Here is a 56,428-nt window from a genome sequence, read left to right as displayed (position 1 = left end):
ACCGAGAGGTCGCCCGAGCGATCCTGACGGCGATTCGGCGGCGGCGCATCCGGCCCCTGCTCGCGCAGGAGTGCGATGGATGCGAGGAAGCGGTCGCGCTCGCGCAGGAAGACGTCGAGGTCGGTGCCGATCTCGAACATCCCCGACATGAAGTTCTCGCCCGAGCCGTTCTCCTCGAGCCTGCGCACGAGGTAGGCGACGGCGGCGTCGAACTCCCTCGGGCGCACGACGGGCGTGTAGAGCAGCACCTCGGGCACGTCCTCGCGGATGGCGTCGATGTGCTCGGCGGCCATGCCGAGGAGCATCTCGACGTCGATGGCGCGGATGGTGCCCGTGCGGTTCGCGAGCTCGACGGCGTAGGCGAGGTCGAAGAGGTTGTGGCCCGCGACGCCGATGCGCACCGCCCGGGTGCGCTCGGGGGTGAGCGCCGCCTCGAGCACGCGCTTGTAGTTCGCGTCGGTGTCGGCCTTCGACGGCAGCACGGTGAGGGGCCAGTCGTGCACGGCCGCGTCGACGCGCTCCATCGCAAGGTTCGCGCCCTTCACGACCCGCACCTTGATGGGTGCGCCCGCCGCGGCGACCCGCGCCTGCGCCCACGCCGTGAGGCGGTCGAGCGCTCCGAGGGCGTCCGGCAGGTACGCCTGCAGCACGATGCCCGCGTGCAGGCCGCGCAGCTCGGGGTGGTCGAGGATGCGCTGGAAGACCGCGACCGTGAGGTCGAGGTCGCGGTACTCCTCCATGTCGAGGTTGATGAACGTCGGCGCCGCGCCACCCGGGCCCTGCTTCGTCGCTGCGGTGCGGTACAGCGGCAGCAGTCGCTCGACGACGGCTGCGACGGTCTCGTCGAACGACCACAGCTGCAGCTGCGGCGCCATGCTCGAGACCTTGATCGACACGTAGTCGACGTCGTCGCGCTGCAGCAGCTCCATGGTGCCGCGGAGGCGGTGCTCGGCCTCCTGCTCGCCGAGCACGGCCTCGCCGAGCAGGTTCACGTTGAGGCGGGTGCCGTCGGCCCGGAGGCGCGCGAACGACTTCGCGAGGCGCTCGGGGGTCGCGTCGAGCACGAGGTGCGAGACGAGCGAGCGCATCGCGCGCTTCGCGATGGGGATGACGGCGCCGGGCGCGAGCACGCCGAAGCCGCCGCCCATCGTGACGCCGAGCTTGAGGTACCAGTCGAGGAAGTCGGGCAGCTCTCGGCTGAGCCGGTCGAACGCGCGAGCGCTCACGGCCGGATCCTCGGGGCGCACCACGCGGTCGACGAAGCCGATCGCGAAGTCGAGGCCGCGCTCGTCGGCGAGGAGGCCGGCGAGGCGCTCGGCGGAGCGGTCGCGTCGCCTTGGCTGCTGCGACTCGCGGGCGAGCCAGCCGCGCACGCGGTGGATGGCGGCCTGCGCGAGCGCGTCGTCGGTGTCGGGCTCCGCGGGATGCAGGATCGCGGCACGGGCTGCGGCGGCGGGGTCGAGCGGCGCCTCGGGCTGCGGTCGGGGCGCAGGCTGCAGCGGGCCGGTCGCGCCCTGCGGCGCTGCATCGGCATGCTGCGGCGGCACGGATCCGGTGGCTCGCGGCGCGGGAGGCACGGCGGGCGTCGCGCTGGGCAGCGGCGGCACGACGCCCGTGCCGCTCATGGGCGGCAGCTGGCCGGCTGCGGCGAGCGGCGGCACGGGGGCCGTGCCCGCGTGCGGCGCGGTGCCCGCGACGTCGGCGGGCAGCACCGCGCCGACCTCGGCGCCGAGCGACGGCTGCTGCAGCGCGGCCTCGCGCGCGCCATCCCACTGCGCGGCTCGGTGGGCGTCGTCGTCGAGGGGCCCGACGGGCGGCGCGGGATCGGGGCTCGACTCGGCGTCGGGCTCGACGCCCGAGCCCGACGGCGCATCCGCGTGCTCGTCGTGCGGGGGCGCGTCGACCTCGAGCGGCTGCACCTGCGCGGTGCGGGCGATGGCATCCCAGCCCGGCGCCGAGCCGTGCGCGTGGTCGGATGCCGACAGCATCCATCCGCGCGGCTCCTGCCGCGGCGCGTCCTCGGGCGCGAGATCGTCGCCCTGCTCCTCCGAGAGCATCCAGCCCACGCGCTCGGGCTCCTGGGCGGCCTCCTGGGCGGGGGCGGTCGACGACTCCCGCGCGGCCTCGGGACTCGGATCGGAGGCGGTCCCGTCGCCGACGACCTGCCAGTCGCGCTCGCGCTCGCGCTCGGCGGAGGGTGCATCGCCGCCGGGCCTGCGCGCGGCCTCGGCCGCGACCGTCCACGGGTCGCTCGTCGGCGTCTCGGGCAGCTCGGGCGTCCGTGCGGCTGGCTCGGGCGCGAGCGGCTGCTGCACGGGCAGCACCTTCGTCGCGGGCTCGGGCTCGGTCGAGACCCAGAACGGCTCCTCGGCGCCGGCGTGCGGCACCGAGGGGGTCGTGGCGGGCGGCGAGGACGGTGCCGCGGACGGCTGCTGGGGCGCAGCGACGGACGGAGTGGCGGGCGGAGCCGCGGGCGAAGTGGCGGGCGGAGCCGCGGGCGAAGGCGAAGGCGCGGGCGAGGGCGCGGGCGAGGGCGAAGGCGCGGGCGCAGGGGCCGCCTGGGCGGGCGCGGGCGGCGACGGCGCGACGGGAGCGTCGACGTCGACGACGTCGAGCTCGCCCGTGCGCGGCGCATGCTGCTCGTCGAGCACCTCGAGCCCGTCGCCGAACAGCGCGTCGAGGTCGTCGAGCCCCTGCTGATCGCCCGGATCGGCCTGCGCGCCGCCGGCCTCTGCCCGGGCCGCGGGCACCTCGTGCGAGCGCGCTGCGACGCCACCGTCCTGGGCGAGCGCGTCGGCATCGGCCGCGCCGGCCCGGAGGATGTCGTCGAAGTCCGGCTCGTCGCCGCGCGGGGCATCCGTCATGCGCTCCATCGTACGCAGCGGGCCGCCGCCCGCCGTCGCCGCACGGACGGCGTGCCGAGCCTCCGATCCGCGGCACCCGTCGCCGGGCCCGGCACGGTGCGGTCGCACGAGCGCCCATCGCAGCAGGTGCCCCACCCTCGTGCCGCAGCCGCCTCGCGCGCTACCGTCGCGACATGCTCGCGCCCGCATCCCGCCCCGCCCGCGTCGCCATCGTCGGCGGCGGGCACAACGCGCTGACGGCCGCCGCCTACCTCGCGCGCGCGGGCGTCGACGTCACGGTGCTCGAGCGGCTCGACCACGTCGGCGGCGCCGCGGTGTCCGCGCGGGCGTTCGACGGGGTCGACGCGCGCCTGTCGCGCTACTCGTACCTCGTGAGCCTCCTGCCGCAGCGCATCCTCGACGACCTCGAGCTGCACGTGCCGCTCGCACGGCGCCGCCACTCCTCCTACACGCCCGTCGCCGGCACCGACGCGGGGCTGCTCGTCGACGCGCACGACGCCGACGCGACCCGGGCGTCGTTCGCGGCGATCGGCGCGGCCGGCGACGCCGACCGCTTCGCGGCGCTGTACCGACGCACGGCGCTCGTCGCGCAGGCGGTGTTCCCCACGATGACGGAGCGCCTGCCGCTGCGTGCCGACGTGCGGGCGCGCGCCGGAGCCGCATCCGCATGGGCCGAGCTCGTGGATGCGCCGATCGCGCAGGCGATCGAGGCGGCCGTCGACCACGACGTCGTGCGCGGCGTCGTCGCGACCGACGCGCTCATCGGCACGTTCGACGACCTGCGCACGGGCCTCGCGGGCAACCGCTGCATGCTGTACCACGTCATCGGCGGCGGCACGGGCGACTGGGACGTGCCGATCGGCGGCATGGGGCGCGTCTCCGGCGGCCTCGCCGACGCCGCTCGCGCGGCGGGCGCGCGCATCCGCACGGGCGCCACGGTCACCGCGGTCACGCCGGACGGCGACGTCGCGTGGGTCGAGGCCGACGCCGAGCACCGTGACGGCTTCGACCTCGTGCTCTCGGGCGTCGCCCCCGCGGTGCTCGCACGCCTGCTCGGCGGGGATGCACCGCAGCCCGAGGGGGCGCAGGTGAAGGTCAACATGGTGCTCTCGCGCCTCCCGCGCCTTCGCGGCGGCATCGCGCCCGAGGCGGCGTTCGGCGGCACGCTCCACGTGCAGGAGTCGTGGTCGCAGCTCGCCGCGGCGCACCGTGCCGCGGCGAGCGGCGCCCTGCCCGACCCGCTGCCGTGCGAGATCTACTGCCACACGCTCTCGGACCCGAGCATCCTCGGGCGCGGGCTCGCAGCATCCGGCGCCCACACCCTCACGGTCTTCGGCCTGCACGCGCCCGACCGGCTGCTCGGCGACGCGCAGCCAGGCACGGCCGAGCACGACGCGATGCGCGACCGCATGCAGGATGCGGTGCTGCGCTCGGTCGACGCCGTGCTGGCCGAGCCGCTCGAGCCGCTGCTGCTGCTCGACGCCCACGGCAGACCGTGCATCGAGACGAAGACGACCCGCGACATCGAGCGGGCGCTCGCGATGCCGGGCGGCGCGATCTTCCACGGTGCGCTCGCGTGGCCGTGGCTCGAGGAGGCGCCGGGCTCGGCGGCCGAGGCGTGGGGCGTCGAGACCGCCCACGAGCGCATCCTCATGGCGGGCTCCGGCGCGCGCCGCGGTGGCGCCGTCTCGGGGATCGGCGGCCACAACGCCGCGCATGCGGCGCTCGAGCTGCTGCGCGCCTGACGCCCTCGCAGCGAGGTGGGGAGTTCTCCCCATCGCGCGTCCAGCGATGCCGGACTAGCGTCGTCGACAGCGCCGCGCCCCTTCCGTGCTCGAGCCGCGACCCCCGCCTCGTGCACCGACACCAAGGAGCGCCTGCATGGCCATGACGATCCCCGGCGAGCTCGCCTGGGTGCTCGACCTGCTCGGCTTCGAATGGCCGCAGCTCGACGAGGACGCCATCAACCAGGCCGCGCACATCATGCGGCAGTTCGAGGACGACCTCAACGCCGCGATCGACGCCGCCGACGCCAACGTGCAGGACGCCTACGCCTCCGTCACCGGCTCGTTCGCGAAGGCCCATGCCGACGCGTGGGACGAGGAGCGCTCCGGCAGCATGCGGCAGCTCTCCGAGCTCATCGGGCCGGCTGCGACGGGCGTCGACCTCTTCGCCGACGCCATCGTCGCCCTCAAGCTGAAGGTCATCGCCGAGCTCGTCATCACGGCGGCGCAGATCGCCGCGGCGATCGCCTCCGCCGTCGTGACGCTCGGTGCCGGCGCGGCCGTGCAGGCCGTCATCCTCGTCGCGCGCAAGAAGGCGCTCGACATCGTCACCGACATCATGGTCGACGCCGCCGTCGGCCAGGTGCTGTCGATGGTCATGGAGCCGCTGCTGCAGGTCGCCGAGCCCCTCATCGACGCGACGATGGATCTCCCGGTCGTCGCCGGCGCCGTCGGCGAGGCCGAGGCGCTCATCCTCGACCTGCAGGCGCTCGACCGCGCATCCACGGGCATGCAGGCGACGAGCGACGACGTCGACAGCCTCGGCGCCGACTTCGTCAGCCAGATCATGGCCCTCCAGTTCTCGACGGCGTGATGGGATCGGTGACGCTCTGATGGGCAAGGACAGGCTCGACGGCGCAGCCGAGGAGGTGCGCGAGACGCTCATGGCGCAGTTCCGTCGCATCACGGACCTGCACAGGAAGCGTGCACGCGACCGCGCCGACAAGATGCAGGGCGACGCGGACGCGATCCGCGACCTCGACCGCTTCGACCACATGCCGGACGACCTCGCGGCGGTGCACGCGATGGACAACGGCAGCCGCCCGCATCCGTCGACGTACTTCTCGGAGGAGGACCTCGACGACCACGTCTCGCGGTTCCAGAACGGCGGCACGCGCTTCATGCCGCGTGCGAACGTCGAGAAGTACGGGCCGGCGCAGGCCGACGGCACGAGCTTCCTCATGTCGACCGACGAGGTCGACAGGATGCTCATCGAGACCGGTGGCGACCAGGAGCTCATGGAGCGAGCCCTCGGCCTGAATCCCGGCGACCTCGACGGCGACCTCGTGCGCGTCGACGTGCCGAACCCGTTCGACCACGGCATCCGCATGCCCTCGGGCAACGAGCGCGGGGCGAACGAGCACTGGCTCCCCGGCGGCACGCTGCCAGGCGGCATCTCCGAGGGCGTGATCGACGGCGGAGGGCTCGTCCGCGACGTCGACTATTCTGTCCAGGACTTCGTACCCGGGGGCCAGAGGCGATGACGACGCGAACCGTGCGCTTCTCGCGCGAGCACCACTACTCCCTCGACGTCGAGGAGGAGACGGGCCGCCGCGTGCTGTCGATCCCCGTGACGTTCGGCGCCGTCGACTCCGAGGAGCGCTACGCGCTCTCGGACGACGTGTTCGCGAGGCTCGTCGAGGACGAGGCGGCTGCGAGCGCCTTCGCCGCCGAGTGTCGCAGGCACGAGCACGACGACCTGCTCGTCACCGAGCTCGGCTGGCGCCGCGGCTCCCCCATCGAGCCCCCGCCCGCCGGCGCGGTGCTGCCGCCCGCGCCCGGTCCCGCCTCCGCCGCCGCGCCCGCGGAGGGCGCGAACGCCATCCGCGGCGACGAGCCGCCCGCGTCCGTGTGGTTCGGGCCCGACCCGACCGCTGGGCCGGAGCGCGTCGCGTCGCCGCACCGCATGGAGGCCGCGCCGCTCGACGAGCGCGTCGCCGCCGTCGCAGCCGCCGCACGCGAGGGCGACCTCGGCCGCCGCACCGAGCTCGTCGACATGCTGCACGACGCGTCCGCCGACGGTCCGTCGATGCGCGCGCGCCTGCAGGCGCAGCGCCTCCTCGCGTCGCTCGCGCGCGACGAGGACGTCGCCGACCCCACGACCTTCCGCTACCTCGACGATGCGCCCGCCGCGCTCGTCGAGGCGTTCGCCGGATCGGGCCGCCTGCTGCAGGCCCGCTCGGCCGCCGACCTCCTCATCCGCGTCGGCCGCGCGCACTGGCGCGAGCCCGACGTGCGCCGCGGGCTCATCTCGAGCCTGCTCGTGCTCGTGCACCGCCAGGAGGATCGTCGCGTCGAGCCGACGCTCGTGAACCTCGCGAAGGCCGCCGTGGCGACGCTCGCCGAGGAGCCCGCCGCCTACCTGCTGAAGAGCAGCCCGTGGAGCCCCACCGAGCAGATCGGCCGCATGCGCGCGAGCGCGCTGCGCTGCCACGAGCAGGGCAGCCTCTACGGCAGCTGGTTCCTCGCGGCCGACCTCGCCCTCTGGAGCGGCATCCCCGGCCCGTACCTCAAGGACGTCGTGCTCTCGGACGCCGACCTGGCCGCCGTGCTCGCATGGGCGGATGCGCTCGACGCGCTGCCGTGGGTGCCGGGCCGCAAGTACTTCCACGGCCACGACGTCGACGGCGGGCCGTCGCTGCGCTGACGCCGCGAGCGAGCGCCCGGGCGGGGCTCAGGCCCACACGCTCGGGTGCTCGGCCCTCGCGCCGGGCAACGACGACCAGTCGGCCCACGTGCGGATGTCGTCGGGCACGGGATGGTTCGCCTCGAAGTCGTAGCCGCACGCCTCGCTCACGACCGACATGCGCACGGCGCCGACGCCGCGCTGGATGAAGCGGCCCCGCACGACGGCGCGCGCCATGACCTCGCCCTTCGCGACGAAGCGCTGCTCGACGTACACGCTGCGCTCGTCGGCGCCGACGAGGCGCGACTCGAGCGTGAAGCGCTGCAGGAAGCCGATCGAGCGACGATAGGCGATCGACTGCTGACCGACGACGGCGTGGATGTGCGCCTTCGACAGGTGCGCCGCCATGCCGGCGCGCTTCGTGAGGTCGATGCGGCCGAGATCCATGAACGACAGATAGCGGCCGTTGTTCATGTGACCGAGCAGGTCGATGTCGACGAGCTGCACGCGGTGGTCGATGCGGCTGACGTCGCCGATCTGCAGGCGCGGCGCGCGAGCACCGCGGACGAGCATGGCGTACAGGAACCGCAGGAGCATGTGCATGCCCCCCATCCTCGCGGCACCCCGCGCCGCACGCGACTCGCCCCCGCGGGCCTACGCCTCGCCGCGCGTCTCGTCCATCGAGCGCCACCGGTCGGGCGTGACGCGCAGCACGACGAGCGACGGATCGCCCTCGAGCCACGACCGCGCGAACTCGGCACCGCGCTCGCCGCCGAGGCTGCGGTGCGACATCGATCGCACGAGCTCGGGCAGGTCGACGGTCTCGTCGAGCACCACGGCGCCCTCGCCCGCCACGAACCGGTGGGGCGCTTCGGTCGTGTGCGCCGTCACCCAGGCACGGCCGGCGCCGAGCATGACGCGCGCCTTCTCGGACTCGCGGGGCGTGACCATGAGCACGCTCTCGCCGCGCACCTCGATCCAGATCGGCACGGCGACGCTCTCGCCTCCGTGGTGGGCGGCCACGACGGCCACGGTCGACTCGGCGAGGAACCGCCAGCGATCGGCGAGCGGCATGGTGAGTGCGGACACGGTCTCCCTCTCGGTCGAAGGCCGCCGCCGGCACGGATGCGCGGCGACGCATCGGGAGGAGCCAACGCGCACGTCGCGCGCGGGCTTCCCGCCGCGCGCAGCCGACGCCCGTATCCTTGCCTCATGGTCGGGGTCGGGGTCGAGGTGCGCGAGGCGACGAGCGACGACCTCGCCTCGCTCGAGGCGCTGCTGCAGCGGTGGGGCGCCGACGACGCACCCGACGAGAAGGTCGTGCGCTACCGCGAGCGGCTCGCGTCGAACGTCGAGAACCCGACGCACCACGTGCTCGTCGCGAGCGTCGATGGCGAGCTCGTAGGCTACGCGGCGGCGCAGGACTACGGTCCGGCGCTGCGGCAGGAGCGCTCGATCGCCCGCATGCACGACCTCTGGGTCGCGCCGACTGCGCGGGGCCGCGGCGCGGGCACCGCGCTCTTCGAGGCCGTGCGCGAGTGGGCGCAGCGCGAGGCGCGCATCGGGATGCTGCAGTGGCAGGCGAGCGACGTCGCCGTCGACTTCTACCGCACGCTGGGGCTCGAGGCCCTCGACGCCCAGGCACCGGCCGAGCCGGCGAAGGACTTCGCCCTCGCCGTGCACCTGCCGGGACGCGACGACTGACGCGACGCGGCCGCGACGAGCGGCGACCGCACCGCGCCCGCCGCTCGCGTCACGCGAGGCGTCAGCGGCGGCGCAGCACCAGCACGGTCACCAGGCCCGCGATCGCCAGCACGACGCCGCCTGCGGCGGCGAGGAAGGGCGTCGGGTTCTCGTCGAGGCGCTGGCGCGTGCGCTCGGCCACCTTCGCCGGGCTCACGCGGTCCTCGATCTCCTCGAGGGCGCGGCGCAGCTCCTCGCGCTGCCGGTCGACGTCACGCTGCTCGGTCATCGCTGATCTCCGTCCTGGCGGGTGTGCGTCGGGATGTCGTCGAGGGGCGACGTGCCGTCGGCCGCGTGGCCGAGCCCGCGCACCATGTTGACGTCGTCCTTGATCGAGTCGAGCGAGTCCATGTCCTTGAAGGCCGCGCCGCGCTTCAGCATCGGCAGGCCGACGAGCACGAGGATGCCGATGACGACGAGGAGGCACGCTGCCGTGAGCAGCGCCGCCGCCCACTCGGGGACGAGCAGCATCCACAGCGCGTTCACCGCGGCGAGCAGCCATCCGAGCATGAAGATCGCCATGACGGCGGCGACGGCGAGCAGCGCTCCGCCGACGCCCAGCTTCGCGACCTTGCCCTTGACCTCGGTCTGCAGGTTCTCGAGCTCGGCGCGGAACAGGTTCACGACGAGCGTCGGCACCTCCGCGAGGAGCTCGGGGAGCGACCGGCGCTCTGCCATCACGACTCCTTCGTGCGACGCGTCGCCTTGCGGATGGCCTTGGTCGCCGCGTCGGTCGCTGCGTCGACGACCTTGGGCGTCTGCGTCTCGACGAACTGCTGCACCTCGGCGCGAGGCTTCGACACCGCGCTCGAGTTCCACAGCTTGTCGGCTGCCGAGGCGATCTGCTCGTACCGCTGCCTGCCGGCCTTCGCGCCCAGCACGTAGCCGACGCCGATGCCCACCACGAAGAGGATCCTGCCGCGCATGTCGTCTCCCGTCGTCCATGAGCCGGGGCCGCGATCGCGTCCCCGACCTCACCACCCTAGCGACCGGCGGCCCAGTGCCGTCTGGGTGGTTGAGCGCCGCGGAGGGCCGTGCTAGCGACGTGCGCGCGAGGCCCGTGCGGGGTGCCACGCGACGACGGCGTCCGCCCCGCTCGGGGTGGACGCCGCCGTCGATGGATCGCTCGCGATCACCAGATCGTGACGCGCGCCTCCGGCGACAGCCACAGGGCATCGCCCTCGCGCACGTCGAACGCGTCGTAGAACGCATCCATGTTGCGCACGATCTGGTTCGTGCGGTGCTCGTTGGGCGAGTGCGGGTCGATCGACACGAGGCGGACGGCCTCCTCGGGACGGATCTTCATCTGCCACGCCTGCGCCCACGACAGGAAGAACCGCTGCGCGCCGGTGAGGCCGTCGATGACGGGCGCCTCGGCGCCGTCGAGCGAGCGCTGGTACGCCTTCCAGGCGATGCCGAGCCCACCGAGGTCGCCGATGTTCTCACCGATCGTGAGCGCGCCGTTCACGGGATGCTCGGGCGCCGCGGCGGGCGTGAGGGCGTCGTACTGGGCGATGAGCACGCTCGTGCGCTCCTCGAAGCGAGCCCGGTCGTCCTCCGTCCACCAGTCGCGCAGGCGACCGTCGCCGTCGTAGCGCGAGCCCTGGTCGTCGAAGCCGTGGCCGATCTCGTGGCCGATGACGGCGCCGATCGCGCCGTACGCCGCCGCGCGGTCCGCCTCGTGGTCGAAGAACGGCGGCTGCAGGATCGCCGCGGGGAAGACGATCTCGTTGAAGCCGGGGTTGTAGTACGCGTTGACGGTCTGCGGACCCATGAACCACTCGTCGCGGTCGAGGGGCCTGCCGATCTTGCCGAGCTCGCGGTCGTGCTCGAAGGCGGATGCGGCCTGCACGTTGGCGACGAGGTCGTCGCCCACCTCGAGCGACTCGTACGAGCGCCACCGCAGGGGGAAGCCGATCTTCGGCGTGAACCGCTCGAGCTTCTCGAGCGCCGCCTCGCGCGTGGCGGGGCTCATCCACTCGAGCGTCTCGATCGAGGCGCGGTAGGCGGCGACGAGGTGCTCGATGAGCTCGTCCATCGCGGCGCGCGCGTGCGGCGGGAAGTGGCGCTCGACGTACACCTTGCCGACGGCGTCGCCCAGGGCGCCCTCGACGAGCGCGACGCCGCGCTTCCACCGCGCCCGCTGCTCGGTCGCTCCCGTGAGCGCCGTGCCGTAGAAGGCGAAGGCGTCGCGCGAGATCGTCGTCGTGAGGTACGGCGCCCACGTGCGCACGATCGCGGCGCGCAGCCAGGAGCGCCACGCGTCGAGGCGCTCGGCGGTCAGCAGCGTCGCGACGCCCTCGAGGTACGACGGCTGGTGCACGACGACCTCGCGGTAGATGCCCTCCGGCGCCTCGACGGCGTCGAACCACGGCGCGAGCCACGCGTGGGTCTCGACGAACGGCTGCAGGTTGTAGGTGGCGACGCTGTCGCGCGAGGCGACGCGGTCCCAGTGGTGCGTGGCGACGTCGGTCTCGAGCGCGAGGATCGCCGCAGCCTCGGCGGAGGCGTCCGGGCGCTCGGCGTGCGTCAGCATCGTCTCCAGGTGCGCGAGGTACCTGGCGCGCGTCTCGGCGAACGACTCCTCGCGGTAGTACGACTCGTCGGGGAGGCCGAGGCCTCCCTGCACCACGTTGACGACGTAGCGCTCGGGGTCGCCCGGGTCGTTGTCGACGTACTGGCCGAAGAGGCCGGGGCCGCCGATGCGCTCCATGCTCGCGAGCGTGCGCAGCAGGTCGTCGACCGAGGCGATCGCGTCGACCTTCGCGAGCAGGGGCCGGATGGGGTCGATGCCGCGAGCGTCGATGGTCGCCTCGTCCATGAACGACGCGAAGAGGTCGCCGACCTTGCGCTGCTCGCTGCCGGGCTCGGCGTCCGCCGACTCCTCGATGATGGTGCGGACGGCCTGCTCGGCCTCCTCCGCGAGGATCGTGAACGACCCCCACCTCGCCTTGTCGGCGGGGATGTCGGTGCGCGCGAGCCACTTCGCGTGCACGTGCTGGAACAGATCGTCCTGCGGGCGGATCTCTGGGCTGAGCTCGGCGATGTCGATGCCGGAACGGGCTTCGGTCATGCGCTCGAGTCTAGGAGCGCGCGACCGGCAGCCCGTCCGGGCTCGCCTCGGATGGCGATGAGCCCGGACGGGCGTCGCGCTACGACCGGACGGCGGCCTGCTCGCCGTCGACGAGCGCATCCAGCTCGGCCTCGACGTCGCCCGATGCCGCGAGCTCGACGTCGTCGGCCCCGCCGTCCTTCGCGAAGATCGCCGCGATCGTCGTCAGCACGGCGTAGAGGCCGATGAAGACGCACAGGATCCACGGGCTGCCGCCCGCGAGCTCCACGAGCACGACGGCGAGCAGCGGCGTGAGGCCGTTCGAGAAGATCGAGCCCACCTGGTAGCCGAGCGAGACGCCCGAGTAGCGCAGGTCGGTCGGGAACTGCTCGGCGAACCACGCCGCCTGCGGGCCGTAGATCGCGTCGTGCAGCAGGTTCATGCCCACGAGGAAGACGAGCCAGAGGATCGCGAGCGGGCCGTGGTCGAGGAAGGCGAAGAACGGCCACACCGCGACGCCGATGCCGATCGCGGCGCCGATCGCGATGCGGCGGCGACCCACGCGATCCGACAGCCACCCCCACAGCGGCGTCGACACGAGGCTGACGGCGCCCACGATGAGCAGCGACTGGATGCCAGCAGCCGAGTCGCCGCGCGCATCCGCCAGGTAGGTGAGCGAGTAGACCGTGAGGATCGAGAACCAGGCGGGCTGCACGAGTCGCAGGCCGATCGTGACGAGGACGCCGCGCGGGTGCCGCCTCAGCACCTCCACCACGGGCAGTCGGCGCACGGCGCCCGCCTCCTTGATCTTGCGGAACTCGGGGGCGTCCTCGACGCCGAGGCGGATGACGAGGCCGATGACCACGAGCACCGCCGAGGCGAGGAACGGGATGCGCCACGCCCACTCCTGGAACGCCTCGGTACCGAGGATGCCCTGCACGCCCCAGATCGACGCCGTCGCGAGCAGCAGGCCGCCCGCCGAGCCCATCTGCGTGAACGAGCCGAAGAAGCCGCGCCTGCCGTCGGGCGCGTGCTCGACCGACAGCAGCGCCGAGCCGCCCCACTCGGCACCGGCCGACAGGCCCTGCGCGAGCCGCAGCACGACGAGCGCCACGACGGCCCAGATGCCGATCTGCGCGTACGTCGGCAGCACGCCGATGAGCAGCGTCGCGACGCCCATGAGCAGCAGCGAGCCGACGAGCAGCTGCTTGCGCCCGATGCGGTCGCCGAGATGGCCGGCGACGATGCCGCCGAGCGGACGGGCGAGGAAGCCGACGCCGTAGGTGGCGAACGACGAGATGAGCGCGACGGCCGGGGTCGTCTCGGGGAAGAACGTCGTGCCGAAGACGAGCGCCGCCGCCTGCGCGTAGAGGTAGAAGTCGTACCACTCGATCGTGGTGCCCACGAGCGCTGCGGCGAGGACGCGGCGGCGCTGCTGCTCGGGTGTGCGCGAGGGCTTCGCGCTGGCGGTCTGCGACATGACGGTGCTCCTGGGATCGGGATGCAGGCAACCGAAGCGCGGTGCGGCGAGGGCTGCAACGCTGCCGCGACGCACGACGTCACACGCCGTCACGCGGCGTGACGTGACGTGACGCGCCGGCAGCCTGCCGACAGCATGGGCGGGTCGCGTCGCCAGGGCGCGCAGGAGGAGGAGCCGTGCCCGACCGCCCGCCGCTGCGCTACGCAGCGTTCGTCATGGACACCGTCTCGCACATCCAGCACGGGCTCTGGCGGCATCCCGACGCGCAGCAGCACCGGTTCGACGAGCTGGACCTCTGGGTCGACCTCGCCAGGACGCTCGAGCGCGGCGGCTTCGACGCCATGTTCTTCGCCGACGTCGTCGGGCTCTACGGCCCGGCCGGTGGCGACTACGCGGTGAACGCGCGCGAGGGGCTGCAGATCCCCAACGGCGACCCCTCGGTGCTGCTCTCGGCGCTCGCCGCCGCCACCGACCACCTCGGCTTCGCCTTCACGTCGTCGGTGCTGCAGGCGCATCCGTTCGAGTTCGCCCGGCGAGCGTCGACCCTCGACCACCTCACGAAGGGCCGCGTCGGCTGGAACGTCGTCACGAGCGCGCTCGACGGCGCCGCCCGCAACTTCGGCGCCGACCGGCTCGAGGAGCACGACGAGCGCTACGTCTGGGCGCAGGAGTACGTCGACGTCGTGACGAAGCTCTGGGAGGGGTCGTGGGACGACGACGCATGGCGGGCCGACAAGGCGGCGGGCATCGTGTCCGATGCGCGCGGCATCCACCGCATCGACCACGTCGGCGCGCGCTACTCGGTCGCGGGTCCCCACCTGTCGCGGCCGTCGCCGCAGCGCACGCCCGTGCTGTTCCAGGCCGGCTCGTCGCCCGCGGGCCGTGCCTTCGCGGCCCGCAACGCCGAGGCGCAGTTCATCCTGTCGTCGACGCCCGAGAAGACCGCCGAGCTCATCGCCTCGACCCGCGACCAGGTCGAGGCCGCGGGCCGGGCCCGCGACGACATCCGCTTCTTCCTCGGCCTCGCCTTCGTCGTCGGCTCGACCGAGGAGGAGGCGCGGCGGCGCTCCGACGAGATCGACGAGCTGCTCTCGCCGGACGCGTTCCTCGTGCACTCGAACCTCGGCTTCGACCCCGACACCGGCGAGCGGCTCGACCCCGACACCCCCCTGTCGCAGGTGCGGACGCAGACGAACCAGTCGCACCTGCAGTGGCTGCAGGAGGCCGCGGGCGACCGCGAGCCCACCATCCGCGACCTCGCGGCGCTCTCGGCACGCATCCGCTCGCGCGTCGTCGGCACGCCCGAGCAGATCGCCGACCAGCTCGAGGCGTGGCAGGACGCCGGCGTCGACGGCATCAACGTCATCAACTGGACGATCCCCGGTTCGTTCGAGGAGGTCGCCGACCACGTCATGCCCGTGCTGCGCGAGCGCGGCCTCGCCGAGCCGCATCCCGAGACGCCGGGCACGCTGCGCTCGCGCCTCTTCGGCCACGACCAGCTGCCCGCGACGCATCCGGCGCGGCAGTGGCGCGGAGCGTTCTCGTGAGCGTCGCGCTCCGCACCGGGACGCTCGTGGATCGGTTCGCGGGCCTCCTCGAGGAGGTGCGCGCGGGCGCCGTGCAGCGGGAGCTCGACCGCGAGCTGCCGATCGAGCTCGTGCGCAGGCTCGCGGATGCAGGCGTCGGCCGCGTGCGCCTCCCCGCCGCCGACGGCGGCCTCGGCGCATCCATCGCCGAGTCGGTGGCGCTCACGATCGCCCTGTCGGCGGCGGATGCGAACGTGGGGCACCTGCTGCGCTCGCACGCCGGGTTCGTCGAGCTCGTGCTGCGACGCGCGCCTGGTCCCGAGCGCGATGCGTGGGTCGAGCGCATCGCCGACGGCGCGCTCGTGGGCAACGCCACGAGCGAGCTCACCGGCACGACGCTCGCCGACATCTCGACGCGCGTGACCCGGGCCGACGACGGGAGCGTGCGACTCGACGGCCGCAAGTTCTACTCGACCGGCACGCTCTACGCCGACTGGGTCTACCTCGCAGCCGCCGACGGCGATGCCCGCGTGACCTTCGCGGTGCCGACGGAGGCACCGGGCGTCGAGATCCTCGACGACTGGGACGGCTTCGGGCAGCGCGCCACCGCATCGGGCACGACGGTGTTCGACGACGTCGCCGTCGACCCCGCGTCGTTCGCGACCTACGGCGCAGGGCCCCTCACCCACATCCAGGCGTACTACCAGCTGCATCTCGTGGCGGTGCTCGCCGGCATCGCCGAGGCCGTCGTGCGCGACGCGGGCGACTTCGTGCGGCCGCGCGCGCGCTCGTTCGTGCACGCCAACGCGGCGAGGCCCGCCGACGACCCGCAGGTGCTCGAGGTCGTCGGACGGCTGTCGGCCACGGCCTTCGCGGTGCGCGCCGCCGTGCTCGAGGCCGCGCGCGCGCTCGACGTCGCCACCGACGCCGCACCGGGCGACGCGCTCGACGCCCGACTGCTCGAGGAGGCCGAGATCGCCGTCTACCAGGCGCAGGTGCTCGCGACCGATGCCGTGCCCGACGCCGCGACGCGCCTCTTCGAGGTCGGCGGCGCCTCGGCGACCGAGCGCACGCGAGCGCTCGACCGGCACTGGCGCAACGCCCGCACCGTCGCATCCCACAACCCCGCCGTCTTCAAGGCGCGCACCATCGGGGCGTGGGAGGTGTCGGGAACGGGTCCGCTCGGCGTGTGGCACCGCTACGAGACCGTGGGGCCCACGACGTTCTGACCGTGGCAGGGTGGATGCCGTGGGCGACGTCGAGGACGCACGGGAGCGCGCCGTGCTGGTGGCGGCGCTCGACGAGGCGCGCGCGCACGTGCTCGCCCAGGTCGCGCGCATGTCGGACGCCGACCTCGGCCGCGCAGCCGCACCCTCGGGGTGGACCGCGCTCGGGCTCGTGCGGCACCTCACGCTGTCGGACGAGCGCTACTGGTTCGAGACGGTGGTCGCCGGCGGCTCGCTCGACTGGTGGCCGACGGGCGCCCCGGGCGACGCGCTCGACCCCGACTGGACGGTGCCGCACGGCATGGGCGCTCGCGAGGTCGTCGACGCGTACCGCGCCGCCATCCGGCGCTCGGACGACGTCATCGCCGCCACGGCGCTCGACGCCGCGCCGCTGCGACCCGAGCCGGGATGGGTGGAGGCCGGGCGCTTCCCCGACGTGCGCAGCATCCTCGTGCACGTCATCGTCGAGACGAGCACGCACGCGGGCCAGCTCGACGTGGCGCGCGAGCTGCTCGACGGCGGCCAGCACATCGTGCTGTGAGGCGAGCGACGGGGGCGCGACCCGTGCGGCGCTCGGGCTGCGCGTCGGTGGCCGGGCGTAGCCTCGAGCGGTGAGCGAGCGCGCGACATCCACCCGCGCCGAGCGGCGTCTGCTCGATCGAGACATCGTCGCGCTCGCGCTGCCAGCCCTCGGGGCGCTCGTGGCCGAGCCCGCCTTCCTGCTCGTCGACACCGCGCTCGTCGGGCACCTGGGTGCGGCGCAGCTCGCGGGCGTCGGCATCGGTGCCACCGTGCTGCAGACCGCCGTGGGCCTCCTCATCTTCCTCGCGTACGGCACGACACCCGCCGTCGCACGCAGGCTCGGGGCGGGCGACCGCCCGGGCGCGATCCGCGCGGGCATCGACGGCATCTGGCTCGCCGTCGCGGCGGGCGCCGCGCTGCTGCTCGCCGTGCCCCTCGCCAGGCCGCTCGTGGCGCTCTTCGGCGCCGCCGGCGACGTCACGGGGCACGCCGCGACCTACCTCGGCATCTCGATCCTCGGCCTGCCCGCCATGCTCGTCGTGCTCGCCGCCACGGGGCTGCTGCGCGGCCTGCAGGACACCCGCACGCCCCTCGTCGTCGCGGGCGCGGGCTTCACGGCCAACGCGCTCCTCAACGTCGTGCTCATCTACGGGCTGGGGCTCGGCGTCGCCGGCTCGGCGATCGGCACCGTGATCGCGCAGTGGGGCATGGCAGCGTTCTTCCTGTGGTTCGCCGTGCGCGAGGCCCGCCGCGAGCGCGTGTCGCTGCGGCCGTCGCTCGCCGCCGTCGGCCGGGTCGCGGGCGTCGGGGTGTGGTTGCTGCTGCGCACGCTCTCGCTGCGCGTCGCGCTCATCGCCACCACCGCGGTCGCGACGCAGCAGGGCACCGAGGTGCTCGCCGCCACGCAGGTGGCCTTCGCCCTCTTCTCCACGCTGGCGTTCGTGCTCGATGCCCTCGCGATCGCCGGGCAGGCGATGCTCGGCAAGGCGCTCGGCTCGGGCGACGCTGCGCTCGCCCGGCGCATCACGCGGCGGCTCGTGCGCTGGGGGCTCGTGAGCGGCGTCGCGCTCGGCGGCGCGATGCTCGCGCTCGCGTGGGTCGTCGGCGGCGCGTTCACCTCCGACCCGGTGGTGCTCGGCCTGCTGCCGTGGGCGCTCGTGCCGCTCGCGCTCGCGCAGCCGCTCGCCGGGTTCGTGTTCGTGCTCGACGGGGTGCTCATCGGTGCCGGCGACGCGCGGTACCTCGCGTGGACGGGCCTCGTGAACCTCGCGCTCTACCTGCCGCTGCTCCTGCTCGCCCTGCTGCCCGCGGTGCCGCACGGCGCCGCGGCGCTCGCCGTCGTATGGGTGGCGTTCGGGTTCGGGTTCCTCGGGGCCCGAGCGCTCACGCTCGGCCTGCGCGCCCGGTCCGACGCATGGATGGTGCTCGGCGCGACGCGCTGAGCGCGCCGCTCCGCTCCGCTCAGCCCTCGCGCTCGAGCTGCTCGAGCGTGCGGTCGCAGAGCTCCTTCGCCTGCGCGAGGCCGAGGCTCGTCTCGAGGCGCGTCTGCTTGATCGCCTGGATCTGCTTGCCCGCACGGATGAGGTCGACGACCGCCGGCGACACCGGGTAGGGCCACGGCGGCTGCGCAGGTGCCGCGATCGTGCCGTTCGGCGCCTGGTAGCCGGCCTGCACGAACAGCCAGTCGAGCTGCTGCTCGAGCATCGCGATGCGCTGCTGCAACGGGGCGACCGCTGCCGCGACCGCGTCATCCACCTCGTGCGTCATGCCACCCACGGTAGGTGCGCCGGATGGGAGGATGGTGGGATGCGTGAGACGGTGCGGTGGCGGAACGCCGTGTTCGCCATCTTCTTCGCGATGGGCTTCGGCTTCGCATCGCTCGCGGCGCGCTTCCCCACCGCGCGCGACGCGCTCGACATCTCCGTCGACCAGCTCGGCCTCGCGCTGCTCGGCATCTCCATCGGCTCGATCACGGGCCTGTCGACCGCGAGCCACGTCATCGCCCGGCTCGGCACGCGCGCCGTCGTGTCGGTGGGCGTCGTCGTCGTCGCCGTCGGCCTCCTCGTCGCCGGCTGGGGCGTCGAGGTGCGATCGATGGGCGTGCTCGTGGCCGGCCTCGCCGTCACGGGCCTCGCGAACGGCATCACCGACGTCGCCATGAACCTCTCGGGCGCCGCCAACGAGCGCGCCCTCGCGAAGCCGATCATGCCGATCTTCCACGCGTTCTTCTCGTTCGGCACCGTCGCAGGCGCCGGCTTCGGCGCGCTCGGCGAGGCCACGGGCCTCGGCATGGGGCCGCAGATGACGCTCGTGCTCGTCGCGATCGTCGGCCTCGCCGTCGTCGTGCGCCCGCGCCTCGTCGAGCAGCCGATCCAGCCCGACGACCACGTCGGCTTCCGCGAGCGCCTGTCGGTGTGGACGGATGCGCGCACCTGGCTCATCGGTGCGCTCGTGCTGGGCATGGCGCTCACCGAGGGCTCGGCGAACGACTGGCTCACCCTCCTCATGGTCGACGGGCACGACTTCGACTCGGTGGGCGCCGCGCTCGCGTTCGCGCTCTTCCTCACGGCGATGACCGCGGGCCGCCTCGCGGGCGTGCCGCTCATCGAGCGCTTCGGACGCGTCGCGATGCTGCGCGCGACGGGTGCGCTCGCCGCCGTCGGCCTCGTGCTCGTCATCGTCGTCGACGATCAGACGGTCGCGCTCGTCGGCACCGTGCTGTGGGGCCTCGGCGCATCCCTCGGCTTCCCGATCGGCATGTCGGCCGCCGCCGACGACGCCCGCATGGCGACGGCGCGCGTCGGCGCCGTCGCGACGATCGGCTACGTCGCCTTCCTCGCGGGGCCGCCGCTGCTCGGCTTCCTCGGCGAGCACCTCGGCCTGCGCGACGCCATGTGGGTCGTGCTCGCCTTCGTCGTCCTCTCGCTCGCGACGTCGGCCGTCGCGCGCGAGCCGCGCACCGCATCCGGTGTGCCCGACCCTGCCGGAGAGGTCCGTCCATGAGGCTCGTCGTCGCGAACTGCTCCGTCGACTACACGGGGCGGCTGACCGCCCACCTGCCGCTCGCCACGCGCGTGCTCATGCTGAAGGCCGACGGCTCGCTGCTCGTGCACTCCGACGGCGGCTCGTACAAGCCGCTGAACTGGATGTCGCCGCCGTGCATCGTCGAGACGTCGCAGCCGAGCGCCGACCAGGCGGATGCGGGCGTCACCGAGCTGTGGACGGTGACGCACCAGAAGACGGGCGACGCGCTCGTCGTGCGGCTGCACGAGGTGCACGCCGACACCACGCACGAGCTGGGCGTCGACCCCGGGCTCGTGAAGGACGGCGTCGAGTCGCACCTGCAGGCGCTGCTCGCCGACCAGATCGAGCTCCTCGGCCCCGGGTTCGAGCTGTGGCGTCGCGAGTACATGACGCCCATCGGGCCCGTCGACATCCTCGCCCGCAACGAGGCCGGCGCGACGATCGCCGTCGAGATCAAGCGGCGTGGCGGCATCGACGGCGTCGAGCAGCTCACCCGGTACCTCGAGCTCATGAACCGCGATCCGCGCATCGCGCCCGTGTCGGGCATCTTCGCGGCGCAGGAGATCGCGCCGCAGGCGCGCACGCTCGCCGAGGATCGCGGCATCCGCTGCGTCGTGCTCGACTACGACGCCATGAAGGGCATCGAGAGCAAGCGCCCGACGCTGTTCTGACGCCGCGCGGGTGCGCCGGGGGCTCCTTCGCGCTTCGCAGGCGATCCCGGGTGGCCGAGGGGCATCTTCCCTCGGCCGTGCCGCATCGCCTGCGAAGCGGAGACGCACGGATGCGGCGCCGTCGGGCGGGGCTGCCACGCGGCGCCGCGCGCCGGCGCGTCAGTCGCGGGAGGCGTACGGCTCGACGTGGTCGGGCAGGGTGACGGGCGACGTGCGCGGCGCGGCGTCGTCGCGCGACGCGTACGGCTCGACGTGGTCGGGCAGGGTCACGGGCGACGTCCGGGGCGCGGGGTCGTCGTGGGATGCGTAGGGCTCGACGTGGTCGGGCGTCGCGCCGCGGGCTGCCTCGCCGCCGAAGTCGTGGTCGACGAACGGCACCGATGCGTCGGCAGCGGGGTTCTCGTGGGTGGCGTCTGCAGCACTCATGGCTCGGACGCTACGCCCGCGCCCGCGCGTCGGCTCGGGGCTTGACGCAGCGAGATGCGCACGTGTGCGGCGCGGCATGCGCGCAGGCGCGCTGCCGGCCCGCAGGCGTCCACGTCTCGCCGGGATCAGGCGGGGCGAGCCGCCGCCGCGGCGCGCGCCGCGGCCGGCAGCGCCGCGAGCACCCGGTCGATCGCGGCGTCGTCGTGCGCGGCCGTCACGAACCACGACTCGAACAGGCTCGGCGGCAGTGCGACGCCCCCGTCGAGCATCGCGTGGAAGAAGGGTGCGTGCCGGAAGGTCGCCTGCGCCTTCGCATCGTCGTAGGTGCGGGGCGCGGTCGCCGCGAAGGCGAGCGAGAACAGGCTGCCCACGCGCGGGATGGCGTGCTCGACGCCCTCGGCGGTCAGGGCATCCGACAGCCCGGCCGTGATGGCATCCGCCACCTCGTCGAGCCGCGCGTAGACGGCGTCGTCGGCGAGCCGCAGCTGCGTGAGACCCGCGGCCACGGCGAGCGGATTCCCCGAGAGGGTGCCCGCCTGGTAGACGGGGCCGAGCGGGGCGAGGAGGTCCATGACCTCGCGCCGACCGCCGAGGGCCGCGAGCGGCATGCCGCCGCCGACCACCTTGCCGAACGTGAGGATGTCGGGCGCCTCGTCGCCCGCGGTGCCCTCGATGCCCCACATGCCCGACGGGTGCACGCGGAAGCCCGTGAGCACCTCGTCGCTGATGAGCAGCGCACCGTGCGCGTGCGCCGTGCGCGCGAGGAAGGCGTGGAATCCCGGGCGCGGGGCGATGAGGCCGATGTTGGCGGGCGCGGCCTCGACGATGATCGCGGCGATGCGGTCGCCGTGCTCGGCGAACGCGGCCTCGACGGCGGCCTCGTCGTCGTACGGCAGCACGATCGTCGTGTGCGCGATCGCGTCGGGGATGCCCGACGACCCCGGCATGGCGAGCGTCGCGAGCCCCGACCCCGCTGCGACGAGCAGCGCATCCGAATGCCCGTGATAGTGCCCGTCGAACTTGATCAGGAGGTCGCGGCCCGTCGCGCCGCGCGCGAGCCGGATGGCCGTCATCGTCGCCTCGGTGCCGGTCGACACGAGGCGCACGCGCTCGGCGATGGGCACGCGCCGCGTGATCTCCTCGGCGAGGTCGACCTCGGCGCCCGTCGGGGCGCCGAACGACAGGCCTCGCGCCGCGGCCTGCTGCACGGCATCCACGATCGCCGGATGCGCGTGGCCGAGCAGCGCAGGCCCCCACGACGCCACGAGGTCGACGCGCTCGACGCCCTCGACGTCGGTGACGTACGGCCCTCGCGCGCTGCGGATGAAGCGCGGCGTGCCGCCCACGGATCCGAAGGCGCGCACCGGCGAGTTCACGCCGCCGGGGATCGCCGCCCGGGCGCGGTCGAAGAGGGCCTCGTTCGTGGTGGTGGTGTCGGTCATGCTGCGTCCCTGCTCGTCTGCGTCGTCGTGGTGTGCGTCTTGCAGGTGATCGAGGGGTCGGAGGGGCATCTTCCCTCCGCCACCCCGGATCGCCTGCAAGACGCGAACCGGGGTGCGGGCGCGTCAGCGCAGCGACTCCGCCAGCTCGACCGCCCAGTACGTGAGCACGGCGTCGGCACCGGCACGCACGATCGAGGTCACCGACTCGGCGATCGCGCGGTCGCGGTCGATCCAACCGTTGGCGGCCGCCGCCTCCACCATCGCGTACTCCCCCGACACCTGGTACGCCCACACGGGCACCTGCGCCTCGTCGGCGACGTCGCGCAGCACGTCGAGGTAGAAGGAGGCGGGCTTCACCATGAGCACGTCGGCGCCCTCGGCCTCGTCGAGCGCCGCCTCGCGCATGCCCTCGCGTGCGTTCGCCGGATCCTGCTGGTAGGTGCGCCGATCGCCCTGCAGGCTCGAGCCGACGGCCTCGCGGAACGGGCCGTAGAGGGCGGAGGCGTACTTCGCGGCGTAGGCGAGGATCGCTGCGTCCTCGTAGCCTGCGTCGTCGAGCGCGTCGCGCACGTAGGCGACCTGGCCGTCCATCATGCCGCTCAGCCCGATCATCGCGGAGCCCGCGTCGACCTGCGCGATCGCCATCTCGGCGTAGCGCTCGAGGGTCTCGTCGTTGTCGATGCCGCCCCACTCGTCGAGCACGCCGCAGTGGCCGTGGTCGGTGAACTCGTCGAGGCACAGGTCGGTCTGGATCACCGTCGCGTCGCCGAAGCGCTCGTCGAGCGCGGCGGTGGCGCGGTTGAGGATGCCGTCGGGGTCGACGCCGGCCGAGCCGGTGGCATCCTTGTCCTCCTCCTTCGGCACGCCGAAGAGCATGACGCCGCCGACGCCGGCTGCGATGGCCTCCTCGACGGCGCGGCTCGCGGAGTCGATCGTGTGCTGCACGACGCCCGGCATGCTGCCGATGGGTCGCGGCTCGGCGATGCCGTCGGCGACGAACATCGGCAGGATGAGCTGGCTCGGGTGGATGCGGGTCTCGGCCACGAGGCGACGGAGCGCCGGGGTGCGTCGGAGCCTGCGAGGACGGATCGTGGGACTCACGCGTCCAGCCTACGCGCGGGCCTCGCTCGGCTCGCGGGCGTTCGCCGTGGGCTGCGCCGGTGGCGGCGGAGGCGAGATGGGCGCCCGTCGTGCGCGGCGCTCGCCGTGGGCGGCGCTCGCTGTGAGCGGTGCTCGCCGCGGGCGGCGCTCGCTGTGAGCGGTGCTCGCCGTGGGCGGCGCTCGCCGTGAGCGTCGTCGCGAGGAGGATGGGTGGATGACGTTCACCAAGCGCGCACGCGGAGGGGCGGACGCCGCCGCGTGGGAGATCGCGAGCCTGCGGTGGCTCGCCGAGGCGGAGACGGTGGGTGGTGCCCGCGTCGCCCGCGTCATCCGACGCGAGGGCGCGACCATCGAGCTCGAGCGGCTCGAGCCTGCGCGGCCGACGCGGGCCGACGCCGAGGCGTTCGGCCGTGCGCTCGCCGCGACCCACGCCGCAGGCGCCGACGCGTGGCACGCTCCCCCGCCCGGCTGCGACGGCGTCGGATGGATCGGCCGCCAGCATCAGGGGATGACGCCCACGGCCAGCTGGGGCGAGGGCTTCGCAGAGCAGCGCATCCGCCCCTTCGTGCGCGCAGCGGTCGACGCCGGCCACCTCGACGCCGCCGGTGCGAGGGTCGTCGAGCGCGTCTGCGACGCCATCGCGGCCGGCGATCACGACGACGACCGCGCGCCCGCCCGCATCCACGGCGACCTGTGGAGCGGCAACGTGCTGTGGACGGCGACCGGCGCCGTCGTCATCGACCCGGCCGCGCACGGCGGGCATCCGCTCACCGACCTCGCGATGCTCGCGCTGTTCGGGCTGCCGCACCTCGACGTGGTGCTCGACGCCCACGCCGACGCGGCCGGGCTCGCGCCGGGCTGGCGCGACCTGCTCGGGCTGCACCAGCTGCATCCGCTCGCCGTGCACGCCGTGAGCCACGGTGCCTCCTACGGCGCCGAGCTCGTCGCCGTCGCGCGCCGCTACGCCTGACCCTGCCCACACTGATCGCTCGTCGGGGTCGCGAGCGACCAGTCACCGCAACGGGCGACCAGTCACCCCCTTCGAGCGGCCCGGGCACGACGACGGCCCCGGAGGCGAACCTCCGGGGCCGTCGTGATCGGCGCGTCAGCGCGTCAGCGCGTCAGGCCTCCTGGCCGTCCTCGCGTCGGCGACGGACGATCCAGGCCGCACCGCCGGCCGCGAGCAGGCCGAGGCCCGCCAGCAGCAGCCAGGTCGCGACGTCGCCGCCCGTGCGCGGCAGGTCGGGGCGACCGGGGGCGGGCGCACCCGGCCCCTCACCCTGACCCGGGCCGGCCGCGTCGTACGAGATCGTCACGGTCGACTGCGCGACGTTGCCCTCGGCGTCCACCGCCCGGTACTCGATCGGCGTCGGGTCACCCGTGAAGCCGGGTGCGGGCGTGAAGGTGATCGCGCCCGTCACCGGGTCGACCGTCCACGTGCCCTGGCCGGGAACCGTGACCGACGTGCCCCACTCGCCCGTCGCGGGGTCGCGGATCTCGACGGTCGTCGGGTCGAGGCTCGACGAGTCGTTCGCGAGCGGGTCGACCGTGACGGCCGTGCCGGGGGCGTTGCCCGTCGACACGTCGGGCACCGCGGTCGGCAGGTAGGTCACGACGACCTGCGCCTGCGACGCGTCGCCCGCCCGATCCGACACCTGGTAGGCGATCGGGGTCGGGTTGCCGATGAAGCCGTCCTCGGGCGTGAACGTGATGGCACCCGTCTCCGGGTCGACCGTCCACGTGCCCTCGCCGGGCACGACGAGCTCGGTGACGAGCTGGTCGCCGTCGACGATGCGCACCGTCGTCGGGTCGAGCGGACCGCGGTCGTTGCCGACCACGTCGATCGTCACCGTGGCACCCGGCTGGTTGCCGCGCGACTCGTCGTCGACCGCCGTGACGCCGTACGTCACGGTGACGGTCGCCGACACGGTGTCACCGGTGGAGTCGGTCACCTCGTAGGCGATGGGCGTCGGGTCGCCGTCGAAGCCGGCCTCGGGCGTGAAGGTGATCGCGCCCGTCGCCGGGTCGACCGTCCACGTGCCCTCGCCTGCGACGACGAGCTCCGTGACGCGCTCCTCGCCGTCGACGATCACGACCGACGCCGGGTCGAAGTCGCCCACGTCGTTCGCGAGCACGTCGACCGTGACCGTCTCGCCGGCCAGGTTCGCCAGGTCGGCGTCGTCGTTCGCGAGCGGCACGAAGGTGATCGTGATCGTCGCGGACACGACCTGCCCGGTGGCGTTCGCCACCTGGTAGTCGACCGGGGTCGGCTCGCCGAGGAAGGCGGGGTCGGGCGTGAAGGTGACCTCGCCCGTCTCCGGGTCGATCGACCACGTGCCCTCGCCGGCGACCACGAGGTCGGCGCCGGGCGCGAGCGCCTCGCCGGTCGCGGGGTCGATGAACGCGAGCGTCGCGCGGTCGAAGACGCCGCGGTCGTTCGCGAGCACGTCGATCGTCACGGGCTGCTGGATGGGCTGGTCGAGCGCCGCGTCGTCCACCGCGACCTGCGGGTAGTCGATCGTGACGATCGCCTCGGAGACGTTGCCGTCGCCATCCGACACCTCGTACGCGATGGGCGTCGGGTCGCCGAGGAAGCCCTCCTCGGGCGTGAACGTGATCGCGCCCGTGGCCGGGTCGATCGACCACGTGCCCTCGCCGTCGACGACGAGCGACGCACCCGGCTCGAGCGCCTCACCCGTCTCCGGGTCGACGATCGCGACGGTCGCGGGGTCGACCGCACCGAGGTCGTTGTCGAGCACCGGCACCGTCACGGCGACGCCGAGCTCGGGTGCGGTGGCCGCGTCGTCGACGGCGGTGATGCCGTACGTCACGGTCACGGTCGCCGTCGCCACCGTGCCGGTGGATGCCGTCGCCTGGTACTGGATGGGCGTCGGGTCGCCCTCGTAGCCCGCCTGGGGCGTGAAGGTGATGGCGCCCGTGGCCGGGTCGACCGACCATGTGCCCTGACCCGCGACCACGAGCGAGGCGCCTGCGGCGAGCGCGTCACCCGTCGCGGGGTCGACGATCGCGACCGTCGCGGGGTCGAAGACGCCCACGTCGTTCGCGAGCACGTCGACCGTCACGGCCGTGCCCTGCTCGTTGTCGACGTCCTCGTCGTCGTTCGCGATCGCCAGGAAGGTGATCGTGATCGTCGCCGAGACCACCTGGCCGCCCGCGTTCGCCACCTGGTAGGTGACGACGGTCGGGTTGCCGAGGAAGCCCTCCTCGGGCGTGAACGTGACCTCGCCCGTCTCGGGGTCGATCGTCCACGTGCCCTCGCCTGCGACGACGAGGTCGGCGCCGGGCTCGAGGGCCACGCCGGTGGCGGGGTCGACGAGCGCGAGCGTCGCGGGGTCGAAGACGCCCGGGTCGTTCGCGAGCACGTCGATCGTCACCGGCTCCGTGATGGGCTGGTCGAGCGCCGCGTCGGCGACGGCCGACTGCAGGTAGTCGACCGTGACGGTCGTGCGAGCGGTGCTGCCGGTCTGGTCGGCGACCTGGTACTCGATCACCGTCGGGTCGCCGAGGAAGCCGTCCTCGGGCGTGAAGGTGATCGCTCCGGTCGCCTGGTCGATCGACCACGTGCCCTCGCCCTCGACGACGAGCGACGCGCCGGGCGCGAGCGCCTCGTCGGTGGCCGGGTCGACGATCGCGACGGTCGCGGGGTCGAGCTCGCCGAGGTCATTGCCGAGCACGTCGACGGTCACGGCCTCGCCGAGCACGTTGTCGAGGTCGACGTCGGGCGTGAGCGTCGGGTCGTAGTCGACCGTGACGATCGCCTCCGCCGTGACGCCGTTCGTCGCCGTGACCTGGTAGCCGATGGGCGTCGGGTCGCCGAGGAAGCCCTCGGCGGGCGCGAACGTCACCGACGTCGTGGCCGGGTCGTACGTCCACGTGCCCTCGCCGTCGACCACGAGCGGCTCGCCCGCTGCGAGCGGCGTGCCCGTGGCGGGGTCGATGAGCTGCACCGAGCCGGGCACGAGCGCGCCGTCGTCGTTGCCGAGGATCTCGACCGTGACGTCGGTGCCGAGCTCGTTGCCGAGCGACTCGTCGTCGAAGGCGTCGGGGACGTAGCCCACGATGACGAGGGCCGTGGCCGTGTCGCCCGACTGGTCGGCGACGCGGTACGTCACCGGGGTCGGGTCGCCCTCGAAGCCGGCCTCGGGCGCGAACGCGATCGCACCCGTCTCAGCGTCGATCGTCCAGGTGCCCTCGCCGGCGACGACGTAGGGCGAGTCGGACGAGCCGAGCACGGCACCCGTCGTCGCATCCACGATCACGACGGTCGCCGGGTCGAGGTCGCCGAGGTCGTTCGCGAGCACGTCCCGCTCGACCGTCTCGCCGAGCGCGTTGCCGCGGTCGACGTCGTCGACGGCATCCGGCGTCGTGTCGACCGTGATGGTCGCCGTCGTCGGCAGGCTCGAGGGCGCGGGGCTCGACACCGTGTAGTCGACGGGGGTCGGGTCGCCGACGTAGCCCTCCTCGGGCGTGAACGTGACGATGCCCGTCGCCGGGTCGACCGACCACGTGCCCTCGCCGGGCACGACGAGGTCGTCGCCGGGCTCGAGCGCGTCGCCCGTCTCGGGGTCGATGAACGCGATCGTGCCGGGGTCGAGCGGGCCGGCGTCGTTCGCGAGGACCGGGATGGTCACGACGGTGCCGGGCGTGACGCCCTCGACGAGGTCGTCCCGCGCGACCGGCTGGTACGTGACGGTGATCGTCGCCGTCGCCTCGTCGCCGGAGACGTCGCTGACCTGGTAGTCGACCGGCGTCGGGTCGCCGTCGAAGCCGGCCTCCGGCGTGAAGGTCGTCGTGTCGGTGACCACGTCGTACGCCCACGTGCCCTCGCCGGCCACGACGAGCGTCGCGGATCCGGTGGGCTCGCCCGTCGCCGGGTCGAGGAAGGAGAACGCCTGGGTCGTCGGGTCGAAGATGCCCTCGTCGTTCGCGACGATGCCTGCGACGGCGACGGCGGTGCCCGGCGCGTTGCCGAGCGACTCGTCGTCGGTGCCCGCGGGCACGTAGCCGACCGTGACGGTCGCCCGCGTCGTCTCGCCGTCGACGTCCGTCACCTCGTAGACGACGGGCGTCGGGTCGCCGAGGAAGCCGTCCTCGGGCGTGAACGTGATCTCGCCGGTCTCGGCGTCGATCGTCCACTCGCCCTCGCCATCGACGACGTAGGCCTCGTCGGCCGAGCCGAGGACGGCGCCCGTCACGGGGTCGACGATGACGACGGAGGTCGGGTCGAGCTCGCCGGCGTCGTTCGCCAGGACGTCGACGGTCACGACGTCGCCGATGGCGTTGCCGAGGTCCTCGTCGTCGACCGCGAGCGGCGCGTACTCGACGGTGATCGTCGCCTGCGTGGGCTCGGAGCCGGGGCCCGAGACCTGGTAGTCGACGGGCGTCGGGTCGGTGAGGAAGCCGGGCTCGGGCGTGAACGTGACCGTGCCGGTGGCCGGGGCGAACGTCCACGTGCCCTCGCCTGCGACGACGAGCGGCGCACCCGGGGCGAGCGGCTCGCCCGTGGCGGGGTCGACGAACGCGAAGGTCGCGGGGTCGGTCGTGCCGCGGTCGTTCGTCAGCGGCGTGAGCGAGACGGGCTGGCCGGCGGGGTTGCCCGTCGACGCGTCGTCCTGAGCCTCCGGCTGGAAGCGCACCGTGACGGTCGCCTGCGTCGTCGTGCCCTGCGCATCCGCGCCCTGGTAGGTGATGGGCGTCGGGTTGCCGGTGTAGCCGGGAGCCGGCGTGAAGGTGATGTCGCCCGTGGCGGGGTCGATCGACCACGTGCCCTGGCCGGGCACGACGAGCGGCTGGCCGGCGGGGAGCGCGGCGCCGGTCGCGGGGTCGACGATCGCGACCGTGCCGGGCACGATCGGGCCGGAGTCGTTGTCGAGCACCGGCACCGTGACGGGCTCGCCGAGCGGGTTGGCGTCGCTGGTGTCGGCGACGGCGCCGGGCGCGTAGTCGACCGTGACGGTCGCCTCGGCACGGATGCCGTTCGGGCCCGCGACGCTGTAGTCGATGGGCGTCGGGTCACCCGTGAAGCCGGCCTCGGGCGTGAACGTGATGGCACCCGAGGTGGGGTTCACCGTCCACGTGCCCTGACCGGGCACCACGAGCTGCTTGCCGTCGCCGGGCGCGCCGACGATCGTGACCGACGTACGGTCGCCCGTGCCGTCGTTGCCGACGACGTCGACGGTGACGGGCTGGCCGACGGGGTTGCCGTTCGATGCGTCGTCCTGCGCGGGCGGTGCGTCGCGGTTCGGGGTGAAGGATGCGGTGTCGGAGGCCGTGGTAGGCGCGCCACCCGCGGGGGTCTGCTGCGTCGTGTACGAGACGGTCGCCGTGTTGTCGACCGTGCCCGTGCCCTGGAAGTCGGCGGCCGTCGCAGCGCGGGTCGCGGTGCACGTGACCGTGTTGACGGTGTTGAACTGGCCGAGCGGGTTCACGGTCGTCGCGCCGGCGGGGCAAGTGATGGTGAGGCCCGGGGCCGGGTCCGTGATCGCGATGTTCTGCAGCGGCACGTTGCCCGTGTTGGTCACGGTCAGCGAGTAGGTGATGGTCTGCCCGATCGCCGTGATGGGCCCGTTGTCGACCCACGTCTTGTCGAACGTCGCCGAGGAGACAGCCTCCTGGGTGGTGAAGGAGCAGACGATGTTCGAGCCGATCGCCGGGTTCTGCGGCATCGTGAACGACGCCTGCGGGCCGAAGCCCGAGCTGACGATCCTGTTGCCGTAGGCCGTGTCGCGGCAGACCCACTCCTGCGCGTAGTCGGGGCCGGGCGTCACGTTGCCGGCCGCAGGGCGCTGCTCGACCGTGATGGTCTGTCCGGGGAGCACGATGACGGGGCCGACGGGGTTGTTCGTCACGGCCTGGCCCGTGCCGGTCGTCGTCTGCGACGTCGACGGGTCGGTGGGGCTCAGGTCGCCGCCGCCGATGACGACCTGGAACTGGTCGTTCGGGCTCTGACGGGGCTCGTCGAGGACGACCTCGCCGCGGACGGTCGAGGGCGAGGCGCACGACGCGAGGTCGGTGAGACCGCCAGCAGCGGGCCCGGTCAGGCTCGTGCGCGAGACGACCTCACCGTTCGACGGGTTGACGCGCAGGAGCTGCGGGGTCCCGGTCGTGGTGCCAGTCGGCGTCTGGCCGAACAGATAGAGGTAGCCGTCCGCTCCGAACGCGATGGAGTTGAGGCCACGCACGTTGTCGATGAGGCCGCCGAGAGCGGTCGCGGTCGTGGTCGTGGTGCCGGTCGTGGGGATGCCGCCCGTGACGCGGTACAGCTGAGCGTTGTCCGAGCCCTGGTTGGTACCGGTGCTGTTGCCACCGGTCACGACGTACATCGTGCCGGCCGGCGAGAAGGCCAGGTCACCGTTGCCGCCCGCGGCTCCCGGCAGCGAGACCGTGGCCGCGCTGGGGAGGATCGTGTTGGTCGCGGGATCGTAGGAGTGCACCGTGAGGGACGCCGATGCCGTGGCCTGGTTGTAGACCGCGCCGCCATAGATGTAGCGGTTCGTCGCGAGGTCGTAGCCACCCATGGTGTTCCACGAGGCGTTGGGCTGCGCCGTGCCGCCTGTCGCCGTACCGCGCGGCGTCGTCTGCGGCGGCAGGTCGGTCGCGGGCGTGTACTCGTAGACGTTCGAGGTCGCGAGCGTGCCGTCGGTCCAGAACACCTGGGCACCATCTCGCGAGACCGCCAGCTGGTTCAGCGTCACGTTGGCCGTGATGCCGGGCGAGTACGCGACCGAGGTAGCGCCGGTGACCGGGTTGATGGCGAAGATGTCGCGCGGGTTGCTCGGGTTTGCGGCGCTGTTGCCCGTGGCGTACAGCGTCGGTGCGCCAGGAGCGGTGCAGGTGAAGTTCGGCGCAGCAGACGCCGTCGGCGCCTCGATCGCCGGGCTCGCGACGGCGACGGCGACGAGGCCGCCCGCCACGAGCATCGTGGACAGCGCACCTGCGAGCGCTCGCTTGAGTCGCTTGGGGAATCCGCTGGGGGTGTGCTGTGTAGCCGAATCGCGCACGATCGCTCCGGGTCTCTCGAACCTGACGGGGAACACGGCGTCGCAGGAAGGACCGATGGAGCATCGGGGTACATGGCGCCAGACCGGACTCTATCCGCCTTCGAGGAAGTTTCACGAGCACTTTCTTTGAACTTCTCAAGCATTCGGAGTGTCGCAATCCGATCTCGCCGCTGCTTCGAACGCTCGGGCTCGAGAGTGTCGAGATGGCGACGTACCGCTGCCTGCGGGGTACGGCGCGCACCATCGGCACGGCGAGCGCGCGCCGTCCGGATGCCGCTGGCGCATGCGCGTCACGCATGACGAGGTCCTACGCGTCGTCTCCCGGTGCTGCGAGCCGCGCCTGCCGCTCGCGCAGATCGTCGATCGCGAGGTCGGCGCCGACGATGTCGGTCAGCGGATCCGCGACGGGCCCCACGGCGATCGGGATGCCGAGCCCCACGAGGAGGTCGCACGACTCCGCCCCGGTCTCGGCCACGATCGGGATCGAGACGACGTCGACCGCGCCGTGCTCGGCGAGCGCCTTCGCGTAGGCGAGCAGCTCGATCGCGACCCGATCCGACGACGTCAGCGCCTGGCCCCCGTACATGATCGCCCGCATCCGCTCCCCCGCACCTCGTCCGTCCCCATGCCAACGGTGCGCCCCGCCCGCACGGCACCGCAAGGGGGCTCACCCCGAGTTGCGGCGCGCGCCGATCGGTGGTGCGGCTAGCGGTGCGAGCGCTCGCGTTCGGCCTCGCGGATGGCGGAGGCGTGCTCGTCGAGCCGGTCGTCGACGAGGACGACGGGCTCGGCCGGCGCGTCGCCGGCCACCGTCGGCAGCACGCGCTCGGCGGCCGCCTCGGCCGCCTCGACCCCCGCGGTGATGCGGTGGCCCGATGCCGCGAGCAGCGCCACGGCACCCAGGATCGCGACCACGGCGATCCAGAACGGCACGTGGATGCTCACGGCCGTGCCGACGACCCCGGCGACGAACGGCGCGAGGCCGCCGCCGAAGAACCGCACGAACGAGTACGAGGCGCTCGCCACGGGTCGCTCCACGGGAGCGACCTGCATGACCGCCTGCGTCACGAGCGTGTTGTTGAGGCCCGAGCAGATGCCCGAGACGACGACGGTCGCGACGAGCACCGCGGCGACGTCGGTCCAGATCGCCATGGCCGCGAGGTCGAGGGCCATGAGCACGAATGCGCCGATGAGCACGGGCACGAGCCCGAGGCGGCGCTCGAGGCGCGGCGCGACGACGACGGCGAACAGCGCGACGAGCACGCCCCATCCGAAGAACACCATCCCGAGCGCGATGGCGTCGAACCCCAGCAGGAGCGGCGCGTACGCGAGCACCGTGAAGAACGCCCAGTTGTAGAGCAGGGCGACGAGGCTCAGCACGAGCAGGCCGCGATGCCGCAGCGCACGCAACGGGGCGCCGAGCGAGAGGGGCTGCGCCGTGGTCGGCTGGTTCGGCACGAACAGGATCGTGCCCACGAGGCCGACGAGCATGAGCGCCGAGACGCCGAGGAACGGCCACTGCCAGCCGGCGGAGCCGAGGATGCCGCCGAGCAGCGGGCCGACGGCGATGCCGATGCCCATCGCCGCCTCGTAGATCGCGATGGCGCCGGGCACGCCGCCCGTCGCGGAGCCGACGATGACCGCGAGGCTCGTCGCGATGAACAGCGCGTTGCCGAGGCCCCAGCCCGCACGGAAGCCGACGAGGGCGCCGATCGAGGGCGAGAGGCTCGCGAGCGCCGCGAAGGCGACGATGATCACGAGCCCGAGGATGAGGGTGCGCTTGCCCCCGATGCGGCTCGACACCCATCCGGTGCCGAGCATCGCGACGGCCGTGACGAGCAGGTAGCTGGTGAAGAGCAGCTCGACCTCCGCGTGGCTCGCGTGCATCTGCTCGCCGATCGCAGGGAGGATCGGGTCGACGAAGCCGATGCCCATGAACGAGATCACGCACGCGAATGCGACGGCCCAGACCGCCTTCGGCTGGCGGAGGAGGCTCGGGGGTGCGGCGTGCGCGGCGGCTGGCGTGGCGGTGGGCATGGACGGATGTCCTCTCTCGTGACGTGCGACGGCGTCGCGAGAGGCGCCGGGGCGTGGGATGCGGTGGCTACCGCGCGGAGGCGGAGACACCCGGGGTCGATGCGAGGTGCTCGAGGGCGGGCACGGCGGCGGCGAGCGCGCGGCGCTCGTCGGGGTCGAGCTCGCGCAGCACGTGCTCCAGAGCGGCGGCGCGCGCGGCGCGACGCTCGGCGCTCAGCGCGGCGCCGGCATCCGTGATCGCGACGAGCACGGCGCGGCCATCGCTCGGGTCGTGACGGCGCTCGACGAGACCCTCGCGCTCGAGGCGCCGCACGAGCTGCGTCATGGCGGGCTGCGTCACGTGCTCGGCGGTCGCGAGCGCCGTGAGCCGCACGGGCCCGTCGGTCGCGAGCGTGAAGAGCGTGGATGCCGCGACGGACGAGAGCCCGCCGGGCAGGTCGGCCGAGCGCACGAGCCGCGTGATGCGCTCGAGCGCGGCGCTCAGCCGCACCACCTCGCCAGATTGCATGCACTCATTATATAACTCCCGTATGCACCAGTCCACCCGCCTCCCTTCTCGAGGTCTTCGGCCGCTCGTGAGGTGAAGAGCGGCCGAAGACCTCCAGATCGCCGGCTCAGCGGAGGGTGCGCAGGGTGCGCGACGCCACGCGCAGCTCGACGCGCTGGCCCCACGACAGCGCGAGCCGGTCGGCCTCCACCCCGTCGCCGAACGCGACGAGCGCATCCGACTCCACGCGCAGCGCGAGCACCGCGTCGCCCTCGAGCCGCCCGGCGACGAGATCCGCTCCCGTGGATGGGCTGGGCCACGGCTCGCGCGCGAACCACGCGAGGGCGCGATCCGTCGGCGCGGGCAGCGCGAGCGTCGGCGCCTGGATGCGCGCGATCGACCGGCACCAGCCGCTCGCACCCGTGCCCGTCGACACGATGACGCCCGACGACGACTGCCGCTCGACCTCGCCGCCCACCTCGAGCGCGTAGCGCGCCGACTGGTGCCCCACCTGCCCGACGAACACCTCGTTGAGCGCGACGAGCGACTGCCCGTCGTCGACGCGCACCTCGACCATCGCACGCTCGTCGACCTGCGCGGACCCGTCGGCCGCGGCTCGGATGAGCCGCGCGGCGTCGCCGGGCGCGTGCGGCACGAGCACGCCCGCGTTCGCACCCGGCAGCGGATCGATGCCGACGACGGGCTGGCCGCCGAGGTACTTGGCGACGTTGGCGACGAGGCCGTCCTGCCCGACGACCACCACGACGTCCGCGGGCTCGAACACGAACCGCGACAGCTCGGCGCGCTCGACGGATGCGCGACGCCAGTCGGCGGGCACGGCGGCGGCCACGGCGTCGAGCGCGGCGGTCGTCGCCGCGTGCCGCCCCTCGACGGGCTCGAGCGACTGCCCGCGCATCTGCAGGAAGAAGCCCGCCTGCCCGAGCGTGCCGTGCGCGGCGACGAGCTCGTCGCGCTCGGTGGCGCGGCGCACGACGACGACGCGAGGGGCGGGCATGTCAGCGCTCGACCGTCGTCGCGGGCCGACCCGTGCCCGCCGCGCCGCCACCGCCGAGCAGCCCGCCGAGCACGTCGGTGAGGATGTCGGGCGTCACCGTGAGTCGCTCGATGTGCGGCAGGTTCGCGGCGAGCTGCTGCATGGCGAGCGCCGTGAGCACCGCGGGCTGCACATCGCGGTACGCGTCGAGCCGGGCGCGCTCGCCAGCCGCCTTCGCCTCGCCGAGCGCGCGGTCGGCGTCCGCTCGCGCCTCGGCGACCGTGCGCACCTTCGCCGCCTCGGCGTCGGAGGCGATCGCGCCGGCCGCTGCGGCCTCCTCCGCCTCGCGCCGCGCGTTGGCGCCGCGTCGCGCGATGAGATCCTCCTGCCTGCGGGCGAGCTCGATCTGGTTCGCGAGCTCGTTCTCGCCGATCGCCGCCTCGCGCTCGACGGCGAGGGCGCGGCGGGCGAACGTCGCCTTGTCGGCATCCTGCTGGATGCGCTCGCGCGCCGGGGTCTGCATCGCGCGCTCGACGTCGGGCTCGGGGCGCAGCAGGCCGAAGCGCACGCCGACGACCTCGAGGCCGACGGCGGCGATGCGTGCGTCGGCGAGGAGCGCGCCCGTGACGCGGCGGCCGAGCTCGGTGGGGTCGGCGCGCAGCGCCCGCTCGAGCGGGTCGGCTGCGAGCAGCGCCACGACGGCGGCGGCCGTGGCGCCGTGCAGCATGGCCGCGATGGTCTCGAGCGGCTGCTCGAGCCAGACGCCGGAGCCGAGGTCGATCGAGAAGTCGATGCGCCGCGCTGCCAGCTCGGGGTCGGCGACGCGGAAGGTGACGGTGGCGGGTGCGGTGAGCTGCTGCAGGTCGGCGGTGCGCAGCGTGACGAGCACGGGCAGCTCGCGGTCGTCGAGCGGCACCTCGCTGATCGTCGCGTCGATCGCGCGGAACCAGAACGCCTGGCCGGGCCCGGCGTGACGCACGACGCCCCGGGTCATGTGCTGCACGAATGCGGTCGGTCCGGTGCTGCAGTGCCGCAGGAACGGGATGCGGGTGATGGTGGCCATGCGATCCTCCTCGGGTTGTCGTCATTGCGACGATAACCCGGTCGACGGTTTGTCGTCAAGGTGACGAGATCGATAGGCTGCCGTCGTGGACGAACTCCCCGTCGCGAGCGTCGCCGTCGACCTCGTCGTGCTCACCATCCGCGACCGCACGCTGCACGTGCTGCTCGTCGAGCGCGGCATCGAGCCGCACGCCGGGGCATGGGCGCTGCCGGGCGGCTTCGTGCTCGACGACGAGGATCTCGACGCGGCCGCCTACCGCGAGCTCGCCGAGGAGACCGGGGTGACCCACGGCATCCACCTCGAGCAGCTGCGCACCTACGGCGCCCCCGGCCGCGACCCGCGCGGGCACGTCGTGTCGGTCGCGTGGCTCGCGCTCGCGCCCGACCTCGGCGAGCCCTCCGCCGGATCCGACGCCGCCGGCGCCCGGTGGTGGCCGATGGATGCCGTCGGCCGCGGCGAGGTGCCGCTCGCGTTCGACCACGCGACGATCGTCGCCGATGGGCTCGAGCGCGCTCGCGCGAAGCTCGAGTACTCGTCGCTGGCCGCCGCGTTCTGCCCGCCGGAGTTCACGGTCGCGCAGCTGCGCGCCGTCTACGAGGCCGTCTGGGGCGTCGCGATCGATCCCCGCAACTTCCACCGCAAGGTCACGGGCACGCCCGGCTTCGTCGAGCCGACGGGCGGCACCATCGCCGAGGGCGCGGGACGCCCCGCACGCCTCTTCCGCCGCGGACCCGTGGCCACGCTGCATCCGCCTCTCGTGCGCGCGGAGTCCTGACCCCGAACCCTTCTGAGGCTTTCGGCCCCTTCTGACATCAGAAGGGGCCGAGAACCTCACATCGACTCAGCCGGGCGGCGCGCCACCAGCAGCACGTGCGTGTCCGGCCAGGGGATGGAGTCGCCCGAGCGGGCGAGCAGGGTGGCGTCGGGCGCGAAGCGGTGCTCGACCATCCACTCGTTGCGCCACGGCCCCGACCGCTCGTCGACCTCGAGCCCCGCCGCCTCGACGAGCGCGACCCAGTCGGTCCACGACAGCGCGCAGAAGCGCTCGTGCATCTCGGACAGCCAGTTGCCCGTGTAGTGCACCTTCGTCATGAGCTCCATCGCGTCGCCCTGGCGCAGCGCGATGGTGCGCTCGTCGACGACGTCGTACGGCCAGTCGCTGCCGGACGCGGCGCGGAAGTCCTGCGCGAACTGCGCGACGCGCGAGCCCACCGGCAGCGCATCGAGCACCGCCGCCACCTCGGCGTTCGACCCCGTCAGCCGCACGGCCGGCGTGCGCACGTCGCCGTCGGCGAAGCGCAGCAGCACGGGCGCGTCGAGATCGGCGGGCCCGCACACGTCGGAGTTGATCCACACGCCCCCGGGCTCGGTCTGCGCCGCGATCGCCGCGGCGAAGCGCTCGAGCGACGGGATGCCGTCGCCGTACGAGACGATCTCGTGCGTGAGCGCGAACGTGAGCGTCGTCGCGATCGACCGGTCGGGGAAGAGCGCACCGGCCATGATGTTGCGCCGGTAGAAGTACGTGCTCGGGTTCGCGAACGCGCCCTGCGACAGCTTGTGCACGCACTCGTCGTACAGCGGCGCCGCCACCTCGATGCCGATGAGGTCGGACTCGGCGAGCGCCGGCTCGCGTGCTGCGAGCTCGAGCATGCCGCCCGTCGCGCATCCGACGTCGACGATGCGCCCCGGCACGACGAACGGCCGAGCCTGCGCCCACTTGCGCTGCGCCGCATCCTCGAACGACCGCATGTACGAGCGATAGTCCCGCGTGGCGGTCAGGCCGCCCTCGTCGCCCACCACGGGGTCGGCGGCGACCATGCGAGCGAGCGCGTCGAGGCCGTAGCGGTCGACGATGTCGAGGCTCGCCGGGTGCACGCCGTCGCGCCATGCGTCGTCGCCCGGCTGCGACGCCATGAGCGCGTCGAGGTGCGCCCACGGCGGCGCGACGTCGGTGCGGGCCTCGAGCGGGGCGATGCGGTAGCCGAGCGCGCGGTACATCGCGGCGACGGCCTCCGTCGAGCATGCGACGATCGCCGTCTCGGGCGTCGGCACGAGCCGCGACGCCGTCGCATGCTCGACGGCCTTGAGCGTGAGCTCGGCGAACCGGTCGGTGGGCGGCACGTCGACGACGGGCACCACGACCGATGCGATGCCCTCGACGTGCGCGAGGATCTCGATCGCCGCCTCGCGTCGATGGCCGGGGAAGGGGTTGCGCCGCGTCGATGCGCGATTGGCGCTCGTCACCGCCCACACGACCACGGCATCCGGTGCAGGCACGATCGGCACGCCCGCCTCGTCGTGCTCCTCCCCCGCCAGGATGCGACGCAGCGCCTCGACCTGGAACGTCGTGAGCAGGTGGTGCCTGCCAGGCACGAGCACCATCGTCGGGGCGGATGCGGGATGCGGCACCACCGCGGCGACGTCGGCGGGCTGCGTCGCCGGGTCGGCGACCGCGGGCCGCTGCCGCGCCGGGATCCACGCCGGCTCCGCGACGGGCTCGGCGCTCACGCCTTCGCAGCCTTCGCCGCCTTCGCGGCAGCCTTCGCCGCCTGCTTCGTCGCGCGCACCTTCGTGAGCGACTCCGCGTCGACGATGTCGGCCACCGAGCGGTACGCGCCCTCCTCGCCGTACGCGCCCGCGGCATCCCGCCACCCGGCGCCGTCGAAGCCGCGCTGCTTGCCGAGCAGCGCGAGGAAGATGCGCGCCTTCTGGTCGCCGAAGCCCGGGAGCGCCTGCAGACGGCGCAGCACCTCGGCGCCGTCGGGCTCGCCCCGCGTCCAGATCGCCGCGGCGTCGCCACCCCACTCGTCGACGACGGCGCGGGCGAGATCCTGCACGCGGCCGGCCATCGACCCGGGGAAGCGGTGCACGGCGGGGCGCTCGGCCATGACCTCCTTGAACGCATCCTGCTCCATGCCGGCGATGCGGGCGGGGTCGAGGTCGCCGATGCGGTCGCGCAGCTTCGCGGGGCCCGCGAACGCCGCCTCCATCGTGATCTGCTGATCGAGCAGCATGCCCGTGAGCAGGGCGAACGGGTCGTCGCTCAGGAGGCGGTCGGCGACCTCGTCGCCCGTGATGTGCAGCGCGTGCGTCATGCTCTCAGCACATCACATCGGCGGCGGATGCGGATGCTCCCGGGGCGCGGTGCGGTCCTCGCGACGAGGAGCGCGTCAGATGCCGAAGAGCGCCTTGCCCCACACGATGAGCACGATGCCGGCCGCGGCGAGGAGCACGCACACCGCCATCGCCGACCAGCCGAGCACCTTCGCACGCGTCGTCGCCTGCTCGAGCTGCCGCGCGCCGAGCGCGTAGATCGTGGGGATGCCCGCGCCGAGCACGAGGCCCACGACGAGCACCGAGACGATCGAGACGAGCAGGGCCGAGAGGTCGAACATCATGCACCGTCCTTCGGGCGGCGGCGCTTGCGCGGCTTCGCGACCGGCGCGATGCCCGACGCGACGGTCGAGAGCTCGCGGTCGATCGCGCGCTTGCGCTCGCGCTTCGCCTCCTTGCGCTCCTCCTTGGGCATCGCGTCCCAGTCCTCGGCGACGTTCGCGTGGTCGACGTGCGACGCCCGCGAGCGCAGCCACATCGCCGCGCACGCCACGATGAGCACCGCGGTGACGACGATCGCGCCCCACAGGTGGCCGAAGAGCCCGGCGACGAGGAAGCACGCCGCGCCCACCGCGCCCGCGGCAGGCAGCGTCACGATCCACGCGAGGAGCATCTTGCGCGCGACCGACCAGCGCACCGTCGCATCCGTGCGCGCCATGCCCGAGCCGATGACCGATCCCGATGCCACATGCGTCGTCGACAGCGGCAGGCCCAGGTGCGAGGAGGTGAGGATGATCGAGGCGCTGGAGAAGTCGGCCGACATGCCCTGGCGGGGCGAGATGTCGACGATGCCCTTGCCGAGCGTGCGGATGACGCGCCACCCGCCCATGTAGGTGCCCGCGGCGATCGCGAGCGCGCACACCACGCGGATCCACAGCGGCATGTCGGCGTCGGGGTCGAGCGTGCCGTGGGCGACGAGCGCGAGGAAGATGACGCCCATCGTCTTCTGGGCGTCGTTCGTGCCGTGCGCGAGCGACATGAGCGATGCGGCGCCGATCTGGCCCCAGCGGAAGCCGCGCTGCTCGGTGCGCTGCGAGATGCGTCGCGTCACGCGGTGCACGATCCACGTGCCCGTGAAGGCGACGAAGCCTGCGATGACGGGCGCGAGCAGCGCGGGGATGAGGATCTTCTGCGCGACGCCGCCCCACAGCACGCCCGTGACGCCGAGCGCCGCGACCGTCGCGCCGATGAGACCGCCGAAGAGCGAGTGGCTCGACGACGACGGCAGGCCGAACAGCCACGTGAGCACGTTCCAGATGATCGCGCCGGTGAGGCCGCACAGCACGATGAGCATGAGCGACTCGCCGTCGACGCCCGTGAGGTCGACGATGCCCGAGCCGACGGTGCGCGCGACCTCGATCGACAGCATCGCGCCGACCAGGTTGAGCGACGCCGAGAGGGCGACGGCCGTCTTCGGCTTGAGGGCACCGGTCGCCACCGAGGGTGCCATGGCGTTCGCCGTGTCGTGGAAGCCGTTCGTGAAGTCGAACGCCAGGGCCACGAGCACGACGATCACGAGGATCGCGAGCTCCTGCATCGGTGTCGATCATTCACCATCCGTTCACCCCCTGTCGACCTCGGGATGCACGCGGCCGAGCCGGGGCGCGCACCTCGCGCCGGCTCACGGCCCGACGCATCCGCCGCGCGACGTCCCCCCGGCGGCGGATGCGCGGCACCGGGAGGGTTCGTACCGTCGAGGCATGGACATCCAGGCGACCATCCCCGAGACCGTGCTGCTCCTCGCGCTCGACGACGCATCCGGCAAGCCCGTGCTCGACGGCTCGACGCTGCTGCACGCCCTCGGCGGCGCCGGCCTCGCCGAGCTCGTCGTGCGCGGCCGCCTGCGCCTCGCGGGCGAGGGCGAGCCGACGGGCACGAAGCCCGGGCGGTTCGTGGCGTCGACGACCGTCGTCGAGCCGCAGCTCGAGGCGTTCGTCGAGCACGCCGAGGGGCGCGCCCCGTCGGATGCGCTCACGCGCGTCGTCGGCTGGGGCGGCTCGCGCTCGGTGGCGGCTCGCCTGCGCGACGAGCTGCTCGGCGACCTCGTCGCCGACGGGCAGCTCGCCCACTCGGAGACGCGGTGGCTCGGCATCGCCTGGGCCGAGCGCTACGAGCGCGGCGCCCGCACCGAGCGCGAGGACGCGATGCAGGCGCGTGCGCGCGCCCTCCTGCAGGGCGAGCAGCCGACGCCCGCCGACGAGCACCTCGTCGCGGCGCTCGCGATCCTCCACGGCGCGAAGGCGCTGCCGAAGGTCTTCCCCGACCTCGAGCGCGCGCCCCTCACGTCGCACGCCGACGCGCTCGCGCTCGGCTCGTGGTCGAGCGAGACGGTGCGGAAGGCCGTCGAGGCGATGCAGACGGCGATGATCGTGGCGATGACGGTGCCGATCATCACCTCCACGAGCAGCTGACGGCGCTGCGCCGAGCGCGAACCGGGCGCCCATCCCAGGCTCGCTGCAAGGTTGGCGGACCAGCATGGATGCATGACCACGACCTCTGCTCGCCGTGCGAACCCCACGGCATGGTTCGCCTTCTGGATCGGGCTCGCAGGCCTGCTGCTCATGCCCATCCCGCTCTTCATCGGCCTCATCCTCGGCGGCGGCCTCTCGGTCGTCGCCGCGGTGCTCGCCGTCATCGGCCTCTTCAAGGGCCTCGCCCGCGGCGGCAAGGGCATCGCGCCCGTCGTGTTCGCCGCGATCTTCATCGCCCTGACGTGGGGCGGCATCTCGGTCGGTGGCGGCACCGTCTGGTAGCCGCCCGCCTGCACGCTCGACGCCGCCGGTCGCATCCCGCGACCGGCGGCGTCGTCGCGTGCGCGGCCCGTCCCGAGCGCCCCGACCGCGCAGATGCGCGCCGAGCGGGCCTCGGGCCGCGAGGAGCCATCCTGAGCCCGCTCCGTGCGCATCCGTGCGCTGCCCGCGCCGGACGGCGCTCCGCGGAGTAGCATGCTGCGGTCAGGCTGCGACGAGGCAGCCGGCGCTCGACAAAGGGGCGCTGATCCGCTCCACCGGCATGGTGCGCGGCGAGACACATACGGAATCCATCCGTCACTGCTCTCGAGAGGCCACCATGCCCATCGTCTCCGCGCACGTCGCGCACGCCCTCGCCGCCCACGTCGACGCCGTCTTCGGCGTCATGGGCAACGGCAACGCCTACCTGCTCGACGCCATCGAGCGCGACACCGACGCCTCGTTCGTCGCCGTGCGGCACGAGGCGGGCGGCGTCGTCGCCGCCGACGTGCACCATCGCGCATCCGGCCGCCTCGCCGCCGCGACCGCCACGTACGGCGCCGGATTCACGAACACGCTCACGCCCCTCGCCGAGGCCGTGCAGGCGCGCGTGCCGCTCGTGCTCGTCGTCGGCGACGAGCCCACGACGGGCGCTCGCCCGTGGGACGTCGACCAGGTGGCGCTCGCCGCCGCCGTGGGCGCACGCACCTGGGTCGTGGGGCTCGGCGACCCCGCGGGCGCGACGCTCGACGCCATCGAGCACGCGCTCGCCCACCGCACGGCCGTCGTCGTCGCGATCCCCTACGACGTGGCGACGGTCGACGCCGGGCCGCTGCCGGCCCTCCGCGACGTGCGGCTGCCAGCGCCCGTGCCGCCCGCAGCATCCGAGGTCGACGCCGTCGCCCGCCTGCTCGCCTGTGCGGAGCGCCCGGTGATCCTCACGGGTCGCGGCGCGTGGCTCGCGGATGCGGGCGCAGCGGTCGACGCCGTGGCCGATGCCGTGGGCGCGCTGACGACGGCGTCGGCCCTCGGCCGCGGCCTCGTCGCCCGCGACGAGCACGACCTGGGCGTCGCAGGCGGGTTCGGGGCGGATGCTGCGATGGCGCTCGTCCAGCAGGCCGACGTCGCGCTCGTCGTCGGCGCCTCCCTCAACCAGTTCACGATGCGCTTCGGCGCGCTCTTCGGAGCCGACGCGCATGTCGTGCAGGTCGACGTCGCACAGGCTGCGACGCATCCTCGCGTCGACACGTTCGTGCACGGCGACGCGCGTCTGACGCTCGCCGCGATCGCGTCGACGCTCGCGCAGCTCGAGGAGCCGGCCGGAGGCTGGCGCGAGTCGGTGGATGCGGTCGCCGCCCGCCGTCGGGAGCGCGGCGACGGGCTCGCAGCCGACGGCAGGCTCGATCCGCGCACGGCCGCCGCGCGCATCGCCGAGCTGCTGCCGGAGGACCGCGTCGTCGTCTCCGACGGCGGGCACTTCCTCGGCTGGTCGAACATGCACTGGCCGGTCGCGTCGCCCGACCGTCACCACATGGTGGGCACGGCGTACCAGTCGATCGGCCTCGGGTTCCCGTCGGTGCCCGGTGCGGCCGTCGCGCATCCGGACGCGACGATCGTGCTCGCGACGGGCGACGGCGGTGGCCTCATGGCGCTCGCCGACCTCGAGTCGGCCGTGCGCGTCGCGGGCGGCCGCGGCGTCGCGACCGTGTGGAACGACGCGGCGTACGCCGCCGAGACCACGCTCTACGGCGGCAAGGGCCTCGCCGAGCCGCCCATGCTCATCCCCGAGGTCGACTTCGCGGCCCTCGCCGCGGCGGTCGGCGCGGAGGGCGTCGTCGTACGCACGATCGACGACCTCGAGCGCCTCGGCACGTGGGCGGCCGAGGATGCGTCGACGCGCCGCTTCCTGCTGCTCGACCTGCGCATCTCGCGCGAGGTCGTCGCGCCGTACCAGCGCGAGATCATGCACGTGAACCAGTCGCCGACGCGCGCTCAGATCGCGCCGGAGCCCGTGCGCGCGTAGTCGGGGCCCACCCGCGTCGCGCCGGTCGGGAGCGGCTGCCGCTCCCGACCGGTCCCGGGCCCAGCTCGATCACCGTCCGACCGAGGACTGCCGGTCGGGCCGAGGCGGGTCCGGAGGCGCGCGGCTGACGCGCGGGCCGCGTCAGCGCCCGTCGCGCACCGCGCGCGCGAACGCCTCGACGTGCTCGGCGAGCGCCGCGATGCGACGCTCCATCGCCGCCTGCGCGTCGAAGCCCACGTAGCGTGCCGTCGGCTGCGTCCGCACGTTGACGGGGCACTCGAACGCGGCGCAGGCGAGCGTCGAGATCGAGTCGCCCCTGCGGCCGGCCGCACCGGAGCGGCGCGCGTTGAACGACACGACGTCGTTCGGCAGGGTCACGTCCTCGCACCACGAGCACTGCGGCCGCGTGCGGGCCGACGCCTCGGTCTGCTGCAGGGCGATGCCGACGTGCTCGCCGTCGACCTCGGCGACGACGAAGCCGACGCGCGGGCGTCTCGCGTCGCGCCATCCGAGGTACTCGACGTGCTGCCAGTCGCGGTCGAGGTCGGGCATGGGGATGCTCGTCCGCTCCTTCTTGGAGACGTTGACGAAGGAGGCGCGCACGAGCGCGCCATCGATGGGCTGCATGGATGGTCCGGTTCGCTGCTGGGTCCGCGGTCGCGGACCTCGGATGAGGTGGGTGTCGAGCCGAGCGGCTCACGCGAGCCGGAGGTCGGCCCGCGTCGCGTCGCACGCCGAGGGACTCGGCGGACGCGGCTACCCGAGGTCGGCGGGTGCGCCGCCGACGACCTCCATCCACCCGATGGGCGTCGCGAGCGATCCGTGCATGGACCCGAGGGTACCCCCGGGTGCGAGGATCGAGGCATGGCCGACGCGCGACCCAAGTACCAGCGCCTCGTCGACCATCTCCGAGGCCTCATCGCCGACCTGCCGATCGGCGCATCCGTGCCGAGCGAGCGCGCGCTCGCGGACGACTCCGGCGTCTCCCGCATGACGGCGCGCAAGGCGCTCGATGCCCTCGAGGCGGAGGGGCTGCTGCGGCGCGAGGTGGGGCGCGGCACGTTCGTCGCCAGGCCGGCGGTGAGCCTGCCGCTCATGCTCACGAGCTTCACCGAGGACATGCGCGCGCGCGGGCTGCAGCCGTCGTCGCGGCTGCTGGATGCGAGGCACCTCGTCGCCGACGCCGAGCTCGCGAGCGTGTTCGGCATCGCGGTGGGCGAGGCGCTCGTGCGCGTCGAGCGCCTGCGTCTCGCCGACGGCGCGCCCTTCGCGATCGAGCGCACGACGCTCCTCGACGCGGCCGTCCCCGGCATCCTCGACGCCGACCTCGCGGCCGGCTCGCTGTACGAGATCCTCGACCGCGAGCACGGCATCCGCTTCGACGCGGGGCACGAGACCATCCGGGCGGCGCTCGTCGACCCGGGCGATGCGGCCATCCTCGAGCTCGCCGACCAGGGCGCGGTGCTCGAGCTCGTGCGCACGTCGATCGCCGCAGGCGTCGTCGTCGAGCACACCGTCTCGACCTACCCGGGGGATCGCTTCGAGCTGTCGGCGAGCATCGCCCCGGTCACGGCCGACGGCTCGGCGCGCAGCGCGCTGCGCGCGCGCTGAGCCGGCCGCCGGCGGGGCGTCCGAGCCTCCCGGCCGGCACCCTCTCGGCACCCGAGCGAGCGCGCCGCCCGGTCTCAGCGCAGCTCGGGGATGCGCTGCACGAGCGCGTCGAACAGCGCCTGGTTGGCGCCGTCCGATCCGGCGACGTTCGCCGAGCGCCAGCGCGGTGCGTCCGGCCACCGGTCGTGCACCTCGCGCAGGATCGCCGTCCACAGCGCCGTCGTGACGAGGCTCGACGTCGGGGCCGTCACAGGTGCGTCGAGCGGCCACGACGCGTCGCCGGGGCGCACCTGCGTGTCGAGCACGATGGATGCGACGTCGACGAGCCGCACGGGGGCGCGATCGGTGGGGGCGGCGGCGTTCGACGCGCGCGACGTGAGGGCCACGACGGTCGCCCCCGCGTCGGCGCCTGCCTGCGCGATCTCGATCGGGTACGGGTTCGCGCCCGAGTTCGAGAAGACCACGATCGTGTCGCGCGCCTCGATGCCCGCGGCGTCGGCGACGCCGCGCCCGAGGCCCGGCTCGCGCTCCGACGTCGTCGCGGCCGACGCGCCTGCGAACGGCAGCACGCGCTCGTGCCACAGCGGTCGCACGAACGCGAGGCCGCCTGCCCGGAAGAACGTCTCGAGCACCGCAGCGAGCGAGTGCCCGGCGCCCGCCGGCCGCACGAGCCCGCCCGCGCGCCCGGTCGCGACGATCGCATCCGCCGTCTGGTGGATGCCGTCGGCGGCGTCGGCGACGACCCCTCGGAGGTGGTCCAGCACATCGTCGATCACAGCCATCCCTGCTTCCTGAGCGCCGCTGCGAGGCGCTCCTGCACGTGGGCGCGGTCGACGAACGAGTCGATCGGCACCATGACGGGGGCGAGCTCGCCGAGCTCGCCGAGGTAGGTCGCCTGCGCCACGACGACGTCGGCGGTGGCGCTGCGCGCCGACGAGACGTCGGTGTGGTCGAGGCGCGCGGGCACGCCGAGGTCGGCGAGCGCCGCCTCGGCGGTGGTGCGCAGGATGAGGCTCGAGCCCATGCCGGCGCCGCAGACGGCGAGCACGCGCAGCTCGGCCGGCCGGGCGGCGTCGGCTGCGGCGTCTCGCGCGAGCGCGGGCGCGGTGCCGGTCGCGCCCGGCTGGCCGTCGGCGCCGACGAGCACGGGCGCGGGCTCCGCCGCCTCATGCACCTGGCGTCCGCCTCCGCGTCGCCCGAGCACGACGAGGACGACGACGGTGATGGCGAGGACGGCGCCGGCGATGATCCACACGCCGGCCGCACCGAGCGGTGCCAGCAGCGAGCCGAGGCCGAGCAGGATCCAGCCGACGGCGTACCAGTCGGGGTCGGCGAGCGTCGCGAGCTCGGGAGCCGTCGAGCCGTACAGGCCCCAGCCGATCCACTGGCCGAACGCGAGCACGACGCCGTTCAGCACGCCGCCGAAGACGGCGCCGCGCCAGCCGGCGACGGCGTTGCCGAAGACGCCGCCCGCGCCACCGCCGAAGAACAGCATGATCATGGGCGGCACGAGCACGAACCATCCGGCGAGGGCGAAGACGCCCATGAGGATGAGGAAGACGACCGTGGAGGTCAGGAAGCCGACCATCACCGACGTCGGCGCCTTCGTGAACGTGACGGGGATGTCGAGGGCCGGCTTCGTGCCGGGCAGCACCTTCTCGGACAGGCCGCGGAAGGCGGGCACGATCTCGGCGAGGAACATGCGCACCCCGAAGAGCAGGATCGCGATGCCGGCGGCGAAGCGCAGCGCCTGCAGCAGGCCCCAGACCCACGGCAGCACCGCGGAGCCGGCCATCTGCTCCTCGACGATCGCCGCGTCCGCGAACGCGATGGCGACGAGCATGATGAGGCCGGTCACGAACGCGGTCGAGACGGTGATGTCCTTGAAGAACGACAGCGCCTTCGGCAGCCGCAGGCGCTCGGAGTCGTGGCGCACGGGGTCGCCGAGGCGCAGCGAGCGGGCGCCGTAGCCCGCCGCGAGCGCGAGGGTCGAGGTCGTGTGCGCGAGGCCCACGGCGTCGTCGCCCATGACGCGGCGCATGAGCGGCTGCGTCCACAGCGGCTGCAGCACCCAGTAGCAGCCGATGATGACGGCGCCCGCGCCTGCGACGATCCAGCGGTCGACCTCGCCGAAGGCCTCGACGATCGTCGCCGCGAGCACGACGGCCATCCAGTACATGAGGTGGCCCGTGAGGTACACGAATCGCGCCGCGGGGAAGATGCGCACGATGACGAGGTGCACGAGGAAGCCGCCGGCGATGATGAGCGGCACGACCGATCCCGGGCCCGCGTTGAACTCGGCGAGCGTCGACTCGGCGGCTGGGGGCTCGAGCCCCATGGCGCTCGACACGATGGCCTGGAAGGCGACGAGGCCGCCGACGAAGAGGTCGATGCCGATGTTCAGGATGACGACGCCGATCGTGGCGCGCATGCCGCCTGCGACGACCTCCTCGATCGGCTTGCGCTGCAGCGCGAGCCCGATGAGCGCGATGAGGCCGATGAGGATGGCGACCTGGCTGAAGAGGTTGTCGGTGATGGTGCGGACGATGTCCTCGAAGACGCCCATGGGGTCTCCTCTCGATGCGGATGGAGAAATGGTATAGCCCACTTCGTCGATCCGCCAGGGTCGTCGCACGATCGTCGCATCCGCGCGGCGCGCAACGCCCGGGGCGGCCGACCGCCCGCGTGCGAGAGTGGAGCCATGGCGTCCGACCGCACGACCCTCGTCATCCTCGGCGCATCCGGCGACCTCACGTCGCGGCTGCTGCTGCCCGGCATCGCGACGCTGCTGCGGGCGCAGCCGCGGCGCAGCCTCGAGATCGTCGGCGCCGACCTGCGCGACCTCGGGCAGGACGAATGGCGCACCCGCGTGCAGACGGCGATGGATGCCGCGGGCGAGCTCGGCGCGTCCGCGCAGCACGTCGTCGCGACGACCCGCTACGTCGCCGGCGACGCCACCGACCCCGCGGCGCTGCGCGAGATGCTCGCGAGCATCGAGTGCGATCGTCTCGTGCTCTACTTCGCGCTGCCTCCCGCCGTGAGCCGCATGGTGTGCGAGGCGCTCGCCGAGGTCGGTGCGCCGGAGGGTGCGATCCTCGCGATCGAGAAGCCGTTCGGCTCGAGCCTCGACGAGGCGCGCGAGCTCAACGCTCTCGTGCAGCGCATCGTGCCCGAGGATCAGATCTTCCGCATCGACCACTTCCTCGGCCTCTACACGGTGCTCAACCTGCTCGGCATGCGCTTCGCGAACCGCATCCTCGCGCCGCTGTGGGATCGCGACTCCATCGAGCGCGTCGAGATCCTCTACGACGAGACCGTGGCCCTCGAGGGCCGCGCCGGCTACTACGACGCGGCGGGCGCGCTGCGCGACATGATCCAGAGCCACCTGCTGCAGGTGCTGGCGATCGTCGCCCTCGAGCCGCCCGCATCCGTCGACGCGCGCGATCTGCGCGACGCGATCGGGCAGGTGCTGCGCGCCGCGCGCGTCGTCGATCCCGTGCACGACGCGCGCCGCGCCCGGTACACGGCCGGAGCGATCGGCGAGCGCGAGGTGCCCGACTACGTCGGCGAGGACGGCGTGGATGCCGCACGTCGCACCGAGACGCTCGCCGAGGTCACGGTGCACGTCGACAACCAGCGTTGGGCGGGCGTGCCGTTCGTGCTGCGCAGCGGCAAGGCCATGGGGCGCATCCGCAAGCAGGCGATCGTGCACTTCCGCGAGCCGGCGCACGTGCCGCGCGGCTTCGGCGGGCGCAACGCGCCCGACCGGCTCGTGCTCGACTTCCGCCCCGACTCGTTCGCGCTGCACCTCACGACGAACGGCAAGGGCGACCCGTTCACCCTCGAGCAGTCGGTGCTGCGCGGCGAGCTCGGCGGCGGGCAGCTCGAGCCGTACGGCGAGGTGCTCGCGTCGATCCTCGATGGCGACCCGCGCCTCGCGGTGCGAGCGGACGCGGCCGAGGAGTGCTGGCGCATCGTCGAGCCCGTGCTGCGCGCGTGGTCGCGCGACGAGGCGCCGATCGACGAGTACCCCGCCGGCAGTGCCGGCCCGACGGGGTGGTCGACGAGCGCCTAGCCCGCGTCACGTCATGCGTCGATGCCCGGGATGTGGCGGAAGCGCCAGCCGCGCTCGACCGACGCCACGACGCCTGCGACCGTGATGACCGTGTTCGCGGCGGCCGAGAGCCGGATCGGCGACGTGAACGTCCATCCGAGGTGCTCCCGCACGATCTCGACGTGCGTGACGACCTGCAGCAGCTGCGGCAGCTCGAGGATGGCCGCGACGACGACGATCGTGAACGATGCAGCCGCGACGATGCCGCTCGCGACGGGGAAGCGCTCCGCGAGGCGCGCACGCCCGTGCTCGGCCGTGCCGCGCTCTGGCGTCATGCGCGTCGCGCCGGCGGCGGTGACGAGCCGCGCCCTGCGCACCTGACCCGAGACGATCCTCGCCTCGATCCGCCCGTCCGGCACCTCGAAGCGCGCGGGGCTCGTCGCCCTCGCCACCTGCACGCCGTCGCGGTACAGCTCGATGCGCTCCTCGAGGTCGCCGCCGTCCTGCTCGACGACCCACCGCGATCCTGCGTGGTCGATGCCGAGCTGGGTGCGCCAGAGGAACTGGATGTGCCGCATCGGGCGCAGCGGCCTGCCGTCGCCCGGCTTCGTGCGTCCCATGCCCGTGACGCTACGGAGACACGGCCGGGCCCGCGTCATCCCTTCGACGCACGGCCGAGCGTCGGCATCCGCCGGAGGATGGACCCCGTCCGCCGCCTCCCGTCGTCGACCCCGGAGCACGAAGTTAGGCTTGCCTCATGTCGCAGCGCCACGGGGACGATGCGCTGCAGGCGGCTCCGCAGCGCGAGTCGCTGGCCGACCTCCTCGGCGGGCGCCGTGCGGCCCTCGAGGCGAGCATCCCACCCGCTGCCTTCCTCGTCGGCTGGGTCGGCGGCGGCGCGCTGCCCGGCACGCAGGCGCTGTGGTGGGGATGCGGGGCCGCCGTCGCGGCGAGCCTCGCGCTCGCCGTCGTGGGGCTCGCCCAGGGCCGCCGCCCCCGTGCGGTGATCGTGGGCCTGCTCGCCGTGCTCGTCGCCGCGCTCATCGCCCTGCGCACCGGCGACGCGAGCGACTTCTTCCTGCTGCGCCTGCTGTCGAACGGCGCGAGCGCGCTCGCCTGGGCCGGGTCGATCGTGGTGCGCTGGCCGCTGCTCGGCGTCGTGGTCGGCGCGGTCGTCGGCACGCGCACGCGCTGGCGCGACGACCCCGTGCTGCTGCGCGCGTACCAGCGCGCGTCGTGGATCTGGGTGCTGCAGTACCTCGTGCGGCTCGCAGTCTTCGTGCCGCTGTTCCTGCTCGACCTGCCGGGGGCGCTCGCGTTCGCCCAGGCCGCCCTGACGTATCCGCTCGTCGCCGCCTGCCTCGTCGTCTCGGGCATCGTGCTCTTCCGCTCGATCCCCGGCGAGCATCCGGGCATTCGGCATCCGCGCACGCGCGGCGGGTCGGACGACGCCTCGCGCGACGCGCCGATCGACGCATGAGGGTCTTGTGACGGCGCGCCCGCGGGGCTAGCCTCGTCGCCAAGCCAAGCGGTGCGGACCGACCAGGAGCCTTCACCTCACTCGCGACAGAGCAGCCCCTCAGCGCCAGTCCGCACCGCTTCCTCCTGCGCAGTGCGCGGATGCCATGGGCGACAAGGCGCCATCTCGGGCATGCGGCCGGGCGCGGATGCGCAGCCACGACCGGGCGAGCGGGGTGCGCCGAGGAACCCCGGATCTTGATCGACGGTCGTGCCGAGGTTGGCTGGCCCCCGCGGAGCGGAGAACGGCACGACCGTCGATCATGTGCGAGAGAGCACGCTCCGACGCTATCCACGGAGCGCAGGCCGGATGCGCCCCGTCCACCACGGATTCGCGTCGCTCTTGCGCTCTCCGCAAGAATCGCTATCCTTGCCCGAATCGACGTGGGATGCCGATCGTGACGCCGCGGGCCGCGCGATGCTCATCCGCTCGGACGACGCGCATCCGCGCATCGACGCATACCGTCGAGGCATGAGGGAGGCGCTGCGTGATCCGCGTGCGCTCGCGGCCGTGCCCTGGCTCGTCGCGGCGATTGCCGCCGGTGCCATGGCGACGACCGTGATGGCGGTCGACGCGTGGTGGCAGGCCGCACCCCTCGTCTCGGTGCTGCTGGCGGGGATCGTCGTGGGCCTCGGCCTCCTGGTCGCCGCCGCAGCGCCGCGCCCGAGCGCCGCCCGACCGCTCGCGCTCCTCGGTGCCCTCGCGCTGCTCGCGGTGCCGATCGCTGCCGCCATGCAGACGTTCGCCTTCGCCTTCGGGCCCCTCGTGCTCATCCTCCCCGTCGCGGTGCTCGTGCTCGCCAGCGTGCTGCTCGCGCTGCGCGGCACCTCCCGTCGCCGCCCCGCGGTCGGAGCCGTCGCGGGCGCCGCGCTCGTCGCGCTCGCCGTCACCGCCGTCGGCGTGCTCGACGGCCTCGTGTGGATGCCGATGACGCTCGCCCCCGGCATCCCGCTCGACGTGATCTACGCCGAGCTCGAGCGACAGGGCGAGGACGGCGGCATCCCGATGGTCGTCGCCTGGGGCGTCGTGGCCACGCTCGGCGTCGTCGTGGCCGGCGCGGCGGCCCTGCGGCGTCGCCACGGGGCCGCCGCCGCGGCGGCCCTCACCCTTGCGCCCGCGGTGTCGGCGCTGCTCGTGCTGCAGTGGTGGGAGTTCGCGATGGGCATGAGCGTCTCCGACGCCCTGCCCCCGTACGCGGGCGGCCAGTCCGACGCGATGCCGTGGATCGGCGCCCTCACCGCCGCGCTCGCCGGGCTCGTCGCCTGGCTCGCGCTGCGCTCGAGCGCCGCACGCGTCGGCGCACCGGCGAGCACGATGCCGACGCACCAGCATCCCTGACGGGGGCAGGGCCGACGGACGCGGCCCGGTCGACCCTGCCCGGCGCCGTCAGCGGCGTGCGACGCCGTCGACCTGCGCGTCGCTCGAGCGCCGGGTGGCGACGAGGCTCGCGATGGTCGCGACCGCGATCGTCGTGCCGATGAAGGCCAACGAGAGCCAGATCGGGATCTCGGGCGCCCACTCCACCGGCTGACCGCCGTTGATGAAGGGCACCTCGTTGACGTGCAGCGCGTGCAGCACGAGCTTGACCGCGATGAAGCCGAGGATGGCGGCGAGGCCCTGACCGAGGTAGATGAGCCGCTCGAGCAGCCCGCCGATGAGGAAGTACAGCTGCCGCAGCCCCATGAGCGCGAACGCGTTGGCCGTGAACACGATGTACGCCTCCTCGGTCAGGCCGTAGATCGCCGGGATGGAGTCGAGGGCGAACATGAGGTCGATGAAGCCGATCGCGATGATCGTGAGGAGCATCGGCGTGACGAAGCGCCTGCCGTCCTTGCGCACGACGAGGCGGTCCTCGTGGTACTCGTCGGTGACGGGCAGGATGCGACGCACGAAGCGCATGAAGGCATTGTTCGAGGGGTCGCCGTGGTCGCCCCGCAGCTGCTGGATGGCGAGCACGAGCAGCAGCGCGCCGAAGAGGTAGAACACCCACGAGAAGCTCTCGATGAGCGCCGCGCCGACCGCGATGAACCCGCCGCGCATGATGAGCGCGATGACGATGCCGATCATCAGCACCTTCTGCTGGTAGATCCGCGGCACGGCGAAGCCGGTCATGATCACGATGAAGAGGAAGAGGTTGTCGAGCGACAGCGCCTTCTCGGTGAGGTAGCCGGCGAAGTACTCGCCGCCGAACGTCCAGCCGTTCGTGACACCGATGCCGACGCCGAACAGCAGCGCGAGGCCGATGTAGAACGCCGACCAGCGCGCCGCCTCGCCGATCGACGGCTCGTGCGGCCTGCGCACGTGGGCGAAGAACTCGTAGACGAAGAACGCGATCGTGACCGCGATGGTGATGGCCCAGATGAGCGGGGTGATCTGCACGGAGGCTCCATGGAGTCGATGGTGATCGGACACCAAGGTCTCCTCCGCCCCGCACCCACCCGATGGGCGGTGCAGGGCCGACGGCCCGGAGCGCCGAGGCGCTCGGAATGACGAACCGTCGCAGACGGGAATACTCCCCTTGCTGCAGCCAGGATACCCCACGCTCGCCCGCGGCCGCAGGCTGCGCGGCGGCGCGGGCCGCCCTCGGGCGTCAGCGCGCGCGCCGCCGCGCGCGCCCTCTGGGCAGCAGCTCGACGTCGGGCAGCCGCGGCGACGGCAGCGTGCCCTCGCCGCCGGGGACCACGCCGAAGCGGTCGCGCGACGCATCGCCCAGGTCGCGCTCGCGCATCCACTCGTCGCGTGCCGCGGCGACCTCGTCGTGCGTCGTGCCGACGAAGTTCCAGAACATCACGATCTCCTCGGCGAAGGGCTCGCCGCCGAGCAGGATCGCGACCACGTCGCCGCCCGCATCGGCATCCGCGTCGATGCGCACGAGGTCGTCTCCGGGCGCGAGCACGGCCATGCCGCCGACGGGCACGGGCACCCCGCCCACGACGAGGCCCCCGGTGAGCGCGAGCACGCCGTGCTCGAACGTCGGGTCGGCCGGCACCTCGGCGACGCCACCCGCAGGCAGTCGGACCTCGGCACCGAGGATGGGCGTGTGCACGGGCACCTGCGCGCGCAGGGTGCCGAGCGACCCGGCGAAGACCTGCACCGCCGCATGCCCCACCTGCACCGTCGGCACGGCGTCGAGCCCGGCGAAGTGGGGCGCGATGCCGCGCTGCGCCTCGGGCAGCGCGACCCACAGCTGCACGCCGTGCAGCGACGTGGTGTCGGGCGTGGAGTGCTCGGAGTGCGCGATGCCGCGGCCAGCGGTCATGACGTTGACGCCTCCGGGCGCGACGGTGTGGATCGAGCCGAGCGAGTCGCGGTGCTCGATGCTGCCCGCGACGAGCCACGAGACCGTCTGGAGGCCCGTGTGCGGATGCGGGGGCACGTCCATGCCGCCGTGGACCGCGACGTCCTCCGGCCCGAACGCGTCGGCGAAGCACCACGCGCCCACCATGTGCCGGTGCTTGTTCGGCAGCACGCGCAGCACCGGCATCGCGCGCGGACCGCCGAGCGGCACCTCGCGCGGCAGCAGCAGCTCGACGCCGGCCTGCGCGGCCTCGGCGATGCACGAACGCTCGGCCTCGACGACCGGTGCGGCCTCGTCGTTGCTCATGCATGCGAGGCTACGCCGCCGCGGTCCCAGGTGCTGGCCGTGCTCGACGCCCTCGCAGCGGGAGACGGCCAGGGCCGGCCCGTCATGGGCGTGCGCATCGCCGGGCGACCCCTCGTCGCACGTGCCGGCCGCGACGGCATCGTCATCGCGACGCGGATCGTCTCCGGCTCGATCGAGATCGCGCTCCATCCCGCTGGTGGCGACCGGGCGACCTCCTCACGCCGTCCCAGCCAGGACGATCGACGCTGCGCATGCAGCAGTCCCTTCCCGGCGCCTGGGACGCGACGCTCGACATCGAGGACCTCCGGCGGAGGGCCCGTGGAGGTCGCGTCGGTATCGTGCGGCGGCATGAGCGACCGATGGAGCCCCGGGCACGATGGTCGACCGCGTCGGGAGCCGACGCCCGCGGAGGCGATGCGGCTGCCCGCGTCGCAGCGCGATCGCGTCGTGACGCCCGACGGCGCGCCGCTCGCGCCCTGGTGGCGACGCCTGGTCGCGTATTGGATCGACGCGCTCCTGGTCGGCGTCGTCGTGCAGGCGATGCTGCTGCCGCTGCAGCTGCTCGGCGTCCTGTCGTGGGTGGGGCCGACGTCGACGTCCCTGTCGGTCGGCGTGTGGCTCGACGTCGGCTCCGACGCGTGGTCGTACCTCGTGCTCTCGGTCGTCGCGACGCTCGTCGCGAGCGCCTGCTACTCGATCGCGATGCTCACGCGCATCGGCTGGACCCTCGGCAAACGTCTCCTCGGCATCCGCGTGCGCCATCGCGAGCACGAGCGCCTGCCGAACGTCTCGGAGGCGGCGCGTCGCTGGGCCGTCCAGCTCGCTCCCGCTGCCGTGTCCGGTGGCGTCGTCGGCGCGCTCGCCGGGCTGTGGATCGCGATCGACGGCCTGCGACCGCTGCTGTGGGACGAGCGACGGCAGGCGTTCCACGACTCGGCTGCAGGCACGAGCGTCGTGCTGCGCTAGCCGACGCGGCGCGCCGCCACGGGCCGCCGCCGTACGATCGAGGGCATGAGCGCGCAGTCCCGGGAGCCCGGCTGGTACCAGGATCCGTTCGGCACGAGCCCCGAGGATCGCCGCTACTGGGATGGCGAGACGTGGCTCGCGACCCAGCAGGTGCAGCCCGCGCAGGCCGAGGCGCCCGGAGCACCCGTGCAGCAGCAGCCCGAGCCGTTCTCGGGGCAGCCGTACGGCGGGCAGCCGTACGGCGGGCAGCCGCACGAGCAGCGCGGCGGATGGGGCGAGCGGCCCGCCGTCGGCGGCTGGGGGCAGCCCGCATCCGACGACGACCGCATCCGCACGCCCGACGGCGTCGAGCTCGCCTCGTGGGGCCGGCGCTTCGCGGCGTACGCCATCGACTGGGCCGTGCTCGGCGTCGTCTCGCTCGTGCTCGGCGCCGTGCTGGGCATCTGGGGCGCGTTCGTCGAGCTCTTCGAGGCGAGCGCCGGCGCCTCGGAGGCCGAGGTCATGGACGCCTTCCAGGGCTTTGTCGCCGCGAACACGGGCGCGCTGCTCGCGTTCTCGATGCTGCAGCTCGCCGCGAGCGGCCTCTACCACGTGGGCCTCACCGCGACACGGGGTCGCACGATCGGCAAGCGGGCCGTCGGCATCCGCGTGCGCCTGCGCGAGCGCGAGGGCCTGCCGATCTGGCGCGCGGCCGCGCTGCGCTGGCTCGCGCACTTCGC

50 protein-coding genes (2 of these 50 only partly in view) are annotated in these 56,428 nt (G+C 73.7%); 22 read left to right on the top strand and 28 right to left on the bottom strand.

Features of this window, described 5'->3' with window-relative positions:
• Positions 1-1,433, bottom strand: the 5' portion of a protein-coding gene (locus ACFQPP_RS03770; protein ID WP_376915298.1) for a bifunctional proline dehydrogenase/L-glutamate gamma-semialdehyde dehydrogenase. 2,146 nt of this gene lie to the left of the window's left edge; only the first 1,433 of its 3,579 coding nucleotides appear in the window; the start codon lies at positions 1,431-1,433; its stop codon lies off the left edge, out of view.
• A gap of 1,604 nt (positions 1,434-3,037) precedes the next feature.
• On the opposite strand from ACFQPP_RS03770, the gene ACFQPP_RS03765 reads away from it, so the two are divergent.
• From ACFQPP_RS03765 to ACFQPP_RS03750, 4 genes are all read left to right on the top strand, one after another.
• Positions 3,038-4,609, top strand: a complete 1,572-nt coding sequence (locus ACFQPP_RS03765) for a phytoene desaturase family protein (RefSeq protein ID WP_376915183.1) — start codon at positions 3,038-3,040, stop codon at positions 4,607-4,609.
• A gap of 136 nt (positions 4,610-4,745) precedes the next feature.
• A complete protein-coding gene (locus ACFQPP_RS03760) occupies positions 4,746-5,462 on the top strand; it encodes a hypothetical protein (RefSeq protein ID WP_376915182.1) in 717 nt (238 codons plus the stop codon).
• 19 nt (positions 5,463-5,481) lie between these two features.
• Entirely contained in the window at positions 5,482-6,132 is a 651-nt protein-coding gene (locus tag ACFQPP_RS03755) for a hypothetical protein (RefSeq protein ID WP_376915181.1), read from the top strand.
• Positions 6,129-7,295 (top strand): hypothetical protein, encoded by a 1,167-nt coding sequence (locus ACFQPP_RS03750; RefSeq protein ID WP_376915180.1) that lies wholly within the window; start codon positions 6,129-6,131, stop codon positions 7,293-7,295. Before ACFQPP_RS03755 ends, ACFQPP_RS03750 begins: the two co-directional genes overlap by 4 nt.
• A 27-nt stretch (positions 7,296-7,322) precedes the next feature.
• Here the strand turns inward: ACFQPP_RS03750 and ACFQPP_RS03745 are convergent, their stop codons facing one another.
• A complete protein-coding gene (locus ACFQPP_RS03745) occupies positions 7,323-7,877 on the bottom strand; it encodes an acyl-CoA thioesterase (protein ID WP_376915179.1) in 555 nt (184 codons plus the stop codon).
• A gap of 51 nt (positions 7,878-7,928) precedes the next feature.
• Positions 7,929-8,363, bottom strand: a complete 435-nt coding sequence (locus ACFQPP_RS03740) for a hypothetical protein (protein WP_376915178.1) — start codon at positions 8,361-8,363, stop codon at positions 7,929-7,931.
• Positions 8,364-8,486: 123 nt separating this feature from the next.
• Here ACFQPP_RS03740 and ACFQPP_RS03735 point away from each other — a divergent pair, with 123 nt between their 5' ends.
• A complete protein-coding gene (locus tag ACFQPP_RS03735; protein ID WP_376915176.1) occupies positions 8,487-8,978 on the top strand; it encodes a GNAT family N-acetyltransferase in 492 nt (163 codons plus the stop codon).
• Between the two features lie 61 nt (positions 8,979-9,039).
• Here ACFQPP_RS03735 and ACFQPP_RS03730 read toward each other — a convergent pair whose 3' ends face one another.
• The 5 genes from ACFQPP_RS03730 to ACFQPP_RS03710 all read right to left on the bottom strand — a co-directional run bounded on the left by ACFQPP_RS03730 (position 9,040) and on the right by ACFQPP_RS03710 (position 13,549).
• Positions 9,040-9,246, bottom strand: a complete 207-nt coding sequence (locus tag ACFQPP_RS03730; RefSeq protein ID WP_376915175.1) for a DUF3618 domain-containing protein — start codon at positions 9,244-9,246, stop codon at positions 9,040-9,042.
• Positions 9,243-9,695, bottom strand: a complete 453-nt coding sequence (locus ACFQPP_RS03725) for a phage holin family protein (protein ID WP_376915174.1) — start codon at positions 9,693-9,695, stop codon at positions 9,243-9,245. The genes ACFQPP_RS03730 and ACFQPP_RS03725 overlap by 4 nt, the downstream gene beginning before the upstream one ends.
• A complete protein-coding gene (locus ACFQPP_RS03720; protein WP_376915173.1) occupies positions 9,695-9,943 on the bottom strand; it encodes a hypothetical protein in 249 nt (82 codons plus the stop codon). Before ACFQPP_RS03720 ends, ACFQPP_RS03725 begins: the two co-directional genes overlap by 1 nt.
• Before the next feature lie 206 nt (positions 9,944-10,149).
• Entirely contained in the window at positions 10,150-12,090 is a 1,941-nt protein-coding gene (locus ACFQPP_RS03715) for a M13 family metallopeptidase (protein ID WP_376915171.1), read from the bottom strand.
• A 79-nt stretch (positions 12,091-12,169) separates the two neighbouring features.
• Positions 12,170-13,549 carry an MFS transporter gene (locus ACFQPP_RS03710; protein WP_376915170.1) on the bottom strand — a complete coding sequence of 460 codons (1,380 nt, stop codon included), beginning with the start codon at positions 13,547-13,549 and terminating at the stop codon, positions 12,170-12,172.
• A gap of 176 nt (positions 13,550-13,725) precedes the next feature.
• Between ACFQPP_RS03710 and ACFQPP_RS03705 the strand changes: the two genes are divergently transcribed.
• The 4 genes from ACFQPP_RS03705 (at position 13,726) to ACFQPP_RS03690 (ending at position 18,265) form a co-directional block, all read left to right on the top strand.
• Complete coding sequence (locus ACFQPP_RS03705; protein ID WP_376915169.1) at positions 13,726-15,096, top strand: LLM class flavin-dependent oxidoreductase; 1,371 nt, start codon at positions 13,726-13,728, stop codon at positions 15,094-15,096.
• A complete protein-coding gene (locus ACFQPP_RS03700) occupies positions 15,093-16,304 on the top strand; it encodes an acyl-CoA dehydrogenase family protein (protein WP_376915168.1) in 1,212 nt (403 codons plus the stop codon). The genes ACFQPP_RS03705 and ACFQPP_RS03700 overlap by 4 nt, the downstream gene beginning before the upstream one ends.
• A 19-nt stretch (positions 16,305-16,323) precedes the next feature.
• Positions 16,324-16,842 carry a DUF664 domain-containing protein gene (locus ACFQPP_RS03695; RefSeq protein WP_376915167.1) on the top strand — a complete coding sequence of 173 codons (519 nt, stop codon included), beginning with the start codon at positions 16,324-16,326 and terminating at the stop codon, positions 16,840-16,842.
• A 70-nt stretch (positions 16,843-16,912) separates the two neighbouring features.
• Positions 16,913-18,265, top strand: coding sequence for an MATE family efflux transporter (locus ACFQPP_RS03690; protein ID WP_376915166.1), 1,353 nt, complete (start codon positions 16,913-16,915; stop codon positions 18,263-18,265).
• Positions 18,266-18,284: 19 nt separating this feature from the next.
• Here the strand turns inward: ACFQPP_RS03690 and ACFQPP_RS03685 are convergent, their stop codons facing one another.
• Positions 18,285-18,590 carry a hypothetical protein gene (locus ACFQPP_RS03685; RefSeq protein WP_376915165.1) on the bottom strand — a complete coding sequence of 102 codons (306 nt, stop codon included), beginning with the start codon at positions 18,588-18,590 and terminating at the stop codon, positions 18,285-18,287.
• A gap of 39 nt (positions 18,591-18,629) precedes the next feature.
• On the opposite strand from ACFQPP_RS03685, the gene ACFQPP_RS03680 reads away from it, so the two are divergent.
• Together ACFQPP_RS03680 and nucS are read left to right on the top strand one after the other, a co-directional pair.
• Positions 18,630-19,826, top strand: coding sequence for an MFS transporter (locus ACFQPP_RS03680; RefSeq protein WP_376915164.1), 1,197 nt, complete (start codon positions 18,630-18,632; stop codon positions 19,824-19,826).
• Positions 19,823-20,518 (top strand): endonuclease NucS, encoded by a 696-nt coding sequence (gene nucS / locus ACFQPP_RS03675; protein ID WP_376915163.1) that lies wholly within the window; start codon positions 19,823-19,825, stop codon positions 20,516-20,518. The genes ACFQPP_RS03680 and nucS overlap by 4 nt, the downstream gene beginning before the upstream one ends.
• A 159-nt stretch (positions 20,519-20,677) precedes the next feature.
• Here nucS and ACFQPP_RS03670 read toward each other — a convergent pair whose 3' ends face one another.
• From ACFQPP_RS03670 to hemB, 3 genes are all read right to left on the bottom strand, one after another.
• Positions 20,678-20,944, bottom strand: coding sequence for a hypothetical protein (locus ACFQPP_RS03670; protein WP_376915162.1), 267 nt, complete (start codon positions 20,942-20,944; stop codon positions 20,678-20,680).
• A 125-nt stretch (positions 20,945-21,069) separates the two neighbouring features.
• The gene (gene hemL, locus ACFQPP_RS03665) at positions 21,070-22,386 is read right to left on the bottom strand and encodes a glutamate-1-semialdehyde 2,1-aminomutase (RefSeq protein WP_376915161.1); all 1,317 of its coding nucleotides are present in this window, start codon (positions 22,384-22,386) and stop codon (positions 21,070-21,072) included.
• A gap of 123 nt (positions 22,387-22,509) precedes the next feature.
• Entirely contained in the window at positions 22,510-23,487 is a 978-nt protein-coding gene (gene hemB, locus ACFQPP_RS03660) for a porphobilinogen synthase (RefSeq protein WP_376915160.1), read from the bottom strand.
• A 214-nt stretch (positions 23,488-23,701) separates the two neighbouring features.
• Here hemB and ACFQPP_RS03655 point away from each other — a divergent pair, with 214 nt between their 5' ends.
• A complete protein-coding gene (locus ACFQPP_RS03655) occupies positions 23,702-24,457 on the top strand; it encodes a fructosamine kinase family protein (protein ID WP_376915159.1) in 756 nt (251 codons plus the stop codon).
• 151 nt (positions 24,458-24,608) lie between these two features.
• On the opposite strand, the gene ACFQPP_RS03650 is transcribed toward ACFQPP_RS03655, so the two are convergent.
• The 6 genes from ACFQPP_RS03650 to ACFQPP_RS03625 all read right to left on the bottom strand — a co-directional run bounded on the left by ACFQPP_RS03650 (position 24,609) and on the right by ACFQPP_RS03625 (position 36,089).
• Positions 24,609-31,427, bottom strand: coding sequence for an Ig-like domain-containing protein (locus ACFQPP_RS03650; RefSeq protein WP_376915158.1), 6,819 nt, complete (start codon positions 31,425-31,427; stop codon positions 24,609-24,611).
• Between the two features lie 388 nt (positions 31,428-31,815).
• Positions 31,816-32,094 (bottom strand): hypothetical protein, encoded by a 279-nt coding sequence (locus tag ACFQPP_RS03645; protein WP_376915157.1) that lies wholly within the window; start codon positions 32,092-32,094, stop codon positions 31,816-31,818.
• Positions 32,095-32,213: 119 nt separating this feature from the next.
• Positions 32,214-33,545 (bottom strand): MFS transporter, encoded by a 1,332-nt coding sequence (locus tag ACFQPP_RS03640; protein WP_376915156.1) that lies wholly within the window; start codon positions 33,543-33,545, stop codon positions 32,214-32,216.
• Between the two features lie 67 nt (positions 33,546-33,612).
• Positions 33,613-34,053 (bottom strand): MarR family winged helix-turn-helix transcriptional regulator, encoded by a 441-nt coding sequence (locus ACFQPP_RS03635; protein ID WP_376915155.1) that lies wholly within the window; start codon positions 34,051-34,053, stop codon positions 33,613-33,615.
• A 106-nt stretch (positions 34,054-34,159) separates the two neighbouring features.
• Positions 34,160-35,047: a hypothetical protein gene (locus ACFQPP_RS03630; protein ID WP_376915154.1), complete on the bottom strand. Its 888-nt coding sequence runs from the start codon at positions 35,045-35,047 to the stop codon at positions 34,160-34,162.
• Position 35,048: 1 nt separating this feature from the next.
• Entirely contained in the window at positions 35,049-36,089 is a 1,041-nt protein-coding gene (locus tag ACFQPP_RS03625; RefSeq protein ID WP_376915153.1) for an SPFH domain-containing protein, read from the bottom strand.
• A gap of 85 nt (positions 36,090-36,174) precedes the next feature.
• On the opposite strand from ACFQPP_RS03625, the gene ACFQPP_RS03620 reads away from it, so the two are divergent.
• Positions 36,175-36,864, top strand: coding sequence for an NUDIX domain-containing protein (locus ACFQPP_RS03620; RefSeq protein ID WP_376915152.1), 690 nt, complete (start codon positions 36,175-36,177; stop codon positions 36,862-36,864).
• 56 nt (positions 36,865-36,920) lie between these two features.
• On the opposite strand, the gene ACFQPP_RS03615 is transcribed toward ACFQPP_RS03620, so the two are convergent.
• The 4 genes from ACFQPP_RS03615 to ACFQPP_RS03600 form a co-directional block, all read right to left on the bottom strand.
• On the bottom strand, positions 36,921-38,597 hold the full coding sequence (locus ACFQPP_RS03615; protein ID WP_376915151.1) for a class I SAM-dependent methyltransferase: 1,677 nt from the start codon (positions 38,595-38,597) through the stop codon (positions 36,921-36,923).
• Entirely contained in the window at positions 38,594-39,184 is a 591-nt protein-coding gene (locus ACFQPP_RS03610) for an HhH-GPD-type base excision DNA repair protein (protein ID WP_376915150.1), read from the bottom strand. Before ACFQPP_RS03610 ends, ACFQPP_RS03615 begins: the two co-directional genes overlap by 4 nt.
• A 75-nt stretch (positions 39,185-39,259) precedes the next feature.
• Entirely contained in the window at positions 39,260-39,487 is a 228-nt protein-coding gene (locus ACFQPP_RS03605; protein WP_376915149.1) for a hypothetical protein, read from the bottom strand.
• Positions 39,484-40,740, bottom strand: a complete 1,257-nt coding sequence (locus ACFQPP_RS03600; RefSeq protein ID WP_376915148.1) for an anion permease — start codon at positions 40,738-40,740, stop codon at positions 39,484-39,486. The genes ACFQPP_RS03605 and ACFQPP_RS03600 overlap by 4 nt, the downstream gene beginning before the upstream one ends.
• A 163-nt stretch (positions 40,741-40,903) precedes the next feature.
• Between ACFQPP_RS03600 and ACFQPP_RS03595 the strand changes: the two genes are divergently transcribed.
• The 3 genes from ACFQPP_RS03595 (at position 40,904) to ACFQPP_RS03585 (ending at position 43,955) form a co-directional block, all read left to right on the top strand.
• A complete protein-coding gene (locus ACFQPP_RS03595; RefSeq protein ID WP_376915147.1) occupies positions 40,904-41,614 on the top strand; it encodes a GPP34 family phosphoprotein in 711 nt (236 codons plus the stop codon).
• A 72-nt stretch (positions 41,615-41,686) separates the two neighbouring features.
• Positions 41,687-41,956, top strand: coding sequence for a hypothetical protein (locus ACFQPP_RS03590; protein ID WP_376915146.1), 270 nt, complete (start codon positions 41,687-41,689; stop codon positions 41,954-41,956).
• A 316-nt stretch (positions 41,957-42,272) separates the two neighbouring features.
• Complete coding sequence (locus ACFQPP_RS03585) at positions 42,273-43,955, top strand: thiamine pyrophosphate-binding protein (protein WP_376915145.1); 1,683 nt, start codon at positions 42,273-42,275, stop codon at positions 43,953-43,955.
• A gap of 141 nt (positions 43,956-44,096) precedes the next feature.
• Here the strand turns inward: ACFQPP_RS03585 and ACFQPP_RS03580 are convergent, their stop codons facing one another.
• Positions 44,097-44,582, bottom strand: coding sequence for an FBP domain-containing protein (locus tag ACFQPP_RS03580; protein ID WP_376915144.1), 486 nt, complete (start codon positions 44,580-44,582; stop codon positions 44,097-44,099).
• 237 nt (positions 44,583-44,819) lie between these two features.
• Between ACFQPP_RS03580 and ACFQPP_RS03575 the strand changes: the two genes are divergently transcribed.
• The gene (locus tag ACFQPP_RS03575) at positions 44,820-45,566 is read left to right on the top strand and encodes a GntR family transcriptional regulator (RefSeq protein WP_376915143.1); all 747 of its coding nucleotides are present in this window, start codon (positions 44,820-44,822) and stop codon (positions 45,564-45,566) included.
• Positions 45,567-45,640: 74 nt separating this feature from the next.
• Here the strand turns inward: ACFQPP_RS03575 and ACFQPP_RS03570 are convergent, their stop codons facing one another.
• Entirely contained in the window at positions 45,641-46,348 is a 708-nt protein-coding gene (locus ACFQPP_RS03570; protein ID WP_376915142.1) for a sugar isomerase domain-containing protein, read from the bottom strand.
• Complete coding sequence (locus ACFQPP_RS03565) at positions 46,339-48,132, bottom strand: PTS transporter subunit IIC (RefSeq protein ID WP_376915141.1); 1,794 nt, start codon at positions 48,130-48,132, stop codon at positions 46,339-46,341. The genes ACFQPP_RS03570 and ACFQPP_RS03565 overlap by 10 nt, the downstream gene beginning before the upstream one ends.
• A gap of 135 nt (positions 48,133-48,267) precedes the next feature.
• On the opposite strand from ACFQPP_RS03565, the gene ACFQPP_RS03560 reads away from it, so the two are divergent.
• The gene (locus tag ACFQPP_RS03560; protein ID WP_376915140.1) at positions 48,268-49,641 is read left to right on the top strand and encodes a glucose-6-phosphate dehydrogenase; all 1,374 of its coding nucleotides are present in this window, start codon (positions 48,268-48,270) and stop codon (positions 49,639-49,641) included.
• Positions 49,642-49,652: 11 nt separating this feature from the next.
• Here ACFQPP_RS03560 and ACFQPP_RS03555 read toward each other — a convergent pair whose 3' ends face one another.
• Positions 49,653-50,240: a hypothetical protein gene (locus ACFQPP_RS03555; protein ID WP_376915138.1), complete on the bottom strand. Its 588-nt coding sequence runs from the start codon at positions 50,238-50,240 to the stop codon at positions 49,653-49,655.
• 137 nt (positions 50,241-50,377) lie between these two features.
• Here ACFQPP_RS03555 and ACFQPP_RS03550 point away from each other — a divergent pair, with 137 nt between their 5' ends.
• Positions 50,378-51,100 (top strand): DUF3159 domain-containing protein, encoded by a 723-nt coding sequence (locus ACFQPP_RS03550; RefSeq protein ID WP_376915137.1) that lies wholly within the window; start codon positions 50,378-50,380, stop codon positions 51,098-51,100.
• 510 nt (positions 51,101-51,610) lie between these two features.
• Positions 51,611-52,477 (top strand): hypothetical protein, encoded by an 867-nt coding sequence (locus ACFQPP_RS03545; protein ID WP_376915136.1) that lies wholly within the window; start codon positions 51,611-51,613, stop codon positions 52,475-52,477.
• A gap of 48 nt (positions 52,478-52,525) precedes the next feature.
• On the opposite strand, the gene ACFQPP_RS03540 is transcribed toward ACFQPP_RS03545, so the two are convergent.
• Both ACFQPP_RS03540 and ACFQPP_RS03535 read right to left on the bottom strand, forming a co-directional pair.
• A complete protein-coding gene (locus ACFQPP_RS03540) occupies positions 52,526-53,518 on the bottom strand; it encodes a TerC family protein (protein WP_376915135.1) in 993 nt (330 codons plus the stop codon).
• Between the two features lie 211 nt (positions 53,519-53,729).
• Positions 53,730-54,743, bottom strand: a complete 1,014-nt coding sequence (locus ACFQPP_RS03535; protein WP_376915134.1) for a pirin family protein — start codon at positions 54,741-54,743, stop codon at positions 53,730-53,732.
• Positions 54,744-55,091: 348 nt separating this feature from the next.
• Here ACFQPP_RS03535 and ACFQPP_RS03530 point away from each other — a divergent pair, with 348 nt between their 5' ends.
• Positions 55,092-55,709, top strand: a complete 618-nt coding sequence (locus tag ACFQPP_RS03530; protein WP_376915133.1) for an RDD family protein — start codon at positions 55,092-55,094, stop codon at positions 55,707-55,709.
• 45 nt (positions 55,710-55,754) lie between these two features.
• Positions 55,755-56,428 carry the 5' portion of an RDD family protein gene (locus ACFQPP_RS03525; protein WP_376915132.1) on the top strand. 145 nt of this gene lie beyond the right edge of the window, so only the first 674 of its 819 coding nucleotides appear in the window; the start codon lies at positions 55,755-55,757; its stop codon lies off the right edge, out of view.

Source organism: Agrococcus sp. GCM10030265, from assembly GCF_042666675.1.
In the GTDB taxonomy this organism is placed as follows: domain Bacteria; phylum Actinomycetota; class Actinomycetes; order Actinomycetales; family Microbacteriaceae; genus Agrococcus.
Note: the sequence above shows the minus strand (reverse complement) of the source record. Positions and strands in the feature narration are given on the sequence as shown.

Bases quoted from the DNA above. Each gene is read 5' to 3' on its own strand.
- ACFQPP_RS03610 (WP_376915150.1), bottom strand. From the start codon at position 39,184: ATGACGCACGCGCTGCACATCACGGGCGACGAGGTCGCCGACCGCCTC.
- ACFQPP_RS03530 (WP_376915133.1), top strand. From the start codon at position 55,092: ATGAGCGACCGATGGAGCCCCGGGCACGATGGTCGACCGCGTCGGGAG.
- ACFQPP_RS03565 (WP_376915141.1), bottom strand. From the start codon at position 48,132: ATGGGCGTCTTCGAGGACATCGTCCGCACCATCACCGACAACCTCTTC.
- ACFQPP_RS03755 (WP_376915181.1), top strand. From the start codon at position 5,482: ATGGGCAAGGACAGGCTCGACGGCGCAGCCGAGGAGGTGCGCGAGACG.
- ACFQPP_RS03650 (WP_376915158.1), bottom strand. From the start codon at position 31,427: ATGCTCGTGGCGGGCGGCCTCGTCGCCGTCGCCGTCGCGAGCCCGGCG.
- ACFQPP_RS03600 (WP_376915148.1), bottom strand. From the start codon at position 40,740: ATGCAGGAGCTCGCGATCCTCGTGATCGTCGTGCTCGTGGCCCTGGCG.
- ACFQPP_RS03760 (WP_376915182.1), top strand. From the start codon at position 4,746: ATGGCCATGACGATCCCCGGCGAGCTCGCCTGGGTGCTCGACCTGCTC.
- ACFQPP_RS03590 (WP_376915146.1), top strand. From the start codon at position 41,687: ATGACCACGACCTCTGCTCGCCGTGCGAACCCCACGGCATGGTTCGCC.
- ACFQPP_RS03750 (WP_376915180.1), top strand. From the start codon at position 6,129: ATGACGACGCGAACCGTGCGCTTCTCGCGCGAGCACCACTACTCCCTC.
- ACFQPP_RS03625 (WP_376915153.1), bottom strand. From the start codon at position 36,089: ATGGCCACCATCACCCGCATCCCGTTCCTGCGGCACTGCAGCACCGGA.
- ACFQPP_RS03575 (WP_376915143.1), top strand. From the start codon at position 44,820: ATGGCCGACGCGCGACCCAAGTACCAGCGCCTCGTCGACCATCTCCGA.
- ACFQPP_RS03560 (WP_376915140.1), top strand. From the start codon at position 48,268: ATGGCGTCCGACCGCACGACCCTCGTCATCCTCGGCGCATCCGGCGAC.
- ACFQPP_RS03715 (WP_376915171.1), bottom strand. From the start codon at position 12,090: ATGACCGAAGCCCGTTCCGGCATCGACATCGCCGAGCTCAGCCCAGAG.
- hemL (WP_376915161.1), bottom strand. From the start codon at position 22,386: ATGACCGACACCACCACCACGAACGAGGCCCTCTTCGACCGCGCCCGG.
- ACFQPP_RS03725 (WP_376915174.1), bottom strand. From the start codon at position 9,695: ATGGCAGAGCGCCGGTCGCTCCCCGAGCTCCTCGCGGAGGTGCCGACG.
- ACFQPP_RS03735 (WP_376915176.1), top strand. From the start codon at position 8,487: ATGGTCGGGGTCGGGGTCGAGGTGCGCGAGGCGACGAGCGACGACCTC.
- ACFQPP_RS03555 (WP_376915138.1), bottom strand. From the start codon at position 50,240: ATGGGACGCACGAAGCCGGGCGACGGCAGGCCGCTGCGCCCGATGCGG.
- ACFQPP_RS03720 (WP_376915173.1), bottom strand. From the start codon at position 9,943: ATGCGCGGCAGGATCCTCTTCGTGGTGGGCATCGGCGTCGGCTACGTG.
- ACFQPP_RS03630 (WP_376915154.1), bottom strand. From the start codon at position 35,047: ATGCCCGCCCCTCGCGTCGTCGTCGTGCGCCGCGCCACCGAGCGCGAC.
- ACFQPP_RS03595 (WP_376915147.1), top strand. From the start codon at position 40,904: ATGGACATCCAGGCGACCATCCCCGAGACCGTGCTGCTCCTCGCGCTC.
- ACFQPP_RS03645 (WP_376915157.1), bottom strand. From the start codon at position 32,094: ATGTACGGGGGCCAGGCGCTGACGTCGTCGGATCGGGTCGCGATCGAG.
- ACFQPP_RS03545 (WP_376915136.1), top strand. From the start codon at position 51,611: ATGAGGGAGGCGCTGCGTGATCCGCGTGCGCTCGCGGCCGTGCCCTGG.
- ACFQPP_RS03585 (WP_376915145.1), top strand. From the start codon at position 42,273: ATGCCCATCGTCTCCGCGCACGTCGCGCACGCCCTCGCCGCCCACGTC.
- ACFQPP_RS03580 (WP_376915144.1), bottom strand. From the start codon at position 44,582: ATGCAGCCCATCGATGGCGCGCTCGTGCGCGCCTCCTTCGTCAACGTC.
- nucS (WP_376915163.1), top strand. From the start codon at position 19,823: ATGAGGCTCGTCGTCGCGAACTGCTCCGTCGACTACACGGGGCGGCTG.
- ACFQPP_RS03730 (WP_376915175.1), bottom strand. From the start codon at position 9,246: ATGACCGAGCAGCGTGACGTCGACCGGCAGCGCGAGGAGCTGCGCCGC.
- ACFQPP_RS03535 (WP_376915134.1), bottom strand. From the start codon at position 54,743: ATGAGCAACGACGAGGCCGCACCGGTCGTCGAGGCCGAGCGTTCGTGC.
- ACFQPP_RS03635 (WP_376915155.1), bottom strand. From the start codon at position 34,053: ATGCAATCTGGCGAGGTGGTGCGGCTGAGCGCCGCGCTCGAGCGCATC.
- ACFQPP_RS03605 (WP_376915149.1), bottom strand. From the start codon at position 39,487: ATGATGTTCGACCTCTCGGCCCTGCTCGTCTCGATCGTCTCGGTGCTC.
- ACFQPP_RS03655 (WP_376915159.1), top strand. From the start codon at position 23,702: ATGACGTTCACCAAGCGCGCACGCGGAGGGGCGGACGCCGCCGCGTGG.
- ACFQPP_RS03570 (WP_376915142.1), bottom strand. From the start codon at position 46,348: ATGGCTGTGATCGACGATGTGCTGGACCACCTCCGAGGGGTCGTCGCC.
- ACFQPP_RS03710 (WP_376915170.1), bottom strand. From the start codon at position 13,549: ATGTCGCAGACCGCCAGCGCGAAGCCCTCGCGCACACCCGAGCAGCAG.
- ACFQPP_RS03685 (WP_376915165.1), bottom strand. From the start codon at position 18,590: ATGACGCACGAGGTGGATGACGCGGTCGCGGCAGCGGTCGCCCCGTTG.
- ACFQPP_RS03745 (WP_376915179.1), bottom strand. From the start codon at position 7,877: ATGCACATGCTCCTGCGGTTCCTGTACGCCATGCTCGTCCGCGGTGCT.
- ACFQPP_RS03550 (WP_376915137.1), top strand. From the start codon at position 50,378: ATGTCGCAGCGCCACGGGGACGATGCGCTGCAGGCGGCTCCGCAGCGC.
- ACFQPP_RS03640 (WP_376915156.1), bottom strand. From the start codon at position 33,545: ATGCCCACCGCCACGCCAGCCGCCGCGCACGCCGCACCCCCGAGCCTC.
- ACFQPP_RS03680 (WP_376915164.1), top strand. From the start codon at position 18,630: ATGCGTGAGACGGTGCGGTGGCGGAACGCCGTGTTCGCCATCTTCTTC.
- ACFQPP_RS03765 (WP_376915183.1), top strand. From the start codon at position 3,038: ATGCTCGCGCCCGCATCCCGCCCCGCCCGCGTCGCCATCGTCGGCGGC.
- ACFQPP_RS03670 (WP_376915162.1), bottom strand. From the start codon at position 20,944: ATGAGTGCTGCAGACGCCACCCACGAGAACCCCGCTGCCGACGCATCG.